We start from the raw sequence: 56,466 nt of genomic DNA, 5'->3' as shown, positions 1-56,466 counted from the left end.
CACAGCCCGGCGCCGCCCCGACCGAGACCGCCCGCCGCGTCATCCGGCTCACCTACGGCTTCCAGCTGTTGTTCAACCTGCTGTGGTGGATGCCGGTCTTCTACGCCTACCAGAAGGCGGCCGGGCTCTCGGACGGGCAGATCTTCGGCATTCAGAGCATCTACTACGTGGCCTTCTGCCTCTTCGAGATCCCGACCGGCCTGATCGCCGACCGAATCGGCACCCGCAACTGCCTGCGGGCCGGGGCGGTCGTCATGACGGCGGCGAATCTGGTCCCGGTGGTCAACCCCTCGTACGCCGGATTCCTCGTCCACTTCCTCGCGATCGCCGCGGGCCGCTCACTCACCTCCGGAGCGGCGAGCGCCTACCTGTACGACGGACTGCGGGCCGAGAAGTGCGACGAGCACTACCTGAGGACCGAGGGCACCGCACGGGCCCTCGGTCTGGCTGCCAAGGTCCTGTGCTGGCCCCTGGTCGGGCCCTTGATGACCCTCGCCCACACGGCTCCGTACGTGCTGAGCGCCGCGAGTGCGGCGGGCTCCCTGGCCTGTGCGGTGGCATTGCCGCGGCTCGCCGGCCCCGCGAACAGTTCGGCGGGAAGCGCGGGCGGAGGCCGCAGGGGCGGCGCGTTCCTGCGCGACGCGGGCTCCGCGCTGCGCTGCGTCGCAGCCTCGCCCTGGCTGGCCCTGGTGATGGTGCAGGGGGTGGCCGTCTTCACGCTCTCCCGGATCTGCCAGGTCAATCTCTTCCAGCCCATCCTGCTCGACCACGGCATCGGGGAGTCCTCGCACGGCGGGGTGTTGGCCGCCATGACGGTGGCGGAGGCCGTGGCCTCGGCCCGCCCCCAGTGGCTGAGCGGTCGCCTCACGCCGGTGGCCTGGGTGTCCGTCCTCAGCCTCGCGCTGGCGGGCACCCTGGCCGGCATCGCCCTCGGCGGTCCCTGGGTGGTCATCGCCCTGCTCTGCCTGTTCGCCGCGGCCACCGGCTTCGCCTACCCGATCCAGCGGAAGCTGGTGAACGACGCCGTGCCCGCCCATGCCCCACGGGCCACGCTGCTGTCGGTCGAGAGCATCGTCGACCGCGCGGTGTGCGCACTCGCCGCGGTCGCCGCGGGCGCCTACCTCTCCGCCGGGCGCCTGGACGACCTGCTGTGGCACAGCGCCCTGGCGACCGCGGTACTGCTCGGGGTCTTCCAACTGGTTCTGCGCAGTGGGGTGATGGCGCGAGGTTCCGGCCGGACCGGCACGGGAGGGGGCACCGCGGGGCCGGCCCCGGGTGAGGCCGCGGTTGCGGGTGCGGCCGATCCGAGCGCCCGGGTGGACGCCGCTTCGGGCCACGCGGACCGCCCGACCGGAGAGGGACGGTAGACGACGGTCGGTCAGGCGCGCGCAGGCCCGTGCACCTGCGGGGACACGGGCCCCGCGGGCGTCTTCGCCGGACCTGCGCGCGTGCTCCTCGACCGTCGTGCCCTGCCGTGCGCCTACGCGCGGGCGTCAGCGGGGCAGGTGCGCGAGCAGCTCGATCAGCCCGACCGGAAGGAAGTCGGGCCGGGAGGGCTGCCCGACCTGGTACGCCAGGTAGCCGATCGAGGCCGCCGTGTCGATCTCCTCGACGGTCTCCGCCTGGTAGACGAGGCGGCAGCCGCCCGAGCCGGCCTTCGCCCGCTCCCAGAGAGCGGGCGCAGGCTTGCGCTCGGCCTCGGTGCGCGGGGTGAGGATCCGGTCGCCGAAGTCGTCCCAGGCGAAGGGCGTGGAGCCCTTCCAGCCGGTGCCGACCTCCTTCTTCAGTCTGGCCGCGCGCTCGGCGTCGTTCGCACCCCAGGCGGACGGCACGTTGGTGATCAGCCCGACCTCGATGTGGCGTTCCCGCAGCACGCGCAGATACGCGGCAGCGCCGGGGAGGTAGTTCGTGCTCCCGTCCTCGGCCGTGTGCACCAGGGTCTCGCCCAGGTCGAAGTACACGACGGCGCAGCCGCGTTGTGCGCCGTGCTGCGTGGCGGTGAGCGTTCCCGTGTCTCCGGAGGCGGTCGCCGGTGCGGCCGCACCCGCGGTCGCTGCCAGCACGGTCGACGCCGCTGCGACACCCAGCGCGAGGCTCACTCGGACGAGGCCGCGGGAGGCGGATCTGTTCATGACGTCGGCGCCCTTCTTCTTGACGCGCCACAAGGACGCGAAAGTGTTCGGTACATGACACATCTCACCACACAAACGCGTACGCGGTGGGCGGGTGGCCGGAAGATCTCTCCTCGCGCCCCCGTCCTACCCCTGAACACCACGGGCCAGTCGGATCTCGGCCCGGATCCCAATAGGATGAAACGCTGCCGGATTCCCGTGTGGCGGAGCGGGCGATTCCCCACGCTGCTGCTGTGCACAGGATGATCAAAGATCAGGGTCGGCGCCGGAGCGTGCGCGGCGCCCGCGTGGGGAAGCAGAGGCAGCCGCAGGACCTACCGGCCCCACGGTCGAGCCCTGCCGGGGCGACGACACCGCGACGGGTACGGCTGCACGTGCGGGCGCGGTACTGGTTCGACAACACTCTGGCGAGGGGTGCGGCCGTTCTCATCGGGTGGCTCGCCGTCGCCTGCCTCACGGTCGTCGTCCCCGCGAGCGCGCTTCTGGTGTGGACGGACGACCAGGCCCCCGACAGCCCGTGGGCGAAGACCGCAGCGGTGTGGCGGAGCGTCGGACAGACACTCAGGCTCGGGGGCGAGGTCGGCAGCCCGTTGCGCGTGGTCCTGTCGGTGCTGCTGGCGCTGGTGGCGCTGTTCTACGTCTCTACCGTCGTCGGTCTCATGACCACGGCGATCACCGACGAGCTCGTCTCCCTGCGGCGTGGCCACTCCACCGTCCTGGAGCACGGCCACACCGCCGTCCTCGGGTGGTCGGCCCAGACATTCACCGTGGTGGCCGAACTCGTCGCGGCCAACGAAAACCGGAGGCGAGCCGCGGTCGTGATCCTCGCCGACCGGGACGTGACCGACATGGAGGAGGAGTTGCGCGGTGAGGTGGGGGACACCGGTCGCACGAGGGTCGTCTGCCGCAACGGACGCCCGACCGATCCCGCCGCGGTCGCGCGGGTCAGCCCGGCCACGGCGGACGTCGTGCTGGTCATGCAGAGTGACGAGCCCGACGAGGACGCGGAGACCGTCAAGAACCTGTTGGCCCTGCGGGCCACTGTCGACGGCAGCCGCGTGCGGATCGTGGCCGCGGTTCGCGACGCCCGCTACCGTCTCGCGGCCGAACTCGCCGGGGGCCCGGAGGCGGTCGTGCTCGAGGCCGACGACGTCACGGCCCGGCTCGTGGCCCAGTGTGCCCGGCAGCCCGGACTCTCGCTCGTCTACCAGGAACTGCTCGACTTCGTCGGCGACGAGTTCTACGTCGTCGACGCGTCGGCCCACGCAGGTCGCGCCTTCGCCGAGGTGCTGCGCATCTGCCCCGAGTCCAGCGTCGTCGGCCTCGTACGCGCGGACGGGACCCTCCGTCTGAACCCGCCGGGCGACTCGGTGGTCGGCCCACGGGATCAGCTCGTCGTGATCGCCCAGGACGACGACACCACGGTCCCCACCGACGAACCCGCCGTCTTCGACGAGTCGTTGATCGCGCTCGGGGCACCGGCGGCACCGCATCCCGACCGTGTAGTCCTGCTGGGATGGAACCGTCGTGCCCGGCACATCGTCCGCCATCTCGCGGGCCATCTCGCCGTCGGTTCCGTCCTCCATGTCGTGGCCGAGGCCGGCGAACGCCCCGCCGCAGAGCTACGGGCCGCCGCAGCGGAGATCGCCCCCACGCTGGCTGTCACCCTCACCAAGGCCGACCCCACCCTCCCGGGCACGGTGAACGACCTGGTCCTCGCAGATCACGACGGTGTCATCGTGCTCGGTCCGGACCGGGGCCCCGGAACGGAGGCTCCCGACGACCGTGCGCTGGTGACCCTGCTGCTCCTACGGGAACTGGAACGGACGTCGGGGGTCCCGGTCCGTGTCGTCACCGAGATGACCGACGACCGCAACCGAGCTCTCGCTCCCGTCGGTGTCGGTGCCGACTTCATCGTGAGCGGAAGGCTGATCGGTCTTCTGATGGTCCAGATCTCCCAGAACTGGCATCTTGCGCGCCTGTTCGAGGAACTCCTGGCTCCGCACGGCAACGCGATCCACCTCAGGCCCGCGGGTGACTACATCCTGACAGGACGGCGGACGTCCTTCGCCACCGTCGTCGAATCGGCCTCACGCCGGGGGGAGTGCGCCATCGGCTACCGAAGCCCTGACCTGGCACGCCCGGGAATCGACCACGGGGTGCGGATCAACCCCGCCAAGAACGAGGTCCGTTGCTGGAGCGTGGGTGATGACGTCATCGTCATAGCCGGGCGGTGAGGGACCGGCCTCGGCCTGTGCGGAGCATCCGATTGGTCGTTCGGGGGATTGCGGGACAGGAGCGGGACGCTACTCCCGGTCCCCATGGCGCGGCGCGGGCGGACCAGGGAAAGGGCGCCCGTCCGCCGCCTCGCGACGCAGCCCCGGCCACACGGTGTGGGGGCCATCACCTGGCCCCTTCCCTGATCCGACCCGACCCGAGGGCCCCTAATACCGTGACCCTCTGCGGGGGCGGAAGCGGCTGGATGAGCGGCGAATCCTGAATGGGATCGTGTGGAGTCCCGGACCGGGACGGCCTGCCGGGACGTGCCCGAACGATACGGGCCGTGGGCCACACTCCACACCCGTTTTCGCAGGTGGCCGGCGGACGGGACGTTCGGCCGGATGTTGTGGACCGCCCAGGCCGAGGCGGACGCGGCGGGCGATATCGACTGGCTGGTGTCGGTCGACTCCATGATCGCCCGGGCCCACCGGCATGGGGCCGGCGCCCGAAAGGGGGCTCCGCGACCCGGCCCCCGGCCGGTCCAGAGGGGGCCTGACCAGCAAGGTCCATCTGGCGTGCGACGGTCGGGGTCGTCCACTCGGCTTCGTCATCACGGGTGGCAACACCAACCACTGCACCCGCTTCACCGCCGTGATTGAAGCGATCCGGGTGCCCCGGACCGGACCCGGACGACCCCGCGTCCGGCCTGATCACGTCCTGGCGACAAGGGCTACAGCTCGAAGGCGATCCGTGCCTGGCTCCGCCGCCGCGGCATCGCGCACACGATTCCCGAGCGGGCCGACCAGGTCCGCAACCGGGCCCGGCGAGGCAGCCGCGGATGCCGCCCGCCGGCCTTCGACCGCGAGGCCCACAAGCACCGCAACGTCGTCGAACGGTGCTTCAACCGCCTGAAGCAATGGCGCGGCATCGCCACCCGCTACGACAAGACCACCCAGTCCCACGAAGCAGCCGTCACCCTCGCCTCACTCCTGATGCGGGCGGGCGTGTGAAGACAACTCCTACCCCTTCATGTAGTTGTAACGGGAACGGAACAGCCCGTAGGAAGGTCGGCCGCAATCTCACGTCCCGCCCCGAGCGTTGGCGCTGTCCGCGCAGAAGTGCGGTCATACCCAGACAGGAAGCGTGCCGGACGCGTGCTGAAGGCGACAGCCGGCCGTCGAGGTGAGGACTGGTGCGAGCTCCGCGATGCTCACGCGGTCCGTGACGGCCCGGCTCGGAACCACCACCGTGCACGACGTTCCCGCACCGGCTCCGGATCGAGGGCTGGTAAGGCGGCGGGGGGAGGGGCCGTCCGCTCCGGTTCCAGCCCCACCCTGCCCGGATGCACGCAGACAGGTATCCGGTCGTCGGCGGTGTAACGGAATCCGTCCGCAGCATCGAACGGCCATTGCCTGCTGGGCCGGTCCGCCACCAGGAACCCCGCACGCGGAAGGCGCAGAGCCGGGCAGAACCAACAGCACGGGTAGTCCGATTCCGGATCGATGAAGGGCGCTCGGGCCGCGTCGTCCATACCTCCAGGACGGTAGCGCAGGGCCGAGCCCGGTGTCGGGCCGCCCCCATCAGCGCCCCGGCAGGACGCCTGCCCCGGCAGGAACCGCCTCTGGTCCCCGGCCGGCGCAACCACAGCCCCTCGGGGGCACGGGCCGTCCACAGCTCCTTGACCGGCTAAGTAGTCCGCGAACGGGCAGTCAGTCGTCCTGTCGCGGACGGCAGTTGCGGTTCCGCGCGGCGCTCGGCCGACATGCGCAACCCGAAGCCGGTCGTTGAACCACGTCGGGTCCTCCACGCCGGACGGGCGCGGGTCGGGGGGAGTGGACCGGTGCCGCGCCGAGACCCTGCACCCGGCCCGCGAGACGGCGCGGAGAGCGTGCCGAGACGCACGGGCCCCAGCATGGTCCGCTGCGAGCCACCCGCGCCCGGTAGCGCCGGGAGTGTCCGCTCGCACCGGATGAGCGCCGACGGCGCAGACAGAGAGTGAACACCCATGCCAAGACCCAGAGGCGGACTCCGCCTCGCAGCGGCGGTATCCGTCGTGCTGGCCGGCCTGATGGCCGGCACCCTGCAGGCGACCGCCGCCCCCACCCCCGGGCCGACCGCGTCCGGCGCCGCGACGGACACCCCCTGGAGCGGCTCACCGGGCGCCGACGCCCCCGAGCGCCGGCCCGACGCCGCGGAGGCCGGCATCCCGGAGAAGAAGCGTGACGACACGCTCGGCCCGGGCTGGCGCACCTCGCGGGACCGGTTGTGGACCACCACCGGGGACGCCCAGGGGCTTCACCTGCTGGTCGCCGACGAGCGGTCCGGCTACGCCTGGCGGACGGCCGCCACCCTCGCCGAGCCCGGCTTCGACACCGACGCCTGGATCGGCAACGCCTGTGTGACCGCCTCCGGACAACGGGCCGTTGTGGTCTACGCGCCCCGAACCTTCACCAACAAGGCGGAGCTCTTCGCCCGCGGCGCCTTCGCCGCAGTGGTCGACCTCACCACGGGTGACGTGACCAAGCTCCGGCGCCAGGTCAGCCTGGCCTACTACAACCCGGGCTGCGGCGCCGGCGAGGAGGCCGTGCTCACACAGAGTGGCGGCGACGACAAGTCCTCCACCCGGCTCCTGCGCGTCGACGCCGCGACCGGTGAGGTCGCCACCCCCGTCCAGGTCACCGGACAGCTCACCTCCGCCGTCCCGGCGGGCGGCGGACGCATCGTGGCCGCCGACACCTCCCGCGTCGTCTCCGTCTCCGCCGACGGCCGCCGCTCGACCCTGGCCGCCACCGACGCCGTGCCCTTCCGGCTCGCCCCCGACCAGGACGGCGGCCTCACCTTCCTGGACCGCTCCGGTGACAAGGCCACCGCGCGGCACCTGACCGCCGGACAGCTGAAGTCCCCCGACCCGCGGCGCAAGGCCGCGCCGCTGGCCCACGGCAAACTCGACGCAGTGGACGTGACCCGTTCCGCCGACGGCCGGGTCTACCTCACCGGCGCCCAGCGCGGCGTCGCCTCCGGCGCGCTGCCCAAGGCGGTCCGGCTGCTCGACGCCCCCAGGGGGGCCCGCGTCTCCACCGAGGGCCGGGCCGTCATCACCAGCACCGCCTGGACCGACGGCAAGGACTCCCGGGTGACCGCCCAGGACGCGGCGAAACGGCGCCCGGTCACCCTCGGCGTCAGCCTTCCCGCCCGGAAGCGCACGATGACCTTCGTCGTCGACCCCGCAGCGGTCGTCGGCGCCGACGCCGAGCAGGGCGTGGCCCCCGCGCCCGGCCTGGGCACGGGTACGGGGAAGAAGAGGGCCCAGGCGAAGAGCGGCCTGGCCGCGGCCGCCTCGCCGAGCAACCCCGTCGAGGACGAGCGGTACTGCTCCGTCCCGCGCAACGACCCCCGCAACCAGGCGATGCAGCCCAAGCCGCGCCAGGTCGAATGGGCTGTCGACCAGGCCATCATGGGGACCCTGAACGCCAAGGCGTCCCGCCCCGCCAACTGGAAGAACCTCGGCATGCCGGCGTACGCGCCGCAGACCCTCTTCCCGAAGAAGGCGCTCGTCGAGGGCGACCACGTCCCGGCGCAGGTGATGCTCGGCATCACCGCCCAGGAGTCCAACATGTGGCAGGCGGCCCGCTTCGCCGTCCCCGGTGTCACCGCCAACCCGCTCATCGGCAACTATTACGGGCTGGAGATCTACAACAGCAGCAGTGCCGACGACTGGGACATCAACTGGGCCGAGTCCGACTGCGGTTACGGCATCACGCAGGTGACCGACCACATGCGCCTCGCCGGCAAGGAGAAGGGGCCCTCCGACACCGCCTGGGCCTACCAGACCCAGCGTGCCGTCGCCCTGGACTACGCCGTGAACGTCGCGGCCGGCCTCCAGATCCTCACCGACAAGTGGAACCAGATCCGCAGCGCCGGAATGAAGATCAACAACGGTGACCCGAACAAGATCGAGAACTGGTTCTTCGCGCTCTGGGCCTACAACTCTGGCTTCTACCCGCAGGCCGACAGCGGCAAGAACAGCGGCGCCTGGGGAGTCGGATGGGCCAACAACCCGGCCAACCCGGAGTACCCCGCCAACCGGGCCTCCTTCATGGACACCACCTACGCCGACGCCGCCCACCCGCAGGACTGGCCCTACCCGGAGAAGGTGATCGGCTTCGCCGGCCACCCGCCGGAGCTGCTGGAGGCCCCCAACACCCCCGTCTCCGCGTACCGTCCGGCCTGGTGGAACGGTGACGTCGTCACCGCTCCGCTCAACCGCGCCAACGCCAAGCCGCCCGTCAACCAGTTCTGCGACGCGAGCAACACCTGCGAGCCTGGCAAGTCGTACACGCCCAACGCCCCCGAGGTGGCGGGCTCCAAGGCGGGCCCCTGCGCCCACAAGAACGCCTCCGGCCAGTACGACCTGAAGTGCTGGTACCACCAGAGCAGCACCTGGAAGAGCGACTGCTCCTACTCCTGCGGGAACGAGCTCGTGCGCTTCGACAGCACCTACGCCGAACAGGCCGACGGCACCGCCTACCCGCCCAACTGCTCGACCTCGGGCCTCCCGTCGGGCGCCCTGGTCATCGACGACCTCCCGGACGGCACGCCGTCGGTCCGGCCCGGCTGCACCACACCCACCACCAACCAGGGCACCTTCGGGCTCGACTTCGCCGCCGACTCCAAGGGCCTCTACCCCTCGAAGATCGACTTCCATCAGCTGGGAGCGGGCTACGGCGGCCACTTCTCCTTCGCCCACACCCGCCAGGCGAGCGCCGAGAGCGGCAAGATGAAGGTCACCGGCACCTGGACCCTCAACAAGACGCTCAGCCAGCCGGCCCGCGTCCTGGTACACCTGCCCGACCACGGGGCGCAGACCCAGCTCGCCCAGTACGACGTCACCACCAAGAACGGCGTGCGCTCCCGCATCATCCGGCAGCCGGGCAACGGCAACCGGTGGGTCTCCATCGGCGCCTTCATGTTCGGCAACGTCCCCAAGGTCACGCTCAGCTCCGTGACGTCCGACGGCACCGGCGAGGAGGACATCGCCTTCGACGCCGTCGCCTTCGTACCCATCACCGGCACCTATGTGGAGCGCAGCGTCGACAGCGTGGCCGTCTTCGACGAGGACCAGAACATCGACACCTCGGCCCCGGCCTCCTGGATCGGCGGACCGCTCACCAGCCGCCAGAACCTCTACGACTGGGCGATGGACCTCACCGCCGGCATCACCTCCCTGCCCTCCTGCACCGCCGGCCCCACCACCGGGTGCGTCATGCCGGCGACCAAGAGCGCCATGACCGCCTGGCGCTCCCAGGTGACGGCCGCCGGGACCGACCCGGTCAACCACCCGGACGGCACCAGCCAGGGCACCTGGGTGGGGTTCGCGAACCCGTACACCGACAGGCCCACCAGCTCCACCAAGCCGACCAGGTTCGACACCGACGACAACTCCTACAAGATCCGCTCCCGGACCACCGTCTCGTTCGTCAAGGACGCCGGTGGCACCGTCATCCCGGGCAGTGAGTACGTCGACTACGGCAACCGCACGGGCAACACGCACCTGCCCAAGTTCATGCTCGACACCTTCTCCGCGCTCGCCACGGACTACGGCATCGCCAAGCCCGACCTGCGCTACTCGGTGAAGAACCTCAACCAGCACGACAACAAGAGCCACGCCGCGGACCCGCTGGCAACCGGCGTCCTGCCCGGCCGTTCCTACGCCTACGCAGGGAAGAAGCCGACCGTGGTGAAGGACGACGACACCCCGGTCGACACCGGTGGCACGTGTGTGGCCACCCTCTACACCTCCGGCGGTTCCATCGGATACCGGCCCATGCTGAGCGCCGACGCGCCCAAGCAGAACGTCGACAACTGGCAGAAGAAGGCCGACGGCGACAGCCGGGTACCCGACGCCGTGGCCGAACTGGCCGGCGGTATCTGGTCCAACTTCTTCCAGACCGAACTGCTCTCGCCTCTGGTCGGCACAGCCTTCGGCCAGGCACCACCCATCTGGCAGGAACTGAGCCTGAAGGTCTGCGCCGACGGATCGGTGCGCAAGGTGAGCGGACGCCCCTACCTGCGCTCGAGCCACATGCCCGACCAGTACCTCTACCTGGACGGCAAGGCCATGAACCTGGACGGCACCGCCGGTGGTGCGGCACCCGTGATCAAGGGCGACTTCCAGGACTTCAGTAAGATCCCTGACCCGAACCAGGACTATCCGCTGTGGCCCAACCCGTACGGACCCTGCAACTTCGGCACCGACCAGAGCGGCAACCCCTGGGACATCACGGCCCCGGCCTCCGCCGGAACCGATCCGTCTCCGGCACACTTCTGCCTCGACAAGAGCATCCCGCTCGACGCCGGGTACAGCAGCTACTGACCATCCGTCCCCACGTCCGAACCTGACCCACGACCGGCCGGCCGCCACCGCGCGGCCGGCCGGTCCCCGTCCGTCTGGAGACCGTCCGGCACATGGGCCTCATCCTGCTCGTCCTGCTCATCGCTCTGCTCTGGTTCCTGCTCGCGCTGCTCCCGCTGCGCCGCCGCACCCCGCGACTCGTGTTCACCTCCGTCCACCTCGCCGCCACGATCGCCCTGGTGGTCGCGGCTGACCGGTCATCGCCGGGTCAGCCCGCCCTGTGGGTGCTCCTGTTCGGCCCCGGAGGGCTGGTCTCGCTGGTACGTCTGGGCACGGCGATCGCGAGCGCGGTCCGTACGGTGCGCGCCGAGGACGCGCCGCCGGACTGAGCGACGGACGCGCACGTTCCGGCCCCCGCAGCCCGGTCCGTCCTCGCGGACGGCCGCCGAGGGGCCACGTCCAGGGCTGCCTGAGGACTGCCGGGCCGGCACGATGAGGAATGCGACGCGCGCTCTGCCCGTGTCCGGGTGCCGGACTCCTGCCGATCGCTGCGGGCCACGTCCCGGTGCCCTTGGACCAGGTGGCGGCGTACTCCCCGAGGCTCAACCGCGTCCGCCTGCGCCCGCCTGCGTCTGCCTTCTGTCGAAGACGAATCGCTCGCGGCCCCGCGGAGTCCCGGGGCACCTCTTGCGCACGGAGCGGGCGGGGCTCCATGGCCAGGTCCGCCGCCCGGAGACGGTGGGTTCTCTCCACCTCACTCCGACAGGCGCGGTCCGCACGCTACCGAAGTGCGGATTCGAGCAGCAGTTCGCTCAGGGCGGCCGGCATGGTGATCATGCAGTCGTGACCGGTGGGAAGTGCCCGTATGCGTGCCGGGGTGCCGTTGGGCTGCGTCGCGGCGACGGGTCGGCGCACGATGCCTTCCGGCTCCGCGCCGACGCAGTGGATGTGCGTGCGCGGAACCGAGTCCGCGGCGGGGTTGTCCAACCGGACCGGTTGCTGCAGGCAGCGCACCGGCTGGTCGGAGAGCATCGTACGCAGCCATGCGACGTCCGCCGGATCGGTGACCCCGAACAGACCGAGAGGCGGAGGCATTTCGGGCAGCGGGGGGATGCGCCAGTCGCTGTCGGACCTGGCCGCCAGGTCGATCAGGTTCCTGGTCATGGGCTGTACGTCGACGCCTGTCTCGCCGTGCTCCGGGACCATGGCGCCCAGGTACACCCGGTGCGTGATCCGTTCCGGAACCTCGTTGGCCACGGACGAGACGACCAGCCCCGCGTAGCTGTGACCCACGAGCACCACCTCGGTCAGGTCCTCCTCGTGGATCAGCTTCACGACGTAGCGGCCTACGGGCCGATGCCGGAGGGCGCCCCCGAGGATCGGAACGGCTAGTCCGGGTGTGGGAACGCGCTTTCGGGAGAGGCGGGGCGCCGGATCGCCTGATGAACTCGCCCCGTCCCCAGGCAGACAGTGCGCGTCAGCGCAAGACAGGGGAGTCCGCGGGCCGGCCGCAGGGCGATCTGTACCGGTACGAGGCACGGGTGTGGGTACACGACAGGCCAGGCAGTATCGAAGGAGGAGAGCAATCGTGGACGAGTCTTCCGTACGTGCGGTGGGGTGGGCGCAGTCGTTTCCCATCTCGCGGGGGGTGAGAGCCGGCCGGATCTGGGCCCGGCGGCACCTCGACTCCTTGGAGTGGACGAAGAACGCGCCTGACATGGTGGACTCGGTTCTGCTCAGCATCTCGGAGCTGGTCACCAATGCTCATGTACACGCGCACAGCGATGCGCAGCTCGTGCTCACCTGGGACAGTCAGTGCCTGCACGTCAGTGTGCACGACGGGGACACAGCCATTCCTCGTCCCCGCCAAGCAGACGACACCATGACCGGAGGCCGCGGACTCGCCATCGTGGACGCGCTCGCCGACAGCTGGCACACCCACAGGCAGCGGGACGGTAAAACGATCACCGCCTGCTTCATTCCACCTGAGCTCGCATCTGCGGGGCAACCGCTCCCACCAGACCCGGCCCGGCCTGAAGCCGGATCGTCTCAGGACGTGCTCGTGGTCGCCGAGGAGCAGGGTGACGGCGCGGCGTCCTCGGCGTGAGCCCGGTCGGCGTCTGCGCGATGCTGGGCACCTCCTCCTCCGCTGATAGCAGACGACAGGGCCGCTTCACCTACGGTCGGCGCTCACGCGGTGCTTGCCGCGTGAGCGCCGAACGGCACTCACGCCTGGCTGAGTTCCTCACTGCTGAGCACTGAATCGCACGGCGTGACGGGGACCGGATACCGAGCCGCTGCTCAGGTCCCGGACCCGGAAGTGCTCTACCTCGCTGAACCCCAGCTTCGCCGCGAGGCGCATCGAGCCGACGTCGGCGGTCTGGGTGGTGAGCACCACCGGCTCACAGGCGAAGGACGCCGTCGAACCATCAGCCGACCAGCAGGTCTCGGCAGCCATCAAGACTCGCGGATCGATCAACCCACCAGCCCGACTGGGAGGTCCGCGACGACATCCACGAAGCGCTCCTCGCCCTCGGATGCGTATCCATCTGGTGGTGGCGCCTCAGAACCACCGTCTCCGCCCCCGATGCGGCAGCAGCTGATCACAGCGAAATCCTCCGTTCATCGGCCTTGAGCCCACGGAGTGTCCAGAGTCCGTACAGAGCCAGCAGAGGCTTGGCGAGCATCCACTCGCCAAGCCGGTAGTCATCGGCACGCACGAGCTTCTCAGCCAGGTCAGGACGCTGTCGCCGCAAGTACGCGCGCGCCTTGAGCGCGTGAGCAGGCTGGGAGACGATCTTGATGCGATCGACGTCCTCGAGCAATGGGATCACGTTCGTCATGTTCTCCCAGGTCGTCGTACTCCGATCTTCGAGGAGGACGGTGCCGTCGAACGCCAAAGCCGACTTCGCGTAGTTCGTCATCAGTCGCGCTTCCGCAGCGCCAGCGGTGGTCTCACCACCGCTGAAGATCACGCGAGTACCTCGCGCGTCGTGGTCAGAGGCAATGGAGCGGACTCCAGCACGGACCCGCCAACGGTTGACGAAGTTCGCCGTCGTTTGCGGGTTCCGGTAGCCCAACACGACGACAGCTTCGCGGGCGCCCCCTCGGCTCCCCACGAGGGCTCGAGACCAGCGCCAGTTCAACCACTCGCCCCAGGCCAGGGTCGCAGCCCCAGTCATCGCCAGCCGTGTCCTTCGTCGCATGCGGCGACCCTATGGCACCGCGACATCGGGCAGCGAAGGAGCCAGTCCCGCTACCGACGACGCGTTCCGTTCGGCCATCCATCGGATCAACGCACCACGATGGATGGCCTTCCCCTCCCCGTACCGAGCCGGCCAGGCAGTCCGGACCAAGGCTTTCACTACGACCACGACACCAGCTCCGCCCAGAACGCGACTCAGCTGCCTACCGGCAATGCGCCCCGGGTGACGGGCACGTGGCACAACTCGCGATAGGAGCCGCACGCCATCCCGCCGCCCGCCGCCATGTCCGTGTGCGTCACCGGTCACGAGTGCCCGACCGTCAGGGTGTGGTCCGCTGGTTGTGGCTGTCCTGGCGGAGGTGGTCGGTGTGCTGGTTGATGCTGTCGATGCGTGCTGCCAGGCCGGGGTGGTTGGTGGTCAGGTGTTTGTGGGCGTCGGTGAGTGGAGCGATCAGGTTGGCGGCGTCGTCGTCGGCGAGGGCAGCCGAGATGCGTGCGCCGGGAGTTGCGGGAAGGTCGCTCAGAGCGGTGATCTGGCCGGCGAGCTGGCGCAGGTCGGCGGCGTTGCTTCGGGCCCAGGTCGTGACGGTGCGGTCAGCGGCTCGGACGCTGCGGGTGGCTTCGACGCGTTGCTCGCCGGTGGCGCCGGGAACTCCTGGGCGGACGCGCAGGTAGCGCTTCTCTGCGGCTTGGCGACTGGAGACACCGAGCGGCTGGGCGAGATCGGCCCAACTGGTGCCCGACGCGCGAGCCGCTTCGATCAGTCCCGATTCCCATCCGGCGAGCTCGTCGCGCAATTCGCGCAGAAGGCGCAGTGCGGTCATGGCCAGCTCGGCGTGCCTCTGCTGGTCTTCCTGGTGTGATCCGGGTGGCGGAGTCCGGGTGGCGGCCACCACGTCGGCGATGCGGGCCAGCGCCGTCGTAGCCGCGTCGACGTCGGGCCGGCCGGTGGTGGGGGAGGGGTTCATGGGACTCCTTCACTCGTGTCACCTTTCGGATGACACCTTGTTTGTCATCGTTCCGATGACATGCTACAACTGTGCCAGACGAAGCGCATTGGCAGTTTCTGCCAAGACCACTGGAGGTGTATTCGCGATGTTGATGCGCACCGACCCGTTCCGCGAACTGGATCGACTGGCCCAGCAGCTCACTGGCGTTTCCGGGACCTGGTCCAAGCCGTCGGCGATGCCGATGGACGCCTATCGTGAGGGCGAGGAGTACGTGATCGCCCTGGACCTTCCCGGCGTCGCCAGGGATGCGATCGATATCGACGTCGAACGCAACATGCTCACCGTCAAGGCGGAGCGTCGCCCGGTGTCGAAGGGCGAGGACGTGCAGGTCGAGCTCTCCGAGCGACCGCTCGGCGTCTTCTCCCGCCAGCTGGTCCTGGCGGACACCCTGGACACCGAGCGCATCAGGGCCGACTACGACGCGGGAGTGCTGACGCTGCGGATCCCGATCGCCGAGCGAGCCAAGCCCCGCAAGATCACCGTCGGCGCAGGCACCGCCTCCAGGCAGATCGGCACCTGAACCCGGTCCGGCTCGCCCCGCAGAGCGAGGCGGAATCGCCAGAAGCGGGCTGCCGCTCCCGTTCGGCACACGCGGCGGCGAGCCCCGGCCCTCACCGCCGCGCCCTGCCCCGCTCGCCTGCTCGCTGTCGTACTGCGGACCGCAACCGGTTGCGGTCCGCAGTACGACAGCAGCCACAGGGGTCGGCCACCCGACGCACGCGATCCGGTTCCCACGCATTTCTCCTGCGAACCCGGGCACACCCAGCTTTACGGACCCCCCTCAGAACAGAGTGCTGCCGCCGAACCCTCGCCCGACTGCGACACGGCAGCCGCCAGCACCCGAGAAAGGCACTCCCCCATGCGCTCCCTGCATGAGTCCACCCGTGCTGCCACCACGGGCGTGACGTTCGACCAGATGCTGGAAAAGATCCGGTACGAGGGCGCCTACCCCACGCGAGAACGAGCCGAGAGCGTCACCAAGGCCGTGCTGTCCGGTCTTGGCCGGCAGCTGACCGGGGACGAACGCGTGGACCTCGCCGCCCACCTTCCCAGCGCAGCAGCCCACATCCTCACCACCGAGATCCCCGACCCCCACCCGCTCACCGGCTGGGAATTCGTCAAGGATCTCGCCGCTCGCACCGGCGGAACTCCTGCCACCGCTCGCTGGGACACGGGAGCTGTCCTCGCCACCGTCGGCCACCTCGCCGGCCCTGGCCTCCTCGACCGCATCCTCGCCCAACTGCCCACGGGCTACGCCCTCCTGTTCGGGCGGGCTGAGCTCATCCAGGCCGCGTGAACGGACAAGGGCGGGCGCTCCCTTCCTGGCCCGGGCTTCGCCGGCCGTGGTCGCGCCGGTCTCCCGTATCGCACCGGCAGCCCTTGCTGCCTCTGTGATGGGCGCGGCCACCATCGCCCTGCTCTCCCTCAGGCGCCTCCCCGCTGCCCACGGCGGCCTCTACGCCGTGCGGCCCCCGCCTGACCTGGTCCGGCCCGCCCCCCAGCGCTCGGGCCCGGACATGAAGGCTGCCCGACCGCCGCGCGAGGGTGCGGTCGGGCAGCATCGCCCCGCTGTCGTCACTGGCATGCGTTGACGGCGGCATGGCCCCTGCCGCGGCTGATCATTCATTGGTTCTCGTCAGCAGGAAGACGATCACGAAGCCGACCAGCCCAGCAGGGACGTCCACAACAGTCTGGGCCGTGTCTGGAGCCCTGACGGGGAGTCTGCCGAGAGGGAACAATGGGCGCCGTGAATGACACAGTCGCGGTTGCCCTCATCACGTCCCTGTCCACCCTGAGCGCTGCTGGGTTGGCAGGTGTCGCTTCGGCATGGGTGGTCGGCCGGCAGTTAAGGCACCAGAGCGTCCTGGCCCGTGAGGAACGGGCCGAGCGGCGAGCGATCGACCATCGGGAGATACGCCGTGAGGCGTATGAGAAGTTCCTGTCCCAGGCTGACGCGGCCTACCGTGTTCTGGACGACGGATGGTTCGCACTGCCGTTCACGGAACTGCGCCGCTGGGAAGCGGGATTCGCCGCGCGCAGGGCGCTGGATGAAGCGTACATCCGGGTTCGGCTGGTAGGGCCAGACGACGTCGCGGCGCGGGGAGCTGAAGTTCTCCGCAGCATTGGTGACGAGTTCCGGCTGCATGCGCGCATCGTGAACGACAGCCCAGACACGGCTGGAAGCGCCGCCGAACTCGAACCCCCAGCACGCTCAGCAGCGCTCCGTGCTCGGGTCACCAGCACCACGGAGTTCGTTACCATGGCCCGGCGAGCGCTGGGCAGTCAGTTGTTGCCCGTACCGCAGACGGGCCCCGACTCAGCGGAGCAGGACGAACTTGTTTGACTCCCTGCCGACCGTCTCGGACCACGGCATCACCTGATCAAACCAGATATTCCGGGAACACTCCGAGGCCCTGGATGGAGGCAGTGTCTGCGGCCGACGCCACATCGAGCGGTTATATCGCGCAGTGGTGGTTCCGGCACACATTCCGGGCTCTGGTCACTGGGTGTTCGGGTGCCCATGAAGTTGAGCTCGAAGCGAGTGGGCTACTCGGTCTGCCTCGTCGGCTGATACTCGCTCCTGCTCGGGTCGCCGAAGCAGCTCGAAGATGCCGGGCCCACGATGCTCTGGTCGCAGATCTGCCATGCGCGGAACGATGTGGAAGTGCACATGTGCGAAACCTTCGGCTTCGGCGAACTGCACGACGTAGGTCTTGGCGCAGCCAGTCATGTCCCGGAGAGCCCGTGAGAGCTTTACCTGCCACATCCCTAGGGCAGATGCCTCAGCGTCGGTGAGATCGTGAACCGCGGCAACGTGGCGCCGAGGCAGCAGAACCAGCCAGCCCGGCACTGCGGTGTTGATGGCATGGGCCACCCGCCAGTGCTGGTCATGAACCACGCACTCGCGTGGTGGCAGGTCGTCGAACTCTGCTTCCGTGCTGCATGCATAGCAGTCGGGAGTCACCATGAAGAGAGATTGTAGAACTGTCGCACTGCCAAGCTCCATATTTAGCCCAAGCCATCAGCCACGCCAGGAGAGATCCTTTTTCGGGTCCTGACCGATCGCGAGGAGCAGAACAGCGTCGCCATTGCCTTGGGCGAGTCCTTCGGCGGCTGGACCAAGACCTTCACCGACCTGCGCCTCTGTGCGTCCATCGGAGACCTGAGGAGACCTTCGTTGAGCCCGGCATCCCGCTCATGCCAGCAGAACACACCGCCAGAACCACTGGACATCAGCGAAGCCACCTCGCGTGGTCGGCCAAAGCCGTGCCCGGTGGCTGCGTACGACCCTCAGGACACGTCCTCGGAGCCCCCAGAGGGAAGCCCTCGGTTACTGGTGGACACCCCACTCCTGAATGATCACCGGCAACGCGCACCTGCCAGGACCGAGGCCGACTCGATCGACGGCACGATTCACGAGGGAGATAGGGCAGTTGACCGACTGTCCGCCCGCCCGCCTCGGGGGCCTGGCACCCGACTTGTCCGACCCTTTGGCGGAAGCCGTCACAACAAGTCGGGCGCACTCTCCTGGGCGGGACCCTTGTGTGCCGGACGATCCGGACCGCCGGCCGGGGCGGCGGCACTCAGCGCCGCTTCGACCCTGCGGTTGCCGGTCATGGAAGCCGTGACGGCGGTCATTGCCAGGAGGAGGCCGGCGGCGGCGTAGAGCGGGGTGCGGATGTCGTACGTGGTGGCCAGCCAGCCACCGAGGAACGCTCCGACGGGGGCGGCGCACATGGCCAGCATGCGGGAGGTGGAAGCGACCCGGCCCATCAGGTGGGCTGGGACGATCGCCTGCCGGAGGGAGGGCCCGAGCACCATCGTGGCGCCCATGCCGGCCCCGCAGACGGCGAGCGCCAGCCCAGCCACGTACGGGTCCGGGGCAGCGGCAAGGCCCAGGATGGCCAGCCCTTCGACGGCCGCCGTACAGGTCAGCGCGGTGCCGGTGCCGAGTCTTCGGCCAAGGTAGGAGGCGATACCCGCGCCGAGCAGACCGCCGGTGGCCTCCGCCGTGAGGAGCAGGCCGAAGCCGTAGGTGTCGATGCCGAGGCGGTCATGCGCGAAGAGGGCGAGGACGGTCTCCACGGCCAGGAAGGCGATATTCCCCACCGCAGGGCGGAGCGCGAGCCCGAGCAGCAACCGGTCCCGGAAGACGTACGACGCCCCGGCCCGCGCCTGCCGAAGTAGCGACTCGCGGATCTCCGGCACGGGGCGTGGCGTGGCGGGCAGCGTACGGACGAGCAGCGCGGAGAACAGGAACGACACCGCGTCGGCCAGCAGCGGAACCGCCCGCCCGAGCGCGAGCAGTGCACTGCCCGCAGGCGGCCCCGCGAATCCGGACATGGCGGTCTGGGCGCCGCGCAGGCGGGAGTTGGCCCGCTCCAGGAGCGCGGGGTCCCGGCGGAGCAGATCCGGCAGGAAGGCCGTGGCGGCCGTGTCGAAGAAGAGCCCGCCGAGGCCGAGCAGGAAGGCGACGCCCGCGAGGAGCGGAATGCTCAGCGCATCGAGTGCGGCCGCCGCCGCGGGTATCGCGAGCAGCACCGCACGCGCGGCGTCCGCGACCCACATCGTGCGACGACGGTCCCAGCGATCCACCAGCGCACCGCCGAGTACGCCGAACAGCAGCCACGGCAGCGTCCCTGCCGCCGTTACGACGGCGAGTGCCATCGGATCCCGCGTCAACGTCAACGCGATCAGTGGCAGCGCGGCATGTGACACTCCGTCACCGAGCGAGGAGACTGTCTGCGCAGTCCACAGTCGGCCGAACCCGGCCGGCAACTTACCAACGTCTGCAGTCACTTGGTGCCTCCCTCTGGCTTCTCCCGCAGTGTCGGGTGGAACAGTGCGAAGACGAGTGAGGCGTCCGGCAGCGACGGATCGGACAGCTCCCGGTACTCGTCCGCCAGGGCCTGCAGTCGGGCCCCCAGCTGTGCGAACTGCTCCTCGGTGAGCCGCAGATGCGCCATCCGCACGTGGCGCTCGCCGTCCGTCGGCGCCGCTTCCAGGTCCGCCACCGCATGCCGCATCAGCACATCCGGCCCTCCCTCGCCCGGGTCCGGCAGCTCGATCGCCCGGGCTGCCATGGCGTAGTACCGCTCGGTGACGCCCCGGACCTTCCGCGTCCGCACCACCTTCACCAGGCCGGCCCGCTCCAGCAGGCGCACGTGATAGCTGGAACTCCCCTTCGCAAGGCCCACCCGCTCGGCGATCTGCGTAATCGTCGCCGGCTCGAAGCGGAGCACGGCCATGATCCGGTGGCGCGTGAGATTGGAGACTGCACGCAGCTGCTCGTTCGTGGTGACGTGAAACGTCTCGGGAAGATCGTCGGTAGGCATGCGAACAATGGTCAACGATTCTTGACCATTGCGCAAGAGGGTTCGCGCGAACCTCGAGAGCCTGCTGTCCGGCGCGTTCGCCGAGTCCATTCGCCAACTCCTCGCCATCGGTACCAAGATGGGTCTCGCCGCCGCCGTCCCCGTCCGCCCAGCGTCACCAGCGAGGAGAGATCCGGGCTGCCGGTGCCCCCTGCTGTCCGACCCGGGCCGCTCGATCGCCTCCGATCCTGCAGCGGTGCCTACCAAGGCGTTCGCGAGACTCGATGCCTGGGCTCTTTCGTTTGGATCACAGTGGGGTCGCGTGGTGACGGTGGGTCCTGGGTGGCACCCTGGACCGATGCGACCTGGAACCGACGTCACCGAGCACGGGCTGCGGCAGCTGCTCCATGAGTGGGATCCGATCGGCGTCGCAGACGATGTGCACGATGAGTACGACTGCATGCTCGCCCCGCTGCTCCAGCAGCTCCGGGATGGCGCCGACCAGGCGGAGATCGGCGATTACCTGCGGCACGAGCTGGAGGATCACATCGGTCTCGATCCTCTGGGCCTGCGGCCGGAAGCGATGGCTTGCCGGGTGATCTCTTGGTGGGCAGCTGCCGACCAGGCCGGTGGCTCCAGCGAGGGGTAGCCGTTCCCTCCGGTTCGCCGGTTCGCCGGTTCGCCGGTTCGCCGGTTCGCCTGTTCGTTTGTGCAGGCGTGCCGTTGACTGACGCGCAGTGGGCGCGGATCGAGCCGTTACTTCCGAACTTCCGAACCGGACACCGCGGCGGGGTGGCCGGTGGCGGGACCACCGAGAGGTGATCGCCGCCATCGCCTGGAGGTCCCAGACAGGCGCAGAGTGGGTGCAGATGCCGGAGCGCTACGGCAACTGGCGCGGCGTCTACACCGGCCACGGATGTGGTGGTCCGTCGACGGCACCTGGGAGCGGGTTTTCACGACGCTCCTGGCACAGGCTGGCGCTGATGAGGAGCTGAACTGGGTCGTCTCGGTGGACGCCACGATCGTGCGGGCTCACCAACACGCCGCTGGAGCCCGCAAAAGGGGGATCCGGCCGACGAGCCGGACGACCACGCCCTCGGCAGATCCCGCGGCGGGCTGACTCTGCGAAGATTCATCTCGCGGCCGACGGCAACTGCCGGCTCCTGGCATTCCACCTCGCCGTCGGACAGGCTGGCGCCCCTGCCTTCGCTTACGTGATGGCCCGCTTGCGTGTTCCCAGAGGGCGTGGACGGCCCCGGACCCGGCCAGAGACCGTCCGGCCGACAAGGCGTATTCGTCACGGGCCATCCGCGAGCACCGCCAACGGCGGGGCATCCAGACGGTTGTCCCCGTTCCGGCCGATCAACGCGGCCACCGCCTGCGGCGCGGCAGCCGGGGTGGCAGGCCACCCGCCTTCGACCGCGAGGCGTGCGAGCAGCGCCACACCGTCGAACGCTGCATCAACCGCTTGAAACAGTGGCGAGGGATTGCCACCCGCTACGAGAAGACAGCGGTCATCTACCTGGCCGGACTGCACATCGCGGGCATCTTCCTCTGGTCTGCCAGATGATCCAAGCGAAACGGCCAAGGCGTGCGATGCGCGCGCCGAGCTCACGCTCGCGCAGCCAGCTCAGGTGTTCGGCAGAGAAGTGCGCCTCTTCCGAACGGAGATCGACAGGCCGGCGCCACCTGGTCCCCGGCCGGTTCGCACGGTGGGGACGCCGAGGCTGAGCGGCATGAGGGCGAGACCGTTGTGCATGTTCGCACCTGACACAGCGACAGCGAGCGGGACCGCTGGGCATCGGACAGCACATGCAGCTCGCTCTCCTTCTTGCCGTGATCGACCGGGTACGGCCACGTCAGGGACCCCCCTTTGGCGCGAACGGAGGCCACGTCGACGATTGCCGACGTCCAGTTCCACTCACCCCGGATCTGAGTTTGTCCAGCACGGCCCGACGCAACCGACGCCACAGGCCGACCTCGGCCCATACTGTGAAGCGGCGATGCGCGGTGACCGAGGACGTGCCGAACGCTGGCGGCAGATGTAGCCAGGCACAGCCGCTGGTCAGCACGTACACCACTTTCGGTGCACACCGCCCCCTCGTCACGCGGAGCGGTGCCGCCACCGTGCGGTCGAGCCGCGACGGCAGCAGTAACGGGGCGATCGGCTAGCAGAGTTCATCAGGAACCAGATGCTTCGACAGATCAGCACTCACGGCCGACATCGTGCCGCACGAACATCAAGGCGCGTGGAGCAGCCTTCTATGTCTAGGCTGATGCGGCCGATCTAGCGGCCCGCTCGATCTTCGCGCAGTAGGCGGCGCGGGCAACTTCGTCGATCTGCATTTCGTGTTCGGGGCGCATTCCGGTTCGGCCGTCGACGCCTTCGCGCAGGATGTCGGCGTGCCCGGCATGCCGGTTGGTCTCGCCGAGCACGTGGACCATGATGGCGAACAGGTTCGTGTTGGTATAAGGCTCCGGCCACCACGGCACGTGTCCGGGGGCGTCGAGGGCAAGCTCGACGATCGTCGCGTCTGAGTGTTCCCACGTGCGCCGGTAGGACTCGATGATCTGATCGCGCGTCTCGTCCTCGGTTGCCCACAGATTGCTGCCGTCGTGGTCCTGCCATCGGGGCAGCGGTTCCGGGGACGGGCGGTCGAAGGTCTCGGCGAAGTACCTGGCCTCGACGTCGGCCACATGTTTGACCAGGCCGAGGAGGTTGGTCCCGGTCGCTGTCAAAGGTCGGCGGGCGTCATATTCGCACAAGCCGTCGAGCTTCCAGAGCAGCGCCTTGCGGTCCCGCCGCAGTCTCCCGTGCAGACTGTTCTTCGCGAATTCATCGATCATGCCGCATGAGCCTGCCATCGGCTGCTCGTGGCCTCAAGGTCCCATACGTGGACCGCAACGACCGGCGGAGCGAGGCATGGCCATGACCACCGCCCCGGCTACTCGGAGGCTCGCGGAACTTGCCACGTCAGACAACCCTTCGAAGAGAGCTTTATGTCCCGCCAGGTACGTTTGAGAAGTCAAGGCTTTCGCGGGCCGAAGCGATTCAGGGCTTGCGGCCGAGCCTCCACTCGCAGGTCATGGGGGCCGTCTTCACGACTTCAGCCGGCCAGACTCCGCGGATGTGCTCAAGTCGCTGTTGATGCTCTGGGATCCAGGTCTCCCGCGGCCGCAGCGAGAGCGCTGCCGTGAGGCGGTCGTGGTCGTCGACGGTCACGGACAAGGAGCGGTCCTCATGCATGTGGAAGATCAGGATCAGCCCGCAGCCGCCACCGATACTCGCGTCCGTACCCGGCGAGAGCTGGGCCAGGTCGCGCTGCCGGGCATCGAGGTCCTGCTGGAACAGGAAGAGCTCGAGACTGGCGTCAAGGAAGTCGGCGGCGGCGCGAACGGCGTCTCACCTGTTTGGTACTTGGCGACCACGCGCCGGTTCAGCCCCGTCTCTTTCACGATCTCCCGCAGGCTCATCACGCCGGACTCATACGGCCCGCGAAACCGCCTCAGCTCCGACCAGCGATGCCCATCCAAGGCCACTCTCGACGCCCTCCACCAGCGGCCATGAGCGGGGCCATGGGCCGGATCACCTCGACGAGCGCTGTGGTCCAGCACTGGTGATCATTCGATGTGTCCGGTGTCGGGGTCCACCTGTGAGAGGAACTCCCTTATGGCCTCTTTGAGTTGCTCCGAGCTCGACTGCACCGGCGGGTGGGCGCTGAACCCGAACCCGTACTCAGGGTCAGGCCCGGTCAGCCAGGTGAAGTGGTAGGTGCCTGGCTTGCCGTGCGGCTGGCTGACCTCGAATCCCTCACCGTCGACAGACATCTGCCACGGCTCGTTTGCCGACATCACCACCTGCTTTCCTTGGCCACGGACGCGAGAGCCCACGTGGCCCCAACCGGACGCTTGCCATGATCACGCGCACGTCTGGATCACACCACTGTGAAGTCGGCCGTCTTGGTGTCCAGCGTCGTGTCGCCGTCCTCGGTTGTGGTCAGGACGGCCACGTGCCACAGACCCCGTGGGGACTCGTCGGCCTCGGCGCGGCTGATGGTGACCTCATAGGTGCACCGCTCGGTGTCCCCACCCGACGGCTTGCAGACGGCTGACTCCGCAGCGGCCATGTCGTTGGAAGTCAGCCCCTTCTTCGCGAAGGACGAGTTCGCGGGCCAGGCCAGCACCTTCACGCTCTTGACATCGGAGGACGTCGTGACGTCTGTGGTGAAGGTCAGCGAGCCGTCGCGGTCACCGTCGGGAGCGGTGTAGCGGGCCGTGCTGGTTGCCAGTGCCGGGGGCTGTTCCCCGGCGTAGGCGAGGGCGAAGGCACCGGCACCTCCGAGGACGACGGCACCGGCAGCCACGGACAAAGCGATACGACGCGACATTGGGAATTCCCCTGACAGGCTCAGCTGGATCACACCGGCGCTCTCGACGGCGCCGTGCACCCATACTGGCCGCGCAGCGCGCGCCGGGTATGAGCGCACGTACTCAACTCCAGCCTGAGTAAGGGGGGTTTCCGTCGGGACAGATGCAAGAGAGAGGCAGGGCCTTCGTGCTACACCCCATACGGTGGACCGCTCAGCCGCCGGATCCGCCGCGAGATGGGCAAGAGGCCCGGAGCGGTGGCGACCGTGATCGACTCGCAGAGTGTGAAGGCCGGCGAGACCGTCGGCAAGGATTTCGCGGCTACGACCCGGGAAAAGAATCAACGGCCGACAGCGGCACCTGGTGGCCGTGGTCCGCCCCTGCCGGTCATGGCCACCCCGGCCTCGCTCAGCGACCGTGACGGAGCCAAAGAAGTCCTCTTCCGCCTGCGACTGACGCACCCCGAGATCACTATCGTCTGTCCCACTCCGCATACGCGAAAGCTCGTGACCTGGGCAGAAAGGGCACCTCAACCTCACCCTCAAGACCGTCAGCCGCCCCAAGGGCACCAGAGGGTTCATCGTGCTGCCCCGGCGCTGGGTCGTCGAACGGTCTCTGGCGTCGAACTGTCTCTGGCCTGGACGATGAACGCCCGCCGGCACGCGCGGGACTACGAACGCCTCGTCCAGCACTCCGAAACGCCGATCACCTGGGCCGCCATCACGCTCATGACCCGCCGCATCAGGCGACTGCCGGCTTCCGCACCATCTCTCCGGCCTTGCGGTGCTGACCGCCGGATCCTGAGGTCAGCGCGGGCGGATTCCCTCGACCAGGGCCCTGACCACGCCTGCGAGCGACCAGGTCGGATGTGGGTTTAGTTCCGGTCGGGCCGTGCCCGGCCACAAACGCTAGACGGTGCAGCAGTGCGAGGACGGCGGCCATATCCACGGTGTCGGCGTCGGCCGCCGTAATGTCCCCGCTCCCGGCGGCCTGGCGCAGGGGTTCCACCGCCGGAACGAATGTCCGGTCGTTCGCCGCGATCAGGTCGCCGGCGTCGCGCCACGTCTTGGACGAGAGCATCAGGGCCATCAGTTCGTCGTTGTGTCGGGCGAAGTCGACATAAGCGCAGGCGAACGCTGTGAGACGTCCGGTGGAAGCGTCCGTATGCGGTCGACCAAGCCCGAAATCGCCCGGCGTCCCAGGCCACTGCGTGCCTGCCCTGAAAGCCTGAGTACGCCCTCGATCAAGCTCCCGCGGCCGCCCGGGGGTGCCGGATGTACGCACCTTTCGGCAGGGGCGGCTCGGTCAACTCCCATTGATCGTCGGGACAGTTGCCTGCGCGTCGCGATTGCCCCCGTATCCGATTTCCTGCCGGATCGGCCTTCCGGGCGGATCCGGATCTGCAAGATCGATCACGCCAGCACACATGTCCCGGAAGGGGCACCCGGCCTTTGCCCGGGTGTCGCACAGCCGCCGCTCGGGCCCAGGCTCCGGGTGGTGAGTGCTCAGGCTTCCCTCTTCTGGCTGGTGTCCTACCTGGAGTGGGAGGGGGAGGCTTGGGTGAGGTCAGCTCCGTGGTCGGCGTCGCGGTGGGTGCGGTGTATGCCGTGCCAGTCGAGGCACATCACGGTTGCGTCGTCGGGCAGGATTCCGTTGTGGGCTTTGACGATATGTCCGACCAGGGTCTGGGCTGCCTCGCGAGGGTGAAGGTGCTGGGTGTCCTGGACGAGTGCGGGTAGGTCGAGGTGGGCGGGGGAGTTTTCGAGGATGCCGTCGGTGAGCATGACGAGCCGGTCACCGGCTCGCAGGTCGAGGCGCTGGGCGGTGTAGGTGTGCGGGACCGCGAATCCGAAGGGCATGTCGACGGCGAGGGTGAGTTGATCGACGTTGCCGTCGCGCAGGCGCAGTGGCCAGGGGTGGCCGGCGTTGACGAGGTCGGTGGTGCCGTCTTTGAGGTTGATACGTAGAAGTTGTCCGGTGACGTAGCCGTTGCCGTGGTGCTGGTCGGTCATCGCTCGGTCGGCCCGGCGGGCTTGCTCGGCGAGGTCGGCGCCTTGGCGGCGTGCGCCGCGCAGGGCGCTGACGACGAGGGTGGCGAACAGGGCGGCTTGGATGTCATGGCCCATGGCGTCTGTGACCGACAGCTGCAGATGATCGCGGTCTATGACGTAGTCGAAGGTGTCCCCGCCGGCGAACTCGGCCGGCTCCAGGGCGCCGGCGAGGGCGAACTGGGCGGCTTCGCAGGCCAGGGACGTGGGAAGGAGCCGGTGCTGGATCTCGGCGGCGAGCCCCAGTGGTGCGGTGCGCCGACCCCACTGGTAGAGGTCGGTGAAGGGACGGTTCGCGATGACGATGTAGGCCAGGGTGTGTGCGCTGTGGCTGATGTCCCGCATGGTCTGCGGACCGGGGTAGTGCGGTATGAACAGTTCGAGGAGCCCGATGGCGTCCCCGCGGTTGGTCACCGGGGCAATGACCCGGGTCCAGATCCCTTCGGCTCCGCCGTCCAGGTGAGGCTGCTGGGTGCGGATCACCTCGTCGTATATGGTGCCGCTCACCTCGATGGGGTCCGCGGGACGGTCGGTATCGATGTCGGCGGCCGCCTCCAGGCGGACCAAGGCGATGCCGGTGTGGTCGGTGATCAGGAACGATACCGACCGGGCCCCGAACCGCTCACGCAGCGCGGAAGCGATCACCTCGACGGACTCCGCCGGTGGCGCGGCCTCCGCCGCGGCAAGCACTTCGTCCAGCCCACCGCTTGAACCCACCGGCACCCCACCTCTCATCTCCCCGCTCGCCCTGCATCGCGCAGGCGCGTCCGGCACCGCCGGGAACCTCAGGAGCCGGGCGGGCATGAGGCAACGTACCCCACACTCGTGTTCGGGGGCCGGGCCCTGCCCGCCCGGCCGGATCAGGGCGGATGCCTTTTCCGGACTGAGGAATTGATCTCGGGACGGTTGTCTTGAGCACGCAGAGTCGCCTTCATGGCGTCGCAGCCAGTTGACCCTGACGCAGGGGCAACCTCTCAGTATTGTTGGCATGACTTCGAGAACCAATGCAATCGAGTGCGCCGGACCGCGCAACACATACGGCGACCACGACATTGTCGCCAGAGCCGACCAGGGACGCTCGCCGACAAGCCGACCGACGGCCAGGAGCGGACCGAGCGAGGCAATTGACGATGCAACACTTCACGGTCCACCACGACGGCGTCACGATCCCGGTATCCCGCGGCGGCCGGGGACGACCGCTGGTCCTATGTCCTGGACTGAGCTCGACGCAGGCCGACCTGCACGAGCTGACCGAGCTGCTTCGACGCGACCACGACGTGGTGACCTTCGACCTCAGGGGCCATGGCCTCGCTTCGGCCGCCGACCGGTATTCCTTTGACGCGTTTCTGAGTGATCTCGCCGCCGTGCTTGCGGAACTCGACCTGCCCTCGGCACCCGTGCTTGTGGGCTACTCGCTCGGCGCGGATCTGGCCGTGCACTACGCCGCCGAGCATCCTGACACCGTCGGCGAACTTGTCCTCATCGACGGGGCGAACCCGTTGCCCGAACCATTCATCACGGAGGTCGACCTGGCGGAATTCCTCGCAATGTCGGACGGCCTGGCGACGCGGCAAGAGGCCCAGCGGGCCAAAGACACCGCGCGTCAAGTGTTGCTCACCGCGCGGAACATCCTCGACCTGAACCTCGAAATTGATGTGGTTCGGTCCGCAATCCTCGACCGGTACCGGAAGATCGATCACCCCATCCGCATGATCATGTCGACGTCCATCGCCGGCGACAGCGGTGAAGGACGTGCGCCACGGCACAACCAGATCTGGCGTGCCGGCATCGAGCGGCTCGTCCGCGAGCGGCCATACGTCTCCACCTTCTGGCTCGACACTGACCACCGGTCGGTTTCACTCATGCCTCGGAAATCGCGGAGATCATCCGGCGGTCCTCAGAGCCGACAGACCGACATCTAGGAGACTGATCCGATGCTGACCATCGGCGAGCTGGCGTCGCATGCCGGAGTGACGGTACGCACGGTGCGGCACTACCACGCCAAGGGGCTGCTGCCGGAGCCGGAGCGAGACCACTCCGGCTACCGGAGGTACGACGCCGGTGCCGTGGTCGAGCTGATCAAGATCCGGACCCTCGCCGAGGCAGGGGTCCCGCTGAGGCTCGTGCGGGAACTGCTACAGGCCGACGAGGCGGAGTTCGCCGCGGCGATCACGGACATCGACAAGCGGCTACGGGCTGAGATCCGAGAGCGGCAGCGACACCGGGAGCGGATCGCGCGCCTCGCCTCCGGGGACCATCTGGCGCTGCCCCCGGAGGTGGTCGAGTATCTCGACCGACTGCGGGCGCTCGGGGCCGACGAGCGGATCGTCCAGGTCGAGCGCGACGGCTGGATTCCGCTGGCCGCACTGTCGCCCGAGCGAATCCCGGAGTGGATGGCACGCAAGAGAAAGCAGATCACCGACCCACAGTTTGTCGGCTTCTACCTGACCCTGAGCCAGGCTCTCGACCGCGCCCACGACCCACTGATGGTCGAGCTCGCCGACGAACTGGCCGCCTACATAACACAGATGGCCGACGAGCAGGGTGAGGACTACGTCGACGACACCGACGTCGATCCATCATTCGCCAAGCTGATGGACACTCTGGCGTTCGACACCTTGCCGCTGGCCCGGCAGCTGATCGAGCTGCTGACGAAGCGAGGCTGGACCAAACTTGAGCGGGTGGGGCCCGTGCGGGGTGCGGCCGGAACTGGGCAGGAAGATGCCGCAGCACAGCATTCCCGGCGCGGACGTCGCCGCAGTAACCGCCAGGCAGGTCCACGACCTGGTCAACCGCCTGACCAACGCCGGGCAGTGGCACGAGGGCGACCCGAAGCTCTGGATCGTCGTCGACGCCGGCTACGACGTCCCACGCCTGGCGTACCTCCTGCGCGAGCTTCCCATGGAAGTACTGGGCCGGTTGCGTTCGGACCGGGTCATGCGACGCCCGGCTCCGCCGCGGTGGCACGGTATCAACGGCTGGCCACCCAAGCGCGGCGGCGAGTTCGTCTTCAAGGACCCCGCCACCTGGGGCGCCACCACAGCCACCACGACCACGCGCTGCGGGACCGCCGTCGCGAAGGCATGGGACACACTGCACCCGCGCCTGACGCGCCGATGCGCGTGGCTGGAGCACGAGGGCGAACTGCCCATCATCGCCGGCACCGTCATCCGGCTGCAGGTCGATCACCTGCCCAGCGGCGGCGGACCCCAAGCCGCTTTGGTTGTGGTGGTCCCCTACCGGTGCCACTGCGGCCGACGTCGACCTGGCTTGGCAGGCGTTCCTGCGCAGGTTCGATCTTGAGCACACCTTCAGAATGATCAAGCAGGTGCTGGGCTGGACCACCCCGAAGCCCCGCGACCCGGAGGCCGCCGACCGCTGGACCTGGATTGTCATCGCCGCCCAGACCCAGCTCCGCCTCGCCCGACCCCTCGACACCGACATGCGGCGCTCCTGGGAGCGGCCACTGCCCTCGAACAAGCTCACCCCCGTCCGCGTCCGACGGGGGTTCAGAAACCTGTGCACGGTGACCTCCACACCGGCCCAAGTTCAGAATCCCCCGAAACCAGGACCAGGATGCCCCCCGGCTCCAGGAACCGGCAGCCGGCCCCGCGGCACGACGTCTGGCGCGTCCTGGCCACCGGCGAACCCTACGTACGCCCAGCCCGCCACAGGACCGGCACCAAACCCCGACACACTGGCGGGAAGCCAGAGGCGTCAACGGTCTCGGCCGCACCCTGCCAGTAGGACGGTCGATGCTGGTCTGACCAGTGGGGATGATTGCCGCCAGTATTCTGCACGACGTGATCAACTCATACGCGAGCCTCGACGATGCCAGGGTTGCAAGAGCTGCGGCGCGCGCCGGCGCGGACGTGCTACGCAGCATGTACGGCCAGCGGCTCACCCGCATCGACAAGGGCGCCGGGGACTTCGCCACCGCCGCCGATGTCGAGACCGAGAAGACGATCCTTGGAGTCATCCGTGCCGCTCGGCCCGATGACGCGGTGCTCGGCGAGGAGGGCGGGCGGCAGGGTGCCGTCGGGGCTGTGCGCCAGTGGTTGGTGGATCCCTTGTGCGGCACTCTGAACTACGCCGTCGGAAACATGCTGGTGGCTGTCAACGTGGCACTGCGTGGCGGGGCAGCGGCGGCGGCAGACCCGTTCAGTGGAGAGGTCTTCTTCACGGATGGTGAGATCGCCTGGGTACGGCACGACGGGGCCGACGAGTTGTTGTCGCCTACGTCCGACACTCAGCTGGTGGACGTCAACCTGGATCCGCCGTTCCCGAGCGCCCCCGGCTTCCGGGCCGTGGACCTGCTGGCCCACCCCCGGTTCGTCGAGCGTTTCCGGCCGCGCGTCGTGTCCTCGACGCTGGCGTTGGCCTGGGTCGCCGCCGGCAAGCGCGCCGCGTACGTCACCGACGGCGGCGACCTGTCCGGAAGCGTGCACTTCGCTGCCGGTATCGCCCTGTGCCAGGCCGCCGGCTGCACAGTCACCGGGATCGACGGCGCGCCTATCGGAAAGGCAGGCCGCGGACTTGTCGTGGCCGCCGACGCCGAAACCCACGGGCTGCTGATGTCGATGATCCGAAGCTAGAACCACCAGCAGCCCGCCGCGCACGGTTCTACTCAAACCCCGCCTGGTCCAAGGCGCCGTGTCGAGCGTCCGGACCACAGACGACAAGCTGAGGACCATCCACGTCACCACCCCCGAGGTTGCAGCCGCACAGCCCCGTCTCGGCAGGCGAATCGATAGGACATCACGCGAGAACTCATCCACCGCTGCGCGGCGAACCGAGCCGCCGCAAGGGAGACCTCCTGACTGCAAACCACCGGGACTCGCGACACGCCTGGCGCCGGCACTGCCCGGGGCATGTCGGGGGAGGGGGCGGTGGTCAGTGGAAGGTGAGTCCGAGATGTTCCTGGAGTAGTGCTGTCTGTGCGGGGGTGGCGAGGACCATGATGCTGTCGTAGCCGGCGCCTGGCACGCGGGCGAAGTCTGTGTGGCGCCATGAGCGGGGGTCATCGCTGTGGGCGGTTTCGGAGATGGCGTGGCAGGCGGCTTGATGGTCGTAGTAGTCGACCGCGAAGTGCTCGGCGGGGATGGACACGATCCGGTCGTCTTTCGTGAACTCGAGGCGGTCTGAGCGTCCTGCTTCGAGCCCGCCCTCACCTTCGACGATCCGGACGTCGGTCACGGTGACCCTTCGGCCGGTAACCGCTACGGCGTCAGCCAGCAGGGCCGGGTAGCCGGTGTATATGGAGCCGATGTCGTCGGCGTGCACTGAGACCGCCGCACCGAATTCTGCCAACGCACAAGCCGTTTCGTAGCCGTTCAGTTCCCGAGCCGGGTGGTTCCCGGACCGTTCGAGGACTTTGCGCACGTTCTCCTGCGACACCATCCCGGCCTGGTTCAGGACCGCTCCGACGAGGGTGAGGGTGATCGACAGTTCCTTGGACATCCGCGAGACCATGCCAGGTCGCGCAACGATGGGCAACTCACCCACATACTCACCGCCGCTGACCGAGAGCTCGAAGCGTCGGCGGTCCCGACGACGACCGAGCCTGAGACCGCGTCCTGCGTGGTGAGTCGGACGAGCCGGTCGTAGCAGCAGAGGGCCGCCGCGAGTCCGAGAAGAAGGCCGGGTAGTCGCGGGAGCGGCGTTCGTAGCGGGGCGGAGTCTGCGGCATCCGGTGAGCCAAGCCCCTTCGCAGGCCGCTGCCCCGGAAGACCTTGACGCGTCAGACACCACCTTCGTTCAGCCCGTCGGCGCCGCCGACGGGCTGAACGAGGCGATCAACACGCCTCGAACGCCAACGGCCCTGGTCCAGGCTCCGCGACCTCACCAAATACGTCGCCGAGCCCCTACTCGAGACCCGCGGATTCCGACCCCGACCGCACCCACGATCGAGACGAGCTGGAGAAGTCCTCGTAGGCCTGCTCGTCGACGGCCGCCGAGTACCCCGCGACCACCTGAGGTGCCAGGAGCGAAGCAGCGTGAAGGTCCTTGACCAGAGGCCCGGAGGCGGGTACCACCGCTCGCGTCGGGCGTCGTCAGTTCAGGCTGTGGGCCCGGCGGCGTCGTACGACGAGGAGCGTGCCCGCACCCGTGGCCACCACCGCGGCAGCCGCGCCCAGCACCGGCAGTGTCGAGGAACCGGTGTTTGCCAGGCTGCCGCTGTTCGTCGTCGTCCCGGCGTCGCCGCTCGACGACGACCCGCCGTCCGAGCCGTTGGCGGAGCCGCCCGGGGAGCCGTCCTTCGCTCCATCCGTGACGTCCAGTGTGATGTCGGCCTTGTCGTTGGACTGGTCGGGGTCGAACGGTCGCGCTTCGGTGCTCAGCGCGACCGAGCCCTTCGCGCCCGCCACCCGCTTGTCGATCTTCAGCTCGAAGGCGTACGTCTCGCGACCGCCCTCGTTGACCGACTGCTGACCGGTGCCGCAAGCGTACGTATCACCCTCGGCTTTGCAGGACCCTTGGGCCTTGACGACCGACGTTCCGGCGGGGGGCGTGACCATGATCCTGAGGAGGCGACCCCCCTCCTTGATCCGAACCCAGGCGGGCCCGGCGTTGGTGAACCTCACCTTCATGGGCACCGTGTCCCCGACGCTCCCCTTCAACGCGGCACCCGTCACCTGGTAGTCGGCCGTGTTTACGGAGGTGACGGGCACCTCGACGAGATCAGCGGATGCCTCGTCCCCGGGCTGAGCCTCGACCAGCCTCACCGCCGGTGCGGTTCCCGCCACCGGCGCCGTGCCGTTCTCGTCCGCTCCGGGATCGACATCCCCGACCTGCACGCGCAGCTGGTCGTTGAGCGCGCGGTCCCGTGCCTTGATGCGCAGAGGCTTCTCGGGGGTGTAGACGACGCCCGGCTCCACCGCCTGGTCGAACGCGCACACCGCGAACCACCGCTCGGGCATCTCGTCGTAGGACCAAACCTGCTGGGAAAGGCAGTTGGACGGAATCTCCGTGAAGTCGAGTCCCCGGGTGACGGCATAGGACACCCATACCTTGTCGGCGGTACCGGCGCCCTCGTTCGCCACGGTGACCGGCAGACCGAAGCTGCTCCCAGGCTGCACTCCGCTGATCGGCTCGATGCCTCCAACGACCAGTTCGGGTGCGGCTTCGTCGCCGAATGCCGCTGGAGCAGATGCCATCGCGATCAGGCCGGCAGCGCCGAGAGCGGCGACGGCGGCGCGGGAGGCACGACGGTTGTGTGGGGGTGTCGGCATGGAGGGAACCCTCTGTGGGACGCGGGCAGACGGACGTTGTCTTTCACAGGAAACAGACCTTCGATCGCTAGACTCCTGCCGGCCCCGAACGGTTGCACGTCCGGTACCTGCTCCGCTCCTCACGTCCCCCGTCTGGCGCGGCACCACCGCGTTCATGGGCCACATTCACGACCGCTGCACCGGCGTCGCCCGGATCCTCACCGGCTCACTCGCCACCAGGCTCTGCGTCGACCAGGCCGTCGCCTTCGTCCCCCCGCCGGCTGCTGCCCCGCGTCTGCCATTGACGGCTCCTCCGACCTCGACGGCCGCCCCGAATGCCGTTCCGCCCGACCTCGTCCTCGCCCGCCCCGCCCCGCCCCGCCCCGGGGAGGGCGAGGGCGGGGAACGCGGGCCTAGGGCGCGGGAGTCGGCTGGTTCGTGGGCCCCGGTCGGCGCGGACCGCCAAGACCATATGCGGCCGCTGACCGAGGGGCTGAACGTACATAAAGATCTAGACCTCTCGAACCGGGCGGTGACTCCGAGCACGCTCGACGTCGACCACGCGGTCAACGCCCTGCCGGTGTAGCTGGTGCAGGACGCCGCCGGTACGCACCAGGGGGAGGGCCTGCTGACAGGTGCCCGTGACTGGCCACTACCCGTGGCCCAGGACGGCGTACACCGCCCGCAGCCCTGAGGACGAGCAAAGCGTGAGGGACCGGCTGTGAGCCGGCCTGAGCGACAACACCGCCTGTATGCAGGGCCCGCCCTGCGAACTCGACCGGTGATCTGGTGCATCGCGACGAGGATAGGTAATACTTCCATGTCGACCGGGCGGTGGACGCCGTCGACCTGAGAGACGGTTAGTAGCTGTACACCACCATGTCCGAGGAGCACTTCCTCCCCGCCTGCCCCGACATGCACGACTGTGGTGTCGGCGGAGGCGGGTCGGAGGGCGGACAGTGACGGACGCGCTGCTCGCGCTGTACCCCGCCGCGGACCTGGACCGTACGGCCGCGGCGCGGGGCGACCTGACGGGCGCTGCGGTGACGCTGCGCCGCGGGCTCGTGATCTCGGAGGCGGACCTGGCCACGGGGCCGACGGGCAAGGCGCGGAAGTAACTGATGAGGCAGCGCCACCGGGCGCAGACGGCGAGGGTGTGAGATGCGGACCGAGGGGGAGGCGGCGGACGCCGCCGAGTTGGGCGCTACCGGGCAGACCGATCCCACTGCGGGCGCCGGCAAAGAGGGCGCCGGGCCGGCATTACCCGTCGTGCCCGCCGTCGCCGAGCGCGTGGCGGTGGACTTCGCCGGCGAGGGCGAAGGCCTGGAGGAGATGTCCTGGGGGATGTGGGAGATCTGGCAGGCGATGGGCCGACAGCGCAGCCAGCTCCCGATCGGCGGCCGGGTCGCGGTGGAGCCCGGCACGACGCTGGACGACCTCGCCGCCGAACTGCGCTATCTGATTGAGCGTTTCCCTTCGATGCGCACCCGGCTGCGCTTCGCCCCGGGAGGTCGGGCGCTCCAGCAGCTCTTCTCCACCGGGCGCGTCACGCTGGAGGTGTACGACGCCGCTCCGGACACCGACCCGCAGGAGGTCGCCGCCGCGGTCGAGGAGCGCTACCGCAGCGAGCCCTTCGACTTCGCCGGGCAGTGGCCGGTTCGGATCGCGGTCGTACGCCGGCACGGCCGTCCGGTCCAGCAGGTCACCGTCATGCACCATCTGGTCACCGACGGCCTCGGCAGCGCGATCATGCTGGGCCAGATGCGGGCCCGGGACACCGCGCCGGTCAGCGGCATGCAGCAACTGGAGCAGGCGCGCTGGCAGCGGTCCGCGGCGGGGCAGCGGCAGAGTGAGCGGGCTCTGCGGCACTTCGAGGGCGTCCTGCGTACGATGCCCGCGCTGCAACTGCCCGGTCCCACCGACCCGCGTGAGCCACGGCACTGGCGCGCGCACTTCCAGTCGTCGGCGCTGACGGCGGCGCTACCGGCGATCACCGCGCGGACGGGCACCGGGGTATCGGGGATCCTGCTGGGCCTGTTCGCGGTCGGTCTGCACCGGGCCACGGGCATCAGCCCCGTGGTCGTGCGACCGGTGGTCAGCAATCGCTTCCGGGCGGTTTTCGCCGACGTGGTCTGCATGGTCTCGCAGGCGGGCGTGTGCGCCGTCGATGTCGCGGGGGCGAGCGCCGCGGAGGTCGTCGAGCGGGCCGGGCGGGGCAGTATGACTGCCTACAGGCACGCCTACTTCGACCCCGAGGCGCTGGACGAGCTGGTCGGGCGGGTCTCGATCGAGCGCGGCGAGGACGCGAACATCCGGACCTACTTCAACGACCGCAGCACCTATGCCCCGCCGGCCGGCTCCGAACGGGAGGCAGACCCGGGGGAACTGGCGCGGGAGCTCCGGGCGGCCCGCCGGGACACCGTCTTCCGCTGGTTCGCGAGGGAGGAGGTCCAGGCGGAGCGGTTCTTCGTCCACGTCGACGACACCCCGGAGGGCGGGCTGCGCTTCGAGATCCGCGTCGACACGCACTACGTCTCGCCCGCGCAGGCCGAGGCGTTCGCCTACGCCATGGAGGCAGCCGCGATCGAGGCGGCGCTCCCCGAGGGGGCCGCGCAGGAGACGGCCGCTGAGACCGCCGATGCGTCCGCCCAGGGGACGGCCGCAGAGGCCACCGGCGGGTGGGGGTAGCTGCCGCTGTTCTGCCGGCGGTGAACACCGGGCCGACCGGGCTCGACGATCACTACAGTCCGGCCTCATGACGACGGTTACCACGCGCACGGTCGAGTACCCGGCCGACGGTCTGACGATGATCGGGCATCTCGCGCTCCCGGCCGGTGTCGACCGCAGGCCCGCGGTGCTGCTGGGACCGGAGGGGACGGGGCTCAGCGACGTCGAGCGCCGCCGGGCCGACACGCTCGCCGAGCTGGGATACGTAGTGCTGGCCTTCGACCTTCACGGCGGGCGCTACCTCGGCGACCCCGAGGAGATGCTGGCCCGGTGCATGCCGCTGCTCGCCGACCCCGACCGGATGCGGGGCATCGGCTATGCGGCCCTCGATGTGTTGCGCACCGAACCGCGGACCGACCCCGACCGGATCGCCGCCGTCGGATACGGCACCGGGGGCGCCGTCGGGCTGGAACTCGGGCGTGATGGCGTCGACCTCCGCGCGATCGGGACAGTCAACGCGCTGACCACGGGCCGACCGGGCGAGGCGGCGCGCATTCGCTGTCCGGTGTGGGCCGCGGTCGGGTCGGAAGACCCGATCATGCCGCCCGAGCAACGCAACGCTTTCGCCGCCGAGATGCAGGCCGCGGGCGTCGACTGGCGCCTCACGGTCTACGGCGGCGCCTTGCACGCCTTCCACCACCCGACGGTCGACCACCCCGTGGTCGCCGGCGTCGGATACCACCCACGGCACGCGCAGCGCGCCTGGCACGACGTCGTCGCCCTGCTCGCCGAGTGCCTGCCCGTAACGGAGTGATCGGGTCATCGACCGCGGTTCCGGGCCGCGCGCCGGACCGGTGGACCGCCACCGGCTCCGCCCGATGACAGGGCCCATCCGGCTTCGGCGCATCAGGGGTGATGTTCCGGCCTCGGACCGCCTCGGTGCCGGGTCCGGCGCCACCCAGCCGAACGGGACGCAGAACCTCAGGAACCCGCCCGGCGTCGTCAGGATCTGGTTCGCAGTGGCCTCGTCCCGACAGTGCGACGTCGCATCGGAACGCCGACCCCGGGGCGGCGGAGGCTCATCCACCAGCCGGTGCAGAACCCTTGCCCTCACCGCATCCAGTGCCCGTCGGTGCTCCAGCCCAGAAGACGCCGGGCTCGTCCGGCGTCCGCCGTTCCGTCCCCGCCGAAGGTGCCGCCCTCTGCGACGAACGCCAGGCCCGCCAGAGAGGGGGCGAGCCGGGTTGCGACGTGGGCCGGGTGGCGGGCCGCTTCCTCCCCCAGACCTGCGACGACGCGCCGCTGCTCCTGCGGCGGGCACAGGGACAGGTGGAACACCATCTGACGCCATGCGTAGGCGGCGTCCTTGATCGTGCCCAACGGCCGCGGGTTGTGCTCCACACGTGCGGTCAGCCGGCACACGGTCACGAAGCAGCGGCGTGCCAGGTCTGCCCACCCCGGCCGTGGGGCGATGCCCACCCGGTTCACCAGCGTGGCCAGGTTGTGCGTGGTGAGGATCTGCGCCTGTTCGATCACCGCCCCGTTCGCCGCGACCGACCAGGTCCCCGAGGACGGCCCGGCTCGCTCGGCGCACATCCGCGCGAAACCGGGGGAGGTGCGGGCGCCGTACGCCCGGGTCAGGGCCTCGCCGGTCTCGGCGATCGCCAGATTGCGGATCGCCGAATAGTCGATGCCGTAGTAGCGCTCGTACAGCGTGCCGTCGAGCAGTTCGCCCGCGACCCGCGCGGCCTTGAGGAACTTCGGGCTGAACGTACCCATGAAGATGTCGGCAGCCAGCTCCTCCACGAACGGGACCCCCAGGTCGCACTGGCGCTCAAGAACACCGAACTCGCGAACCAGCGGGTTGGGCATGAGTGTGCCCGGGAAAGCCTGCACAGCCAGCTCACCGAGCTGCCGCAGCACGGAAAGCGCACCCTCACCGTCCGACGTACCAGGTCCCGCCGACCGCTGCCCCGAAACCGCCTGCACCCAAGGCAGTTCCTCGACACGCACCTGCCGCTCCAGATCGAGCAGGAGCAACGAGCGGCGGTTACGGAACGCCCGGTAGTTCGCGGCCATCACACCTCGCAGCGTTTCGTCGCCGTACGCGTGTGCGGTGGTGGCGGCGACCAACTGCGGCACCAGCTCGGCCATGACCTCGGCGGACGGGATGACGCCCCGCTCCACGAGAGTGCCGAGCGGGGCGCTCAGCGCGGATTCGACCACCCCGCTGATCGCTGCCGGTACGACGGCTCCCGCCGGCAGGCCGGTCTCGCGGCTCTCCTCCTCGCTCACCGGGCCCAGGAGCGGGGCTACGTCGGTGATGCCCGCCTCCATAGGGAGTACGGCGAGCCGTCGCAGCATCAGCTGGGCCAGGGCGTGATGGGAAGGCAGCGCCGCCTGCTCGGCCTGGCACCGGCGCAAGGCCGTGTGTGCGGCCGAGCCGGGCAGGCCGCGCCGCCGCACCATGGACTGCACCGCGTGCCGCACCAGACCGAGCCGACGTGCCTCCAGCGGCCGTCCGGCGACGACCTCCTCCAGCGCACCGCGCAGGATGCCCAGGTTCTCCTTGGGATTTCGGTGTCCGGTACACAAGGTGTGTTTCCCCGCGAGCAGCCGGTATCGCTCGAGGAGGACCTCACCCCGCACCAGCCAGTCGGCGTCCGGGGCAAGCTTGAGGACTCGGCCGTCCTGCCCGGTCCGCAGCCAGTGGACGAGCAGCTCGTCGCTGAACGGCTGCCACACGGCGAGCGCCTCGCGCTGGGTCTCGACGGCCGCGTTGGGCCGCCGCCGTACCAAGGTGTCGACAGCGTCGGAGACCGTGTGCCGATGGATGGTCGCGCCGGCGTCCGGTGTGAACCCGTCGGCGGGGCGGGGCAGGAATCGCAGCCGGTCGGCGAGGGGTTCCAGCTCCGCCACGAGGTCGAGCGCTGCTCTGTTCTGGCCATGGCGCACCAGCCAGGCCATGGTGAGCAGCGCGGCCTCCTCGGGCACGCCGATCTCGTAGCGGCCGTTGTCCAACCGGGCCCACAACCAGGCGAGTCCGGGCTCGGTGAGGCAGTGGGCGAAGAGCGCACGCCGCTCGGCGGGCACCCCGAAACTCCGCGCGGCTTGGGTCTCGTGAGGCCGGAGCGGGCCGCCCGCGCTCGCGGTCCCGGTGGCGAAGCCGCCCCGCATCACCTCAGGAGTGACCCACGACGGGAGTCCGGCCACGGGCGTGCGCGAGCCGACCGAGAGCCGGCCTGCGGCCATGGCTGCCAGAACCTCCCGCCACCGCTGTCCACGCACCTCGGCGCGACCCCGGGTACCGGCATCTTCATGGGTCAACGCGGTCACGAAGGCCTTGGCCAGCTGGCCCTCCGGATAGGACAGGGCCGCGAGAGGCTGCTGCTCAGCGTTGTCGTTCATAAGCCGACGTGGCAGGTTCCGCCCCTGCACCCTCCGGGTCCAGAGCCCGGTGCTCTACTGCTGAGCTACACGCCGATAACGGTGAACGTTAGACGTCGGCGTGATCATCCCACAACCGGCTTTTCTCGGGTGCGCGAGCCGATGGTGCTGGCCGGCTTCGTCCCCATGGTGCGCACGGCCCTGAACCCGCTCGTACGACGGCTCGGCCATCGACGGCCCCGCCTACCTCGACATCGTCAGCCTCGCCCACCGGGCGCCCGGCTGGCTCGACAGTCTGATCACCGACTGGTCGTCCTACGGACTGGCGGTGTTCGCAGTGCTGATGTTCCTCGCCTGGTGGCAGACCCGCCGCGCGGAGGCCCCGGCAGCGGTCACCGCACTGGCCGTCCCACTGGTCACCTTCCGCGCCTTCGGCGTCGACTCCCTTCTGAAACCCGCACGACGTGCTGATCGGATCCGTCGTCGGTGCCCTCGTCGCGCTCCTTGCCACCAGGACCGTGCGGCGCAAGAAGAGCTCGCTCGCCACCCGGCTGAAGGAAGGCCCACTGCTGACCGCGGCACCGCCGGACAGCGTCTGAGCACTGCCGCCGCACTCGCGCCCTGTCCCGGCATCGGCCGGGCGCTCCCGGTCCGCTCGCCCGCCGGTGCCGGATATTCCTCGTTGCCGACAAGTCCGATGGCCGGGAGAGCTGTTGGCTGTCTGGGGTAAAAGATCGAACCGGCCCTCTCCGCAGAACAAGGTCCGGCATAGTTGTCCCCCGACGTCGTTGCGCAGATGTACGGAGTGGACTGTGACACGGAAAACCAGTGGAATCGGACGCAGCCTGGCAGTCGGTGGGGCGGCCCTCGCGTTGGCGTCGTCCATGAGTTCCCCGGCTTCGGCGGGCGCCCAGGCAGCGAACAGGGTCTGCGCCAAGGTCTATGTGCAGGGTTCTGGTTGGACGGCCGAACAGTGCGCCGACGCCGGACAGTCGGTGTCGGTCGGCGCGGCCGGAGGCGGGCGCGCGATCGAGGCCGTTCAGATGGCGGTCGCCGGGAGCAGTCTCTGTGCCAGGGGCTATCGGCAGGGCTCCGGGTGGGGGGCCGAGAAGTGCGCCTCGTCCGGCACCCGCATCACGCTCGGCTCCGCCGGCGCGGGGTTGCGCCTGGAGGCGGTGACCTTCGGTGTGCAGACCGGGACGATGTGCGGCAACTCCTATGTTCAGAGCGTGGGTTGGAACCCGGTTTGGTACTGCGGAGTGAACGGGGAGACCAACGCGATCGGGACCACAGGGCAGAGCAAGCGAATGGAGGCCGTGTCCTTCATGATCTGTCGGTCGGTCGAAAACTGCTGAACGGTTTCCCACCGCGGCCCATGCGTGATGGCGGACGCGGTGAGAGCCTCCTGCACAGCTAGCGGTCCAGGTCAGGTCCTGCGCCCTGGGCCGCAGCCGGTGTCGCCGAAGAGGCAGCGATCGAGCTGCCGGGCGGTCGATGCCGGGCTGCTTCATGTCATCTCACGTTGGAGGAGGGCGCGGAATCCGCGCGCGGGTCGCCCCGTGAGGCGCTGGACGGTGTCGGTGATGCGGTCCTCCGCCCCCTCGGCGATGGCACGGTCCATGCCGGCCAGCATCGAGGCGAACTCCAGCGGCACTTGCTCCTCGAGGCGGTCGCGCATCTGCTCGTAGGAAAGCCGGTGGTGTTCCACGGGTAGGCCGGTGACCTGGGTGATGATGGTGGCCACGTCGTCGTAGCTGAGCGTCTCCGGCCCAGTGAGGACAAGATCGGTGTTGGGCGCGTGTTCGTCGGTCAGAGCACGGGCGGCGACGGCCGCGATGTCCTCGGCGTCGACGAAGCCGACCCGGCCGCTCCCGGCCGCCGTCCAGATGGCGCCTTCTTCGCGGACGCTCATGGCGTGCGCGTGTGCGCCCGTGAAGTTCTGCATGAACCACGAGGGCCGCAGCACCGCCCAGTGTTCGAACAGATCCGGCAGGGCCCGGTGCACTGTCCCCACCGCCGGGCCGCCCTCGGGGATGGCGGAGGAGCTGAGGAGCACCGCACGGTGCACCCCCGCGGTGTGGGCTTGCCGGAGGAACGGCAACATGACCGCCGCAGGGTCGGCGTCACCCACGGGTGGTATCAGGTAGACCCGGTCGGCTCCGCCGAGGGCCGCGGAGTGTGTGGCGGGTTCGTACCAGTCGAATGCGACCGGCTCCGTACCGGGGATGTTGACGGCGCGACGGCTGGCGGCCCTGACGCGGTGGCCGCACGCTGACAGCTGTGCCGCAGTGCGGCTGCCCGTGGTGCCGGTGGCGCCGATGACCAAGGTGGTGCCGGTGGTCGTCATCGGCTGCTCCTGGCGAAATCGGTGCCGGGCTCGAGGACGGCGAGGGGGTTCCAGTAGTCGCGGTACGAGGTGATGCGCCCGTCCCGGACCGCTACGACCGCGATGTAGGTCATGTCGAAGGGGCGGCCGGACTCCACCAGGCGGCCGACGCCACGCATCTCGATCACGATGGTCCCGGGTTCGGTGGTCTGGTGGATCCGCAGTTCCGGGAAGTCATGTAGGTCGATGTGATCCGGGTAAGGGTGCATGTACGCGGCTATGGCCTCCCTGCCCTCCAGACGCTTAGGCCGGCCGTCAGGGGCGAAGGGGAACTCCATGACACCGTCCTCGGCCCACAGAGCGACCCACGCGGGAATGTCCTTGGCCAGCAACAGGCGCAGGCTGTGGCGGTAGAGGTCCGCGGGAGAAATCGGTGCAGACATGGGTACCCTCCGTCTCATACAATGTGGACCCTTGGTCCGCTTCAACGATACGGACCGTGGGTCCGTTTTGCAATGGAGGTGCGGCATGCCCGAGCGCAAACCCCGGAAGGACGCCGCCCGCAACCGGCAGTCCGTCCTCGCGGCCGCCGACGCTCTCTTCGCCCGTTGCGAGAGCCCGGAAGGCGTCACCTCTGCCGCCATCGCAGCGGAGGCCGGTGTAGGCAAAGGCACGCTCTTCCGGGCGTTCGGTGACCGCCCCGGACTGCTGCGCGCGCTGTACGAAGCGCGGTTGGAGCCACTCAGGGAGGCAGTCGAGACCGGACCTCCGCCCTTGGGCCCGACGACCGCGCCCCGTCGGCGCGTACCTGCCCTGCTCGACACCCTCCTCTGCTTCAAACTCGACAACCGCAGCCTCATGCTGGCCCTGGAGGAAAGCGGGAACAGCAGCCCGTACCAGGCAGATCATTACGAGCGTTGGCACGGTCTCCTGGACACGCTGCTGGGCCAGATCCCCGGCCTGACCGACAGCGACTTCACCGCTCACGCCCTGCTCGCTGCCATCCGGGCCGATCTTGTCGAGCAGCTGGCCGGGCATGAGCGCGTGCCGCGCGAAAGGATGCGGGCGCAGTTGGCGAACTTCACCGCAAGTGTCCTGGACTCCGGCCCCGTGCGGGCCCCGGCGAACGAGGTCTGACCGGGAGCCGGGGGGACGGCAGCCGATTGTTGCGCGCTGAGCCGGCAGGCTTCAGCGAGACTCCGCCTCCTGAGCGGCGAGGACTTGGGGCCGGCCGGTACGTCGCCCACGACGGGTCATGAGGGAGGCGGGGCCATGGATCGCCGTGGTGGGAACAGGGGAACAGGGAAGGAAGAAGCCGACCGGCCGCGTAACGGTGGCATGCACGGATGCCGTGGTGAACCCGGCCCGAAATGGTCGGCGGGTACGACGACCCGCCGAGCCGAAAGGAGCAGCTCCTCCATGGCACCATCCGTTCCGCACGGGAGCCAATGGTTCCGTACGTTCCATCCGCGCCCAGAGGCCCGGACGACCCTGGTGTGCCTGCCTTATGCCGGAGGGGCCGCGCAGGCCTTCTTCTCGCTGTCGGCACGCCTGCCCGCCGAGATCGAGGTCATCGTCGCGCAGTACCCGGGGCGTCAGGACCGGTTGCGCGAGCCCTGCCTCGAAACAGTCCCGGAGATCGCCCGGGGCGCCTTCACCGAGCTCGGAGCACGGGTCGCGGGCCGCCCCTTCGCGCTCTTCGGGCACAGCATGGGCGGCGCCGTCGCCTTCGAACTGGCCCGGCTCCTCGAACGCGAGGGCCCCGCCGCGCCGAGCGCCCTGTTCGCCTCGGGCCGCCGCGCCCCGTCGATCTCGGGTGACCGGGGCGTACGTCTTCTCGACGACGACGGCATCGTCGAGGTGATCCGGGAGCTCGACGGCACCGACAGCCGCGTCCTCGACGATCCCGAGCTCCTGCGGCTGGTGATGCCGGCGATCCGCGCCGACTACGGTGCGGCGGAGACCTACCACACCGGAGCCGACGCCCTGGTGGGAGTCCCGGTCGTGGCCCTCGCGGGGGACCGGGACCCCCATGTCCGGCTCGACGAGGTGTCCGCCTGGCGCGCGCACACCACCGGCACCTTCGACATGAAGGTCTTCCCCGGGGGCCACTTCTTCCTGACCGACCACGAGGCGGAGATCGCCGGGCTCGTCACCGACACCCTGCATGCCGACGTCGGCTCCGGGCCCGTGGCGGGCTGAGCCGGAGCCGACGCGGGAAGGGAGCGGAGGCCCGGCCGGGCGCGGCCGTCCCGAGCGTTCGCTCCGCCGTGCGGCCCGTCGCCGTCGGCCAGGAGCTACACCGGACGTCCCCGGCCGGCCCTGCCGAATGCGGCGGGACGGCGTTGACGGCGATCATCCGGAGCCGTTTCACGACCCTCCGGAGCCGTTTCACGACCCTCCGGCAACCGGCTTCGCCACCCGCGCCATGCCCGAGACCCGAGGAACGGCACACCGGGAAGAACGGCTGTGCCGGAGACAGAGGTCCGCCGGATGCCCGGAGCGGAGGAGCAGACCGATGGCAAGGGCCGCGAAGTTCCGTCGCTGGCCGTGTCTCCGGAGGTCGACGTGGCAGTCAGAGGGTCTGGGCCGCGTCGGTGAGTGCTTCGTCGAGGATGGCGACACCACGGGTGATCTCGTCGTCGCTCGCGGTCAGCGGGGGTGCGATGCGGAAGGTGCCTCCCATGCCCGGCAGTTGGACGATGTTCATATGCAGGCCCAGGTCGAAGCACCGCTGTGTGACGGCGGCGCCGAGCCGGTCCGCGCCGCCCTCGCCCAGAACTCCGTCCCCGACCAGCTCCACGCCCAGCAGCAGCCCGCGGCCGCGGACGTCCCCGACGACCTCGTGCCGGGCGGCGAGCCGGTCGAGGTGGCCGCGGAGCACCGTACCGAGCAGCCGCGAACGCTCGTCGAGCCTGTCGCGGACCAGGATGTCGAGGACGGTGTTGCCCACGGCGGCCGGCAGCGGGTCGTTGACGTGGGTCGTGAAGAACAGGAATCCGCGGTCGTGCGCTCGCTGTTCGATCTCCGGGCTGGTCAGCACGGCAGCCAGCGGCAGCCCCGCGCCGAGGGTCTTGGACAGTACGAGGATGTCCGGGACGACCCCCTCGTGCTGGAAGGCGTACCAGTCCCCGGTGCGGCACAGCCCGGTCTGGGCCTCGTCGAGGATGAGCAGCATGCCGCGCTCGCTGCACTTCTCGGCCAGGGCGGTGAGGTAGCCCGGCGGGAGTTCGATGACGCCGCCCGAGCTGAGGATGGGTTCCACCAGACAGGCGGCCAGGCTGCCGACGGACTGGGCGTCGATCATGTCGAAGCCCAGATCGAGCTGGCGGCGCCAGTCCAGCCGGCCCGCGCCGTCGACGAGATCGGGGTGGTGGCGATCCGGCACCGGCAGGGCGAAGTTGCCCGGCGCGGCCGGGCCGTAGCCCTTTCGGCCCGCGCTGTACGTCGCGCTCGCAGCGGCCTGGGTCATGCCGTGCCAGGACCGGGCGAAGGAGACGATCTCGTGGCGCCCGGTGACCAGCTTCGCCATCCGTACCGCGGCCTCGTTCGCCTCCGCCCCGGTGGTCAGGAGGAGCGCCTTTTCCAGCGAATCGGGCAGGGTGCCGGCGAGCCGTCGCGTGAGTTCGACGACCGGGGGGCTGAGCATGCCGCTGTGGAGGTGGTCGAGGAGCGCGATCTGCTCACGCACCGTCGAGACGATCGCCGGGTGGGAGTGTCCGAGGATCGCGCTCATCTGACCGGATGTGAAGTCCAGCAGTTCGCGGCCGCTCTCGGTGAACAGCGATGTGCCCGTGGCGCGGACGACGACCTCGGGTGAGAATGCCGCCCGGCCGGAATAGCGGATGAGGTGTCGCTCGGGATCTGTGCGAGGGGTCTCGGTAGCCATGAGGACGACGGTAGGGACGTGCCATCGTCCATGTCCATCACACGAAATCGACCATGCTGTACGGAAGAACCGTACAATCGCACCGTGCTCAACTCGGGACGGCTGCGACTGCTCGCTCTGCTGGACACCCTCGGTACCGTCCGCGCGGTCGCCGACACCCTGCACCTGAGCCCGTCCACCGTGTCCCAGCAACTGGCCGTGCTGGAGACCGAGACCCGGTGCCGGCTGATGGAGCGTGCGGGGCGGCGCGTACGGCTGACCCCGGCGGGGCTGTTGCTGGCCCGCCGGGGACGGGAGATCCTCGACAAGATGGCCGAGGCCGAGGCCGAACTGCGGGCCCTGAACGGCGAACCCATCGGCATCGTCCGGCTCGGGGCGTTCCAGAGCGCCATCTTCACCCTCGCCGTTCCCGCGGCGGAACGCCTGGCCGTCACCCACCCGCACCTCCACCTCGAACTGACCGAGCTGGAGCCGCACGAGAGCGGTTCCGCCCTCCGCTCCGGGGAGGCGGACGCCATCGTCACCACCACCGACTACACGGGGCTCTCGTGGGGCGCGGACCTCGATGTCGTACCGCTGGGCAGTGACCCGGTCGTGCTGGTGCTGCCGCGTGGCCACCCCCTCGCCTCGCGTACCTCGGTGAACCTCACGGCCTGCGCGGAGGAGACCTGGGCGTGCGACCGGCCGCAGTCGTACATGGCGGACCTCACCCTGCGACTGTGCCGTGAGTCGGGCTTCGAACCCCGTGTGGCATGCCGGTTCAGTAATTACCTCATGCTGCTGCGGCACGTGGGTTCGACCGGATCGATCGCCCTGCTGCCCGCCCTGGCTGTCACGCCTGACCACGCCGTCGTCACCCGGCCGCTCGACCCGCCGGTGAACCGCAACGTGGCCGCTGTCCTGCGGCGCAGCACTCCACGGCGCGCCGCGGTGAACGCGGTCATCGCGGCGCTCCGCGAGCGTGCGCAGGCCCCCATCCTGGCCGAGCCCCGCGAAGACGCGTCGGAGCCCTGAGGGCGGGGGCGAGGCGTCCCGACGGTCTCAGGCGGTCAGTGAGGCCGGAAGAGGGGTGCAGGCCGGGCCCGGGTGTCATCGGTTCGCCGAGATTCGGAACTGAGTTCGACCGAGAAGGGTCCGTAACTCGGCCGGCGGGAGCTTGGGCTGCTGGTCCGCCACGAAGAGGCCGCGAACCCCCTGGCCAAGGCGGTCGAAGCGGCATGCTTCCGGCACCCAGATGGCGAAATAGTTCTCAACTTCCCATGCAAGTTATTTGTGTTTAATATTATTAAATCGGGCATACGGTTACACAAGGAATGCGTCCGCTTTGCGGGAACAGGTAGCCCGGGGTGGGGGCCTAGGCGCCAGTCGCCTCCGTGCGCCAGTGCGCATCAGGAGGAGGGTCCATGGATTCTTGGCTGATCTGGCTGATCACGGCAGGTGTCCTGGGTCTCGTGGAGATCTTCACTTTGACCGCCGCATTGGGAATCCTCGGGGTCGCGGCACTTGTCACCGCCGGGAGTGCGGCGCTCGGGCTGCCGCTCCCCCTGCAGTTCGTGTTGTTCACCGCCGTAGCGACCGGCAGCCTGTTGTTCGTGCGCCCCCTCGTGGTGCGTCACGTGCTGGCCCCTCCGGCCGAGCGCTTCGGCGTCGAGGCCTTGGTGGGTCAGGCCGCCCGCACCGTCTCGGAGGTGACGGCCCTTGACGGCAGGGTGCGCATCGGGGGCGAGGAGTGGTCGGCCCGCTCCTTCGACGAGACGCAGACCATCCCGCCCGGCACAACCGTCGACGTCATGGAGATCAATGGCGCCACCGCGTTCGTCTACCCCCGGGAGTGAGCCATGGACGTCTCGGCGCTGCTCGTAGCAGGTCTGGTCGTCGCTTTGATCGCCGTCTTCACGGTGGTGCGTGCGGTTCGAATCGTGCCACAGGCACGCGCTCGCAACGTCGAGCGCCTGGGCCGCTACCGCCGCACGCTGAAGCCCGGCCTCAACCTCGTCATCCCCTACATCGACCGGGTCTATCCGCTGATCGACCTGCGAGAACAGGTCGTCTCGTTCAAGCCGCAGCCGGTGATCACCGAGGACAACCTGGTCGTCGAGATCGACACCGTCCTCTACTTTCAGGTCACCGATCCACGTGCCGCCGCCTACGAGATCGATGACTTCCTGCACGGCGTCGAGCAACTCACCGTAACCACCCTGCGCAACGTGGTGGGCTCCATGGACCTGGAAAGGACGCTCACCTCGCGCGACACCATCAACAACCAGCTCCGCGGCGTTTTGGACGAAGCCACCGGGAAGTGGGGACTGAGGGTCAACCGGGTCGAGATCAAAGCCATCGACCCCCCGCAGTCCATCAAGGACGCGATGGAGAAACAGATGCGTGCCGAGCGGGACAAGCGGGCCGCCATCCTGGGGGCCGAAGGGCAACGCCAGTCGCAGATCCTCACCGCGGAAGGCGACAAGCAGTCCGCCGTTCTGCGCGCAGAGGGCAATCGCACCGCCGAGATCCTCAAAGCCGAGGGCGAGGCCCGCGCCGTCGACGAAGTCTTCCAGGCCGTGCACCGCAACGACCCGGACCCCAAGCTGCTCGCCTACCAGTACATGCAGATGCTGCCTCAGCTCTCGCAGGGGCCGGGCAGTACCTTCTGGGTCATCCCCAGCGAGGTCACCTCGGCACTCGAAGGCGTGTCCCGGGCCTTCAGCGAGAAGCTGCCCCGGTCGCCGGCAACCCGCGACAAGTCCTCTGAGAACAGGGCTGCGGAAGCCGCCGACGACGCGGCACAGGCCGCCGAGGCCGCCGCGGAGGCTCTCGCCGACGCAGCCGAGGCCGACGCGGCCCACAACGCTCTCCCGTTCGGCTCACCGACCGACGGCAGTGGAGAGCCCGGCGATCGGCGAAATCGGTAGAGCCCACCGGCCCGATGCACGCTCCTGCCCAGGCTGCCTGCCCCGTTTCCGGGAAGCGGATGGTCCCATCAACTCCCGGGTGATGGCCGCGACCACGCGCGGCGCCCGCGGTGTGGTGCCCACGGGGACGTCGGGCCGCCGCCGCCCTTGACGATGGAACTACCTCGCCCTGTCCGAGCGTTCCGGCTCTGGGCGACGGTGTGGGTGCGCGGCGCGTACCCGCACTCTGCACGCCACCCGTCGGGTCCGGGCCCGTGGTGAGCCGGAGCCGACGCAGAGAGGCAGTGGAGGCCGGGCAGGGCGGGGCCGTCCCGCGCGTGCGCCCGCCGCGCGGCCTGTGGGCGTCAGGTGCCTGAGGCCCACAGCCCGATCGCAGCGGTCGGGCAGTGCGCGGCGGCTTCCCGGACCGCCTCCAGCATGCCGCCCGGAGGTTCGGGAAGCAGGACGACGGCCCGGCCGTCCTCTGTACGTTGGTCGAACACCTCACCTGCGGTGAGGGCGCACATCCCGGATGCGATGCAGCGTTCGGCGTCGACCCCGACCCTCATGGTTCACCCGTCCCATGTGACCGGAAGGCTCTTCACCCCGTGGATGTCGGACAGCTCCGTGCGCAGCACGATGTCCTCGGCCGGGACGGCGAGCCGCAGCGAGGGGAAGCGGTTCACGAGCGCGGGGAAGGCGACGCGCATCTCGACTCGTGCCAACTGCTGGCCCAGGCACTGATGGATGCCGTGGCCGAAGGCCACGTGCCCGCCGGCCCGCCGTCCGAAGTCCAGGACATGCGGGTCGGTGAACCGCTCGGGGTCACGGTTCGCAGTGTTGTAGGACAGGATGAGCGACGAACCGGCCCTGACGGTGTGTCCGCCGAGCCGCACGTCCTCCAGGGCCGTCCGCATGAAGGTCTTGCCGACGCTGAGGTAGCGCAGCAGTTCCTCCACGGCCCTGTCGGTGAGTCCGGGGTCGGCGCGCAGCGCGGCGAGCTGCTCCGGATGGCGCAGCAGCGCGAATGTCCCGAGCGCAAGCATGTTCGCCGTGGTGTCGAGGCCGGCGGCGAGCAGGACGAGCGCCATTCCCTGTAGTTCCTCGTCGGTGAGGTCGCTGTCGACGAGCTCGCTGAGCACGTCGTCGGTGGGGTGTGCACGCTTCGCGGCCACCAGCTCGCCGAGCCGGTGCCGCGTCGTCGTGTACGCGGCGACCGCGTCCTCCTCCTGGGCCTCCGCATCCATGAAGGACTCGAACTGCGCCTGGAAGGAAGCCCGGGCGGAGAGCGGCACGCCCAGCAGTTCACAGATCGTCATGGCCGGGACCGGCTGGGCGAACGCGCTCACGAGATCCGTGGGAGGGCCCGACTCCGCCATGGCGTCCAGGTGTTCGAAGGTGATCTGCTCGACACGCTCGGTGAGCAGCCGCATCCGGCGCACAGTGAACTTGCCCATCAGCTGCTTGCGGTAACGGCTGTGCAGCGGGTCGTCCATGAGGAGGAACTCGCCCGGCGGCACCGGCGGCAGCTCGAGACCGCAGTAGTCGACGGTCGGATGGCGCATGAACTCCCGCCGCGAACTGAACCGCGGGTCCGCCAGCACCGACTTGATCAGGTCGTACCCCGTGACCAACCAGCCGAGGTGCCCGCCGGGGAAGGTGTAGCGGCTGAGCGGACCGTGTCGCCTGGCTTCGAGCAGCTCCGCGGGAGGGTCGAAGGGGCAGCCGGGCCGCCGTGCCGCGGGCAGTGTGGAGACGGTGTGCAACGGGTCACCCATGACCCTTCCTCATCTCGCGAGAGAACGAACTCGACAGAGCCCGGAACAATGCGGATCCGGGAAACTGCTCCCACGGGGGATTCCTCCTCCCTTGTGCGGGCCTCCGAGAATCCCTCCGCAACTCCGGGACCTCAATGTCGCACGAATGGCTACCGAGGCGGTAGGTGAAAGGAAATTCCGTGCCGTAACTGCGGAACTCGCTGATACCCGAAAAGGCCGGGCCCCCGTGACGATGGCGAGAGCTCTGTGGAGTTCGCGGCCGCCCGGCCACCCCGACGAGTAGGCGGTTCCCTGCATGCTTCTGAACAGTTTTGACGAGTGGTCGCGACTGCGTGAGGTCGTGGTCGGCTCCGCGGAGAACTACGTCTCGCACGAGCGGGAACTCTCGTTCGACCTCTTCTTCCACGACAACCTCGCCCAGGACAACCCCGGCCTGTCCGAGTGGTACTACCCTCGTCTGTCCGCCCGGAGCGAGGGGACCGACCGGCAGCGACTGCCGGTGGCCCGGCGCTACGTCGACGAACTGAACGAGGACCTCGAAGGCCTCGCGGGCACCCTGCGCGACCTCGGCGTCACCGTCCACCGCCCCCGCACGCTGCCCGCCGAGACCCCCGAGGTCACCACCCCGGCCTGGTCCGCTTCCGTCGTACCGCCGCTCAACATCCGCGACAACACGCTCGTCCTCGGTGACGAGATCATCGAGACACCCCCGATGATCCGCTCCCGCTACTTCGAGACCCAGATGCTGAAACCGCTGTTCCAGGAGTACTTCCGGCGCGGCTGCCGCTGGACCACGATGCCCCGCCCTCTGATGACGGACGCCTCGTTCGACCTGTCCTACGTACAGACCGCGACCGTCGGAGGACCGACCGAGCCGATCACGGAACCCCGCCCCTCGCCCTGGGACGTCGGCCCGGAGATGATGTTCGACGCGGCCCAGTGCCTCCGGCTCGGCCGGGACATCGTCGCCAACGTATCGACGGAGAACCACGAACTCGCCGTCACCTGGCTGGAGCGCCACCTCGAGGGACGCTTCCGCGTCCACCGGGTCCACCGGCTGAGCGACAGCCACATCGACAGCATGGTGCTGGCACTGCGTCCCGGTCTGCTGCTCGTCCGATCCGAGGCGGTCGCCGACGCCCTACCGCCCGCCCTGCGCCGCTGGGACCGGATCGTCGCCCCCACCCCCACACGCAACGGCTTCCCGCAGTACGACGACGACGCGCTCATCCTGACCAGCCCCTTCATCGACCTGAACGTGCTCTCCGTCGATCCGGAGACCGTGCTGGTCAACGAGGCGAGCCCGGAGCTGGTCCAGGTCCTGGAGAGTGCGAAGTTCACCGTCGTGCCGGTACGGCACCGGCACCGACGCCTCTTCGGCGGAGGGTTCCACTGCTTCACCCTCGACACCGTGCGGGACGGCGGGGCCGAGGACTACCTCGACTGACCCGGCCGCCGTACTCCCCGGCATTCCCGCCTTTTCCGGTTCGGGGAGAGGCGGTGATCCGAGACAGAGGGACGTATACGGCCCCCGGGGACACGTAACGGCGGCGTTCGCCGATGGTGCCGCACCCGCCGAATGAAAGCGTGGGACGCTCGCGATGCGTACTGCTCGCACATGTCCCGAATCCTTTCCGGGGAAATTGTGTGCGGGTCCTCTGTTCGCTCGTGTTCACTCTCCGCCTTTCGCTTTCCGTACGGAGATCTCGGCAGTCCCGGGTGACCGGGAATCCGGGAGATCCAGCACATCTAGGGAGTCGCACTCATGAGGGCAGCGGACGGCCTGGACTCGGCTCTCGCCATCGTCGGTGTCTCGTGCCGCTTCGCCGGCGCGGAGAACCCGGACGAGTTGTGGCGACTGCTCGCCTCGGGCGGGAGCGCCGTCGGAGAGGTGCCGCCCGGCCGCTGGGCGGGGCCCGACGCAGCGCTCACCCCTCGTACCGGCGCCTACCTGGAGCACGTCGACCAGTTCGATGCCGCGTTCTTCGGGATCTCTCCGCGCGAGGCTCCCTTCGTCGACCCCCAGCAGCGCCTCGCCCTCGAACTCGGCTGGGAGGCGCTGGAGGACGCCCGGATCACACCGGACCGGGTCCGCGAAACCCGGTTCGGCACCTTCGTCGGAGTCACCGGCGACGACTACGCCCAACTGCTCTCCCCGCACGTCGGGATGCTCGCCACCCAGCACGCGCTGACCGGAGTGCAGCGCGGCGTACTCGCCAACCGACTCGCCGGCTTCCTCGGTGCCCGGGGCCCGAGCATCACCGTTGACTCCGCACAGTCCTCCTCCCTGGTGGCCCTCCACCTCGCGGTCGCGAGCCTGCGCGCAGGTGAGTCCGACACCGCCCTGGTCTGCGGTGTCAACCTCCACCTGCTCCCGCAGAGCGTGCTGCTCGCCGCCCGCCTGGGTGCGCTGTCCTCGCTCGGCCGCTGCCACACCTTCGACGAGCGAGCCGACGGCTACGTGCCGGGCGAGGGTGGCGGTGCCGTCGTCGTCAAGCGCCTCGACAGCGCACTCGCCGACGGTGACCGCATCCTGTGCCTGGTCCGCGGCAGCGCGACCAACAACGACCACGCCGGTGCGACCCTGACGGCACCGACCGTCGAGGCCCAGTCCGACGTGCTCACCTCCGCCTACCGGGACGCCGGCATCGGACCCGAGGCCGTGGGCTACGTCGAACTGCACGGCACCGGCACGCCCACCGGGGACCCCGTCGAGGCCGCCGCACTGGGCCAGGCACTCGGCCGCCACCGCCCGGCGGGAAGCCCCCTCGCCGTCGGTTCGGTGAAGACCAACATCGGCCACCTCAGCGGCGCTTCCGGAATCGCCGGCCTCATCAAGGTCGTCCTCGCCCTCAAACACCGCCAGCTGCCCGCCAGCCTCAACTTCGAGAACCCCAACCCCCGCATCGCGCTGGACGAACTGAACCTGTGCGTGCAGCGGGAGCTCGGGCCGTGGCCGGACGGTCCCGCGGAAGCCTGTGAAGAGGGTGGCGAACGCGTCGCCGGCGTCAGTTCGTTCGGCATGGGGGGCACCAACTGCCATGTGGTCCTGTCCGGGTGGGAAGAGCGTCCTGCGCCGCCCACGGGGCCGTCGGCGCCGTCCGCCGAGGTGCCGTGGCTGCTGTCCGGACGAGGGCACGCCGCCCTGCGCGACGCCGCGTCCCGGCTGCTGAACAGCACTGCTGTCGACGTCACCGAGGCGTCGGCGGCCGAGGTCGCATGGTCCCTCGCGACATCGCGCAAGGGCTTCGGGCGGCGGGCGGCCGTCGTGGCACCCTCGCACGAGGAGCTGCTGACCGGCGTTCGCGCGCTCGCCGACGGATCCCCCGCTCCCGGCGTCGTGCTGTCCGGTCCGGAGACGCCGGGCAGGACGGGAGTGGTCTTCTCGGGCAGGGCCCCGAAGCCCGGAGCCGCCGCCGGCCTTATGGCCTTTCCTCTGTTCGCCCAGGGACTTGCGGAGGTCTGCGACGCCTTCGACGAGGTGGCCGCCGAGGTCGCCGGCACGCTCGGCCTGCCGACGGAGACGAAGGCGCGGTACGGACTGGAGGACGGGACGTTCGGCGCGGCACTGCGTCGGGACATGACCGAGGGGACCGAAGGCTCGGTGTGCGGGGGTCGGGCGGAGGCCGGTGCCTTCGCGTTCGGTGTGGCCTCGTGGCGGCTGCTGACCTCGTGGGGGCTCCGGCCGTCGGCCGTGGTGGGCCACGCGCTCGGCGAGTTGGCTGCCGCCCATGTGTCCGGTGTGTGGTCGTTGAGGGACGCGGCACGCGCCGTGCTGGCGCGCGGTTGGCTGAGCGAGCTCCCGTCGTCCGCCCGGGCGGACGCCCACCTGAGGGTGCTGTCCTCCATCGAACCCGGCGTCCCGAGGCTGACCGTGGCGTCGACGGTTCCGGAGGGGGCGGTGGAATCCGCCCGTTTCAGGGATCCGGCGCACTGGGTGCGACAGGCGCAGGAGTCGGTCCCGCTCGACGCCGCCCTGGCGCTCCTGCGGAACAGTGACGTGCCGACCTTCGTGGAGATCGGTCCGGAGGCGGCTCTGGCCGCCCTGGCCGCGGAGTCGGACGTGGAGGGACTCCTCTCCGTCGTTCCGCTGGCCGGAGAAGTCGAGGGCTGCGTGTCGCTCAGGTCGCTGGCGCGGCTGTGGGTGGCCGGCGCCGACGTCGACTGGGCTCCCGTGCTGGGCGGTGCCCGACGTGTCGACCTGCCGACCTACCCCTTCCAACGCCGGCGCTTCTGGCTCGACGTCGGACCTGTGCCGGCCGCCGCGCAGGCGCCGCCCGCCGTTCAGGCATCCGATGCCGGGCCGGCACCAGCCTCCCCGCAGTCGCCCGGCGCGGCCCCCGACAGCGCCGGCACGGCCACGGAGAGCCCCGGCCGTGAGGAGTTCGCCCGCCTGGCCGCGCTCACCGGCGTCAAGCGCGTGTCGGCTCTGCGCGCCTTCGTGTGCGAGCGGGCGGCCGTGGTCATGCGGCAAACGAGTCCGGTCGACCCGGCGCTCACGTTCAAGGACCTCGGGTTCGACTCCGTCATGATCGAGGAACTCGGCAAGGCCCTCACGGCCCACACGGGACTGCCCGTCAAGGGGAGCACCGTGTTCGACCACCCCACGCCCCGGACCCTGGCCGCGCACATCGACGCCTCACTCGGCAGCGCCGGCCCGCGCACCGGTCCGCAGAACGGATCCTGCGAGCCGGCCGCCCCCCGCACACCCGCAACCGGCCTGGCCACACGTGCACAGGCGCCGGACGGGGCCGGCGACGCACCGGACCCGTCGGGTTCCGCCACGCCCGTCGGTCGGGTGGGAGGCGAGGCGACCGGCCCAGCACCCGAGTCGGACCGGCGCCCGCCGCACACCGGCGACGAACCCGTGGCCGTCGTCGGCATGGCCTGCCGCTACCCCGGTGCAGTCGCCTCCGCCGACGACCTCTGGCATCTGGTCGCCGAGGGCGCGCACGCCTCCACGACCTGGCCTGCGGACCGCGGCTGGGCACCGCGCGGCACGGGCCCGGACGACTCCGCCCCCGGCGGCGGGTTCCTCGACGGAGCCGCGGACTTCGACGCGGAGTTCTTCGGCATCTCACCCCGTGAGGCGCTGACGATGGACCCGCAGCAGCGGTTGCTCCTGGAGACCTCCTGGGAAGCCCTTGAGCATGCCGGAATGGATCCGGACAGCCTGTCCCGCTCGACCACCGGCGTCTACATCGGCGCGACCTCGCACGACTACGGCCCCCGCGCCCACCAAGCGCCCGACCATCTCGCCGGCCAGATCCTCACCGGCACCACCCCCAGTGTCCTGTCGGGTCGGGTGGCCTACACGTTCGGTTTCGAGGGTCCGGCGGTGACGGTCGACACGGCGTGCTCGTCGTCGTTGGTGGCGGTCCATCTCGCGGGCAGGGCGTTGCGCTCGGGCGAGTGCGATCTGGCCCTGGCCGGAGGTGTGGCCGTCATGGCGACGGACGGCATGTTCCGCGAGTTCGGCCGTCAGGGCGGCCTGGCGTCCGACGGCCGGTGCAAGGCCTTCTCCGCGGAGGCCGACGGCACGGCGTGGTCAGAGGGAGTCGGCGTACTGGTCCTGGAGCGGTTGTCTGACGCGCGTCGTCGTGGGCACCGGGTGCTCGCGGTGGTGCGGGGTAGTGCGGTCAATCAGGATGGTGCGTCCAACGGTCTGTC

46 protein-coding genes, 1 tRNA gene and 7 pseudogenes (1 of these 54 only partly in view) are annotated in these 56,466 nt (G+C 69.6%); 30 read left to right on the top strand and 24 right to left on the bottom strand.

The features are described from left to right. Positions 1-1,367, top strand: partial view of an MFS transporter gene (locus AB0I83_RS13630; protein ID WP_363304683.1) — the 3' portion only. It extends 34 nt beyond the left edge of the window; only the last 1,367 of its 1,401 coding nucleotides appear in the window; the start codon falls outside the window, past its left edge; it ends in the stop codon at positions 1,365-1,367. Positions 1,368-1,493: 126 nt separating this feature from the next. Here AB0I83_RS13630 and AB0I83_RS13625 read toward each other — a convergent pair whose 3' ends face one another. Beyond that, positions 1,494-2,132: a hypothetical protein gene (locus tag AB0I83_RS13625; protein WP_363304682.1), complete on the bottom strand. Its 639-nt coding sequence runs from the start codon at positions 2,130-2,132 to the stop codon at positions 1,494-1,496. Between the two features lie 374 nt (positions 2,133-2,506). Here AB0I83_RS13625 and AB0I83_RS13620 point away from each other — a divergent pair, with 374 nt between their 5' ends. The 4 genes and pseudogenes from AB0I83_RS13620 to AB0I83_RS13605 all read left to right on the top strand — a co-directional run bounded on the left by AB0I83_RS13620 (position 2,507) and on the right by AB0I83_RS13605 (position 11,093). Beyond that, a complete protein-coding gene (locus AB0I83_RS13620; RefSeq protein ID WP_363304681.1) occupies positions 2,507-4,369 on the top strand; it encodes an NAD-binding lipoprotein in 1,863 nt (620 codons plus the stop codon). A gap of 226 nt (positions 4,370-4,595) precedes the next feature. Continuing rightward, a pseudogene (locus AB0I83_RS13615) lies at positions 4,596-5,362 on the top strand (IS5 family transposase); the annotation flags it as partial. 995 nt (positions 5,363-6,357) lie between these two features. After that, positions 6,358-10,725 (top strand): hypothetical protein, encoded by a 4,368-nt coding sequence (locus AB0I83_RS13610; protein ID WP_363304680.1) that lies wholly within the window; start codon positions 6,358-6,360, stop codon positions 10,723-10,725. A gap of 92 nt (positions 10,726-10,817) precedes the next feature. After that, positions 10,818-11,093 carry a hypothetical protein gene (locus tag AB0I83_RS13605; RefSeq protein WP_356530049.1) on the top strand — a complete coding sequence of 92 codons (276 nt, stop codon included), beginning with the start codon at positions 10,818-10,820 and terminating at the stop codon, positions 11,091-11,093. Between the two features lie 391 nt (positions 11,094-11,484). On the opposite strand, the gene AB0I83_RS13600 is transcribed toward AB0I83_RS13605, so the two are convergent. Next, entirely contained in the window at positions 11,485-12,342 is an 858-nt protein-coding gene (locus tag AB0I83_RS13600) for an alpha/beta fold hydrolase (RefSeq protein WP_363304679.1), read from the bottom strand. Between AB0I83_RS13600 and AB0I83_RS13595 the strand changes: the two genes are divergently transcribed. Then, the gene (locus AB0I83_RS13595) at positions 12,293-12,811 is read left to right on the top strand and encodes an ATP-binding protein (RefSeq protein ID WP_363304678.1); all 519 of its coding nucleotides are present in this window, start codon (positions 12,293-12,295) and stop codon (positions 12,809-12,811) included. The genes AB0I83_RS13600 and AB0I83_RS13595 overlap by 50 nt on opposite strands. 70 nt (positions 12,812-12,881) lie before the next feature. Here AB0I83_RS13595 and AB0I83_RS13590 read toward each other — a convergent pair. The 3 genes and pseudogenes from AB0I83_RS13590 to AB0I83_RS13580 all read right to left on the bottom strand — a co-directional run. Next, positions 12,882-13,108 (bottom strand): annotated as a pseudogene (locus AB0I83_RS13590) (hypothetical protein); the annotation flags it as partial. A 199-nt stretch (positions 13,109-13,307) separates the two neighbouring features. Continuing rightward, entirely contained in the window at positions 13,308-13,910 is a 603-nt protein-coding gene (locus AB0I83_RS13585; protein WP_363304677.1) for a YdcF family protein, read from the bottom strand. 319 nt (positions 13,911-14,229) lie between these two features. Next, on the bottom strand, positions 14,230-14,877 hold the full coding sequence (locus AB0I83_RS13580) for a type III effector protein (protein WP_363304676.1): 648 nt from the start codon (positions 14,875-14,877) through the stop codon (positions 14,230-14,232). 127 nt (positions 14,878-15,004) lie between these two features. Between AB0I83_RS13580 and AB0I83_RS13575 the strand changes: the two genes are divergently transcribed. From AB0I83_RS13575 to AB0I83_RS13565, 3 genes are all read left to right on the top strand, one after another. Next, a complete protein-coding gene (locus AB0I83_RS13575; protein ID WP_356530061.1) occupies positions 15,005-15,439 on the top strand; it encodes an Hsp20/alpha crystallin family protein in 435 nt (144 codons plus the stop codon). Positions 15,440-15,778: 339 nt separating this feature from the next. Next, entirely contained in the window at positions 15,779-16,216 is a 438-nt protein-coding gene (locus tag AB0I83_RS13570; RefSeq protein WP_363304675.1) for a DUF2267 domain-containing protein, read from the top strand. A 450-nt stretch (positions 16,217-16,666) separates the two neighbouring features. Next, positions 16,667-17,263, top strand: coding sequence for a hypothetical protein (locus AB0I83_RS13565; protein ID WP_356844031.1), 597 nt, complete (start codon positions 16,667-16,669; stop codon positions 17,261-17,263). A gap of 156 nt (positions 17,264-17,419) precedes the next feature. Here the strand turns inward: AB0I83_RS13565 and AB0I83_RS13560 are convergent, their stop codons facing one another. Continuing rightward, positions 17,420-17,887: an HIT family protein gene (locus AB0I83_RS13560; protein WP_363304674.1), complete on the bottom strand. Its 468-nt coding sequence runs from the start codon at positions 17,885-17,887 to the stop codon at positions 17,420-17,422. Positions 17,888-17,956: 69 nt separating this feature from the next. On the opposite strand from AB0I83_RS13560, the pseudogene AB0I83_RS13555 reads away from it, so the two are divergent. Beyond that, a pseudogene (locus tag AB0I83_RS13555) lies at positions 17,957-18,082 on the top strand (AAA family ATPase); the annotation flags it as partial. A 341-nt stretch (positions 18,083-18,423) separates the two neighbouring features. Here the strand turns inward: AB0I83_RS13555 and AB0I83_RS13550 are convergent. Both AB0I83_RS13550 and AB0I83_RS13545 read right to left on the bottom strand, forming a co-directional pair. Then, positions 18,424-19,719, bottom strand: a complete 1,296-nt coding sequence (locus tag AB0I83_RS13550) for an MFS transporter (protein WP_363304673.1) — start codon at positions 19,717-19,719, stop codon at positions 18,424-18,426. Next, positions 19,716-20,255 carry a helix-turn-helix domain-containing protein gene (locus AB0I83_RS13545; protein ID WP_363304672.1) on the bottom strand — a complete coding sequence of 180 codons (540 nt, stop codon included), beginning with the start codon at positions 20,253-20,255 and terminating at the stop codon, positions 19,716-19,718. The genes AB0I83_RS13550 and AB0I83_RS13545 overlap by 4 nt, the downstream gene beginning before the upstream one ends. A 337-nt stretch (positions 20,256-20,592) precedes the next feature. Here AB0I83_RS13545 and AB0I83_RS13540 point away from each other — a divergent pair, with 337 nt between their 5' ends. Both AB0I83_RS13540 and AB0I83_RS13535 read left to right on the top strand, forming a co-directional pair. Next, complete coding sequence (locus AB0I83_RS13540; RefSeq protein WP_363304671.1) at positions 20,593-20,883, top strand: hypothetical protein; 291 nt, start codon at positions 20,593-20,595, stop codon at positions 20,881-20,883. A 68-nt stretch (positions 20,884-20,951) separates the two neighbouring features. Then, positions 20,952-21,804: pseudogene (locus AB0I83_RS13535) on the top strand (IS5 family transposase). A gap of 289 nt (positions 21,805-22,093) precedes the next feature. Here AB0I83_RS13535 and AB0I83_RS13530 read toward each other — a convergent pair. From AB0I83_RS13530 to AB0I83_RS13520, 3 genes are all read right to left on the bottom strand, one after another. After that, on the bottom strand, positions 22,094-22,387 hold the full coding sequence (locus AB0I83_RS13530; protein WP_363304867.1) for a transposase: 294 nt from the start codon (positions 22,385-22,387) through the stop codon (positions 22,094-22,096). Positions 22,388-22,502: 115 nt separating this feature from the next. Continuing rightward, positions 22,503-23,081 (bottom strand): DinB family protein, encoded by a 579-nt coding sequence (locus tag AB0I83_RS13525; protein WP_363304670.1) that lies wholly within the window; start codon positions 23,079-23,081, stop codon positions 22,503-22,505. Positions 23,082-23,286: 205 nt separating this feature from the next. Then, on the bottom strand, positions 23,287-23,586 hold the full coding sequence (locus AB0I83_RS13520; protein WP_363304866.1) for a DUF5959 family protein: 300 nt from the start codon (positions 23,584-23,586) through the stop codon (positions 23,287-23,289). On the opposite strand from AB0I83_RS13520, the gene AB0I83_RS13515 reads away from it, so the two are divergent. Beyond that, positions 23,476-23,802 (top strand): hypothetical protein, encoded by a 327-nt coding sequence (locus AB0I83_RS13515; protein ID WP_363304669.1) that lies wholly within the window; start codon positions 23,476-23,478, stop codon positions 23,800-23,802. The two genes, AB0I83_RS13520 and AB0I83_RS13515, sit on opposite strands and share 111 nt — an antisense overlap. Before the next feature lie 53 nt (positions 23,803-23,855). Here the strand turns inward: AB0I83_RS13515 and AB0I83_RS13510 are convergent, their stop codons facing one another. Then, positions 23,856-24,086, bottom strand: coding sequence for a hypothetical protein (locus tag AB0I83_RS13510; protein WP_363304668.1), 231 nt, complete (start codon positions 24,084-24,086; stop codon positions 23,856-23,858). A gap of 83 nt (positions 24,087-24,169) precedes the next feature. Next, entirely contained in the window at positions 24,170-24,622 is a 453-nt protein-coding gene (locus AB0I83_RS13505; protein ID WP_363304667.1) for a DUF5707 domain-containing protein, read from the bottom strand. A gap of 499 nt (positions 24,623-25,121) precedes the next feature. On the opposite strand from AB0I83_RS13505, the pseudogene AB0I83_RS13500 reads away from it, so the two are divergent. Next, positions 25,122-25,214, top strand: a pseudogene (locus AB0I83_RS13500) (IS5/IS1182 family transposase); the annotation flags it as partial. Positions 25,215-25,343: 129 nt separating this feature from the next. Here AB0I83_RS13500 and AB0I83_RS13495 read toward each other — a convergent pair. Both AB0I83_RS13495 and AB0I83_RS13490 read right to left on the bottom strand, forming a co-directional pair. Next, positions 25,344-25,691 carry a hypothetical protein gene (locus tag AB0I83_RS13495; RefSeq protein WP_363304666.1) on the bottom strand — a complete coding sequence of 116 codons (348 nt, stop codon included), beginning with the start codon at positions 25,689-25,691 and terminating at the stop codon, positions 25,344-25,346. A gap of 443 nt (positions 25,692-26,134) precedes the next feature. Further along, positions 26,135-27,367, bottom strand: coding sequence for a PP2C family protein-serine/threonine phosphatase (locus AB0I83_RS13490; protein WP_363304665.1), 1,233 nt, complete (start codon positions 27,365-27,367; stop codon positions 26,135-26,137). Positions 27,368-27,780: 413 nt separating this feature from the next. Between AB0I83_RS13490 and AB0I83_RS13485 the strand changes: the two genes are divergently transcribed. The 4 genes and pseudogenes from AB0I83_RS13485 to AB0I83_RS13470 all read left to right on the top strand — a co-directional run bounded on the left by AB0I83_RS13485 (position 27,781) and on the right by AB0I83_RS13470 (position 31,245). Next, positions 27,781-28,572 (top strand): alpha/beta hydrolase, encoded by a 792-nt coding sequence (locus AB0I83_RS13485; protein ID WP_363304664.1) that lies wholly within the window; start codon positions 27,781-27,783, stop codon positions 28,570-28,572. Between the two features lie 12 nt (positions 28,573-28,584). Further along, positions 28,585-29,343, top strand: a pseudogene (locus AB0I83_RS13480) (MerR family transcriptional regulator); the annotation flags it as partial. Between the two features lie 46 nt (positions 29,344-29,389). Then, positions 29,390-30,397, top strand: a pseudogene (locus AB0I83_RS13475) (transposase); the annotation flags it as partial. 56 nt (positions 30,398-30,453) lie between these two features. Next, entirely contained in the window at positions 30,454-31,245 is a 792-nt protein-coding gene (locus AB0I83_RS13470; RefSeq protein WP_363304865.1) for an inositol monophosphatase family protein, read from the top strand. A 298-nt stretch (positions 31,246-31,543) separates the two neighbouring features. Here AB0I83_RS13470 and AB0I83_RS13465 read toward each other — a convergent pair whose 3' ends face one another. After that, the gene (locus AB0I83_RS13465; RefSeq protein ID WP_363304663.1) at positions 31,544-32,110 is read right to left on the bottom strand and encodes a hypothetical protein; all 567 of its coding nucleotides are present in this window, start codon (positions 32,108-32,110) and stop codon (positions 31,544-31,546) included. Positions 32,111-32,703: 593 nt separating this feature from the next. Further along, positions 32,704-33,882 carry an LPXTG cell wall anchor domain-containing protein gene (locus AB0I83_RS13460; RefSeq protein ID WP_363304662.1) on the bottom strand — a complete coding sequence of 393 codons (1,179 nt, stop codon included), beginning with the start codon at positions 33,880-33,882 and terminating at the stop codon, positions 32,704-32,706. Between the two features lie 938 nt (positions 33,883-34,820). Between AB0I83_RS13460 and AB0I83_RS13455 the strand changes: the two genes are divergently transcribed. The 3 genes from AB0I83_RS13455 (at position 34,821) to AB0I83_RS13445 (ending at position 37,342) form a co-directional block, all read left to right on the top strand. Next, positions 34,821-34,979, top strand: a complete 159-nt coding sequence (locus tag AB0I83_RS13455; protein WP_363304661.1) for a hypothetical protein — start codon at positions 34,821-34,823, stop codon at positions 34,977-34,979. A 43-nt stretch (positions 34,980-35,022) separates the two neighbouring features. After that, positions 35,023-36,549, top strand: coding sequence for a condensation domain-containing protein (locus AB0I83_RS13450; protein WP_363304660.1), 1,527 nt, complete (start codon positions 35,023-35,025; stop codon positions 36,547-36,549). A gap of 67 nt (positions 36,550-36,616) precedes the next feature. Beyond that, positions 36,617-37,342 (top strand): dienelactone hydrolase family protein, encoded by a 726-nt coding sequence (locus AB0I83_RS13445; RefSeq protein ID WP_363304659.1) that lies wholly within the window; start codon positions 36,617-36,619, stop codon positions 37,340-37,342. A gap of 296 nt (positions 37,343-37,638) precedes the next feature. On the opposite strand, the gene AB0I83_RS13440 is transcribed toward AB0I83_RS13445, so the two are convergent. Both AB0I83_RS13440 and AB0I83_RS13435 read right to left on the bottom strand, forming a co-directional pair. Then, the gene (locus AB0I83_RS13440; RefSeq protein WP_363304658.1) at positions 37,639-39,936 is read right to left on the bottom strand and encodes a hypothetical protein; all 2,298 of its coding nucleotides are present in this window, start codon (positions 39,934-39,936) and stop codon (positions 37,639-37,641) included. Positions 39,937-39,939: 3 nt separating this feature from the next. Then, positions 39,940-40,011: transfer RNA gene (locus AB0I83_RS13435), tRNA-Gln, on the bottom strand. A 368-nt stretch (positions 40,012-40,379) separates the two neighbouring features. Between AB0I83_RS13435 and AB0I83_RS13430 the strand changes: the two genes are divergently transcribed. Further along, on the top strand, positions 40,380-40,514 hold the full coding sequence (locus AB0I83_RS13430; protein WP_363304657.1) for a hypothetical protein: 135 nt from the start codon (positions 40,380-40,382) through the stop codon (positions 40,512-40,514). Between the two features lie 285 nt (positions 40,515-40,799). Then, positions 40,800-41,270 carry a hypothetical protein gene (locus AB0I83_RS13425; RefSeq protein WP_356537321.1) on the top strand — a complete coding sequence of 157 codons (471 nt, stop codon included), beginning with the start codon at positions 40,800-40,802 and terminating at the stop codon, positions 41,268-41,270. 152 nt (positions 41,271-41,422) lie between these two features. Here AB0I83_RS13425 and AB0I83_RS13420 read toward each other — a convergent pair whose 3' ends face one another. Together AB0I83_RS13420 and AB0I83_RS13415 are read right to left on the bottom strand one after the other, a co-directional pair. Continuing rightward, positions 41,423-42,262, bottom strand: a complete 840-nt coding sequence (locus tag AB0I83_RS13420) for an NmrA family NAD(P)-binding protein (protein WP_363304656.1) — start codon at positions 42,260-42,262, stop codon at positions 41,423-41,425. After that, complete coding sequence (locus AB0I83_RS13415) at positions 42,259-42,684, bottom strand: nuclear transport factor 2 family protein (protein ID WP_363304655.1); 426 nt, start codon at positions 42,682-42,684, stop codon at positions 42,259-42,261. Before AB0I83_RS13415 ends, AB0I83_RS13420 begins: the two co-directional genes overlap by 4 nt. 85 nt (positions 42,685-42,769) lie before the next feature. Between AB0I83_RS13415 and AB0I83_RS13410 the strand changes: the two genes are divergently transcribed. Both AB0I83_RS13410 and AB0I83_RS13405 read left to right on the top strand, forming a co-directional pair. Then, positions 42,770-43,378: a TetR/AcrR family transcriptional regulator gene (locus AB0I83_RS13410; RefSeq protein ID WP_363304654.1), complete on the top strand. Its 609-nt coding sequence runs from the start codon at positions 42,770-42,772 to the stop codon at positions 43,376-43,378. Between the two features lie 282 nt (positions 43,379-43,660). Then, a complete protein-coding gene (locus AB0I83_RS13405) occupies positions 43,661-44,443 on the top strand; it encodes an alpha/beta fold hydrolase (RefSeq protein ID WP_363304653.1) in 783 nt (260 codons plus the stop codon). 373 nt (positions 44,444-44,816) lie between these two features. Here AB0I83_RS13405 and AB0I83_RS13400 read toward each other — a convergent pair whose 3' ends face one another. Continuing rightward, a complete protein-coding gene (locus AB0I83_RS13400) occupies positions 44,817-46,130 on the bottom strand; it encodes an aspartate aminotransferase family protein (protein WP_363304652.1) in 1,314 nt (437 codons plus the stop codon). Positions 46,131-46,214: 84 nt separating this feature from the next. On the opposite strand from AB0I83_RS13400, the gene AB0I83_RS13395 reads away from it, so the two are divergent. The 3 genes from AB0I83_RS13395 (at position 46,215) to AB0I83_RS13385 (ending at position 49,039) form a co-directional block, all read left to right on the top strand. After that, complete coding sequence (locus AB0I83_RS13395) at positions 46,215-47,144, top strand: LysR family transcriptional regulator (protein ID WP_363304651.1); 930 nt, start codon at positions 46,215-46,217, stop codon at positions 47,142-47,144. A gap of 389 nt (positions 47,145-47,533) precedes the next feature. Continuing rightward, positions 47,534-47,965 (top strand): NfeD family protein, encoded by a 432-nt coding sequence (locus AB0I83_RS13390; protein WP_363304650.1) that lies wholly within the window; start codon positions 47,534-47,536, stop codon positions 47,963-47,965. 3 nt (positions 47,966-47,968) lie between these two features. After that, on the top strand, positions 47,969-49,039 hold the full coding sequence (locus AB0I83_RS13385) for an SPFH domain-containing protein (protein ID WP_363304649.1): 1,071 nt from the start codon (positions 47,969-47,971) through the stop codon (positions 49,037-49,039). A gap of 344 nt (positions 49,040-49,383) precedes the next feature. Here the strand turns inward: AB0I83_RS13385 and AB0I83_RS13380 are convergent, their stop codons facing one another. Further along, complete coding sequence (locus AB0I83_RS13380; RefSeq protein ID WP_356843990.1) at positions 49,384-49,587, bottom strand: ferredoxin; 204 nt, start codon at positions 49,585-49,587, stop codon at positions 49,384-49,386. Positions 49,588-49,590: 3 nt separating this feature from the next. Then, positions 49,591-50,796, bottom strand: coding sequence for a cytochrome P450 (locus AB0I83_RS13375; RefSeq protein ID WP_363304648.1), 1,206 nt, complete (start codon positions 50,794-50,796; stop codon positions 49,591-49,593). 295 nt (positions 50,797-51,091) lie between these two features. Here AB0I83_RS13375 and AB0I83_RS13370 point away from each other — a divergent pair, with 295 nt between their 5' ends. Beyond that, positions 51,092-52,243 carry a glycine amidinotransferase gene (locus AB0I83_RS13370; protein WP_363304647.1) on the top strand — a complete coding sequence of 384 codons (1,152 nt, stop codon included), beginning with the start codon at positions 51,092-51,094 and terminating at the stop codon, positions 52,241-52,243. Between the two features lie 318 nt (positions 52,244-52,561). After that, a partial coding sequence (locus AB0I83_RS13365) for a beta-ketoacyl synthase N-terminal-like domain-containing protein (protein ID WP_363304646.1) occupies positions 52,562-56,466 on the top strand: 3,905 nt, incomplete at its 3' end.

It is taken from the genome of Streptomyces sp. NPDC049970 (assembly GCF_040660235.1).
Taxonomy (GTDB): domain Bacteria; phylum Actinomycetota; class Actinomycetes; order Streptomycetales; family Streptomycetaceae; genus Streptomyces.
This window is presented reverse-complemented; position numbering and strand designations above follow the sequence as displayed.

Excerpts from the sequence above, each read along its gene's own strand:
- AB0I83_RS13625 (WP_363304682.1), bottom strand. The coding sequence starts at position 2,132 with ATGAACAGATCCGCCTCCCGCGGCCTCGTCCGAGTGAGCCTCGCGCTG.
- AB0I83_RS13610 (WP_363304680.1), top strand. The coding sequence starts at position 6,358 with ATGCCAAGACCCAGAGGCGGACTCCGCCTCGCAGCGGCGGTATCCGTC.
- AB0I83_RS13605 (WP_356530049.1), top strand. The coding sequence starts at position 10,818 with ATGGGCCTCATCCTGCTCGTCCTGCTCATCGCTCTGCTCTGGTTCCTG.
- AB0I83_RS13600 (WP_363304679.1), bottom strand. The coding sequence starts at position 12,342 with ATGGGAAACGACTGCGCCCACCCCACCGCACGTACGGAAGACTCGTCC.
- AB0I83_RS13585 (WP_363304677.1), bottom strand. The coding sequence starts at position 13,910 with ATGCGACGAAGGACACGGCTGGCGATGACTGGGGCTGCGACCCTGGCC.
- AB0I83_RS13580 (WP_363304676.1), bottom strand. The coding sequence starts at position 14,877 with ATGAACCCCTCCCCCACCACCGGCCGGCCCGACGTCGACGCGGCTACG.
- AB0I83_RS13575 (WP_356530061.1), top strand. The coding sequence starts at position 15,005 with ATGTTGATGCGCACCGACCCGTTCCGCGAACTGGATCGACTGGCCCAG.
- AB0I83_RS13570 (WP_363304675.1), top strand. The coding sequence starts at position 15,779 with ATGCGCTCCCTGCATGAGTCCACCCGTGCTGCCACCACGGGCGTGACG.
- AB0I83_RS13560 (WP_363304674.1), bottom strand. The coding sequence starts at position 17,887 with ATGGTGACTCCCGACTGCTATGCATGCAGCACGGAAGCAGAGTTCGAC.
- AB0I83_RS13545 (WP_363304672.1), bottom strand. The coding sequence starts at position 20,255 with ATGCCTACCGACGATCTTCCCGAGACGTTTCACGTCACCACGAACGAG.
- AB0I83_RS13540 (WP_363304671.1), top strand. The coding sequence starts at position 20,593 with ATGCGACCTGGAACCGACGTCACCGAGCACGGGCTGCGGCAGCTGCTC.
- AB0I83_RS13525 (WP_363304670.1), bottom strand. The coding sequence starts at position 23,081 with ATGATCGATGAATTCGCGAAGAACAGTCTGCACGGGAGACTGCGGCGG.
- AB0I83_RS13515 (WP_363304669.1), top strand. The coding sequence starts at position 23,476 with ATGCATGTGGAAGATCAGGATCAGCCCGCAGCCGCCACCGATACTCGC.
- AB0I83_RS13510 (WP_363304668.1), bottom strand. The coding sequence starts at position 24,086 with ATGTCGGCAAACGAGCCGTGGCAGATGTCTGTCGACGGTGAGGGATTC.
- AB0I83_RS13505 (WP_363304667.1), bottom strand. The coding sequence starts at position 24,622 with ATGTCGCGTCGTATCGCTTTGTCCGTGGCTGCCGGTGCCGTCGTCCTC.
- AB0I83_RS13495 (WP_363304666.1), bottom strand. The coding sequence starts at position 25,691 with ATGGCCCTGATGCTCTCGTCCAAGACGTGGCGCGACGCCGGCGACCTG.
- AB0I83_RS13485 (WP_363304664.1), top strand. The coding sequence starts at position 27,781 with ATGCAACACTTCACGGTCCACCACGACGGCGTCACGATCCCGGTATCC.
- AB0I83_RS13465 (WP_363304663.1), bottom strand. The coding sequence starts at position 32,110 with ATGTCCAAGGAACTGTCGATCACCCTCACCCTCGTCGGAGCGGTCCTG.
- AB0I83_RS13460 (WP_363304662.1), bottom strand. The coding sequence starts at position 33,882 with ATGCCGACACCCCCACACAACCGTCGTGCCTCCCGCGCCGCCGTCGCC.
- AB0I83_RS13450 (WP_363304660.1), top strand. The coding sequence starts at position 35,023 with ATGCGGACCGAGGGGGAGGCGGCGGACGCCGCCGAGTTGGGCGCTACC.
- AB0I83_RS13445 (WP_363304659.1), top strand. The coding sequence starts at position 36,617 with ATGACGACGGTTACCACGCGCACGGTCGAGTACCCGGCCGACGGTCTG.
- AB0I83_RS13440 (WP_363304658.1), bottom strand. The coding sequence starts at position 39,936 with ATGAACGACAACGCTGAGCAGCAGCCTCTCGCGGCCCTGTCCTATCCG.
- AB0I83_RS13425 (WP_356537321.1), top strand. The coding sequence starts at position 40,800 with ATGAGTTCCCCGGCTTCGGCGGGCGCCCAGGCAGCGAACAGGGTCTGC.
- AB0I83_RS13420 (WP_363304656.1), bottom strand. The coding sequence starts at position 42,262 with ATGACGACCACCGGCACCACCTTGGTCATCGGCGCCACCGGCACCACG.
- AB0I83_RS13415 (WP_363304655.1), bottom strand. The coding sequence starts at position 42,684 with ATGTCTGCACCGATTTCTCCCGCGGACCTCTACCGCCACAGCCTGCGC.
- AB0I83_RS13410 (WP_363304654.1), top strand. The coding sequence starts at position 42,770 with ATGCCCGAGCGCAAACCCCGGAAGGACGCCGCCCGCAACCGGCAGTCC.
- AB0I83_RS13405 (WP_363304653.1), top strand. The coding sequence starts at position 43,661 with ATGGCACCATCCGTTCCGCACGGGAGCCAATGGTTCCGTACGTTCCAT.
- AB0I83_RS13400 (WP_363304652.1), bottom strand. The coding sequence starts at position 46,130 with ATGGCTACCGAGACCCCTCGCACAGATCCCGAGCGACACCTCATCCGC.
- AB0I83_RS13390 (WP_363304650.1), top strand. The coding sequence starts at position 47,534 with ATGGATTCTTGGCTGATCTGGCTGATCACGGCAGGTGTCCTGGGTCTC.
- AB0I83_RS13385 (WP_363304649.1), top strand. The coding sequence starts at position 47,969 with ATGGACGTCTCGGCGCTGCTCGTAGCAGGTCTGGTCGTCGCTTTGATC.
- AB0I83_RS13380 (WP_356843990.1), bottom strand. The coding sequence starts at position 49,587 with ATGAGGGTCGGGGTCGACGCCGAACGCTGCATCGCATCCGGGATGTGC.
- AB0I83_RS13375 (WP_363304648.1), bottom strand. The coding sequence starts at position 50,796 with ATGGGTGACCCGTTGCACACCGTCTCCACACTGCCCGCGGCACGGCGG.
- AB0I83_RS13370 (WP_363304647.1), top strand. The coding sequence starts at position 51,092 with ATGCTTCTGAACAGTTTTGACGAGTGGTCGCGACTGCGTGAGGTCGTG.